The sequence below is a fragment of the Pseudomonas sp. S37 genome, assembly GCF_016658545.1.
Lineage (GTDB): Bacteria > Pseudomonadota > Gammaproteobacteria > Pseudomonadales > Pseudomonadaceae > Aquipseudomonas.
Map to the genome: position 1 here is coordinate 1 of NZ_JACVZC010000038.1, position 46,438 is coordinate 46,438.

Annotated in this window: 41 protein-coding genes; 22 read left to right on the forward strand and 19 right to left on the reverse strand. The window is 63.0% G+C overall.

The features are described 5' to 3' along the window. Positions 1 to 127: 127 nt before the first annotated feature. Entirely contained in the window at positions 128 to 1,669 is a 1,542-nt protein-coding gene (locus IAE39_RS14075; RefSeq protein ID WP_201203361.1) for a phosphoenolpyruvate carboxykinase, read from the reverse strand. Between the two features lie 179 nt (positions 1,670 to 1,848). After that, positions 1,849 to 2,748 carry an Hsp33 family molecular chaperone HslO gene (gene hslO, locus IAE39_RS14080; protein ID WP_201203363.1) on the reverse strand — a complete coding sequence of 300 codons (900 nt, stop codon included), beginning with the start codon at positions 2,746 to 2,748 and terminating at the stop codon, positions 1,849 to 1,851. 108 nt (positions 2,749 to 2,856) lie between these two features. On the opposite strand from hslO, the gene IAE39_RS14085 reads away from it, so the two are divergent. Continuing rightward, entirely contained in the window at positions 2,857 to 3,651 is a 795-nt protein-coding gene (locus IAE39_RS14085; protein ID WP_201203365.1) for a phosphatase PAP2 family protein, read from the forward strand. A 111-nt stretch (positions 3,652 to 3,762) separates the two neighbouring features. On the opposite strand, the gene IAE39_RS14090 is transcribed toward IAE39_RS14085, so the two are convergent. Further along, positions 3,763 to 4,164: an RNA-binding S4 domain-containing protein gene (locus IAE39_RS14090; RefSeq protein ID WP_144170159.1), complete on the reverse strand. Its 402-nt coding sequence runs from the start codon at positions 4,162 to 4,164 to the stop codon at positions 3,763 to 3,765. 109 nt (positions 4,165 to 4,273) lie between these two features. Between IAE39_RS14090 and rimB the strand changes: the two genes are divergently transcribed. Together rimB and rimK are read left to right on the forward strand one after the other, a co-directional pair. Beyond that, positions 4,274 to 4,756, forward strand: coding sequence for a retropepsin-like aspartic endopeptidase RimB (gene rimB, locus IAE39_RS14095; RefSeq protein ID WP_328825613.1), 483 nt, complete (start codon positions 4,274 to 4,276; stop codon positions 4,754 to 4,756). Then, the gene (gene rimK, locus IAE39_RS14100) at positions 4,753 to 5,658 is read left to right on the forward strand and encodes a 30S ribosomal protein S6--L-glutamate ligase (RefSeq protein WP_012316721.1); all 906 of its coding nucleotides are present in this window, start codon (positions 4,753 to 4,755) and stop codon (positions 5,656 to 5,658) included. The genes rimB and rimK overlap by 4 nt, the downstream gene beginning before the upstream one ends. A gap of 116 nt (positions 5,659 to 5,774) precedes the next feature. Here the strand turns inward: rimK and IAE39_RS14105 are convergent, their stop codons facing one another. Then, a complete protein-coding gene (locus IAE39_RS14105; RefSeq protein WP_060501261.1) occupies positions 5,775 to 7,088 on the reverse strand; it encodes an ATP-binding protein in 1,314 nt (437 codons plus the stop codon). 13 nt (positions 7,089 to 7,101) lie between these two features. After that, positions 7,102 to 7,842, reverse strand: a complete 741-nt coding sequence (gene ompR / locus IAE39_RS14110; protein WP_201203367.1) for an osmolarity response regulator transcription factor OmpR — start codon at positions 7,840 to 7,842, stop codon at positions 7,102 to 7,104. A gap of 217 nt (positions 7,843 to 8,059) precedes the next feature. Here ompR and IAE39_RS14115 point away from each other — a divergent pair, with 217 nt between their 5' ends. From IAE39_RS14115 to IAE39_RS14130, 4 genes are all read left to right on the forward strand, one after another. Beyond that, positions 8,060 to 10,384: a Tex family protein gene (locus IAE39_RS14115; protein ID WP_201203369.1), complete on the forward strand. Its 2,325-nt coding sequence runs from the start codon at positions 8,060 to 8,062 to the stop codon at positions 10,382 to 10,384. After that, positions 10,384 to 10,767 (forward strand): PaaI family thioesterase, encoded by a 384-nt coding sequence (locus IAE39_RS14120; protein ID WP_050580765.1) that lies wholly within the window; start codon positions 10,384 to 10,386, stop codon positions 10,765 to 10,767. The genes IAE39_RS14115 and IAE39_RS14120 overlap by 1 nt, the downstream gene beginning before the upstream one ends. A gap of 138 nt (positions 10,768 to 10,905) precedes the next feature. Next, entirely contained in the window at positions 10,906 to 12,498 is a 1,593-nt protein-coding gene (gshA, locus tag IAE39_RS14125; RefSeq protein ID WP_201203371.1) for a glutamate--cysteine ligase, read from the forward strand. Next, positions 12,498 to 13,130 carry a TetR/AcrR family transcriptional regulator gene (locus IAE39_RS14130; RefSeq protein WP_201203372.1) on the forward strand — a complete coding sequence of 211 codons (633 nt, stop codon included), beginning with the start codon at positions 12,498 to 12,500 and terminating at the stop codon, positions 13,128 to 13,130. Before gshA ends, IAE39_RS14130 begins: the two co-directional genes overlap by 1 nt. Positions 13,131 to 13,256: 126 nt before the next feature. On the opposite strand, the gene IAE39_RS14135 is transcribed toward IAE39_RS14130, so the two are convergent. The 8 genes from IAE39_RS14135 to IAE39_RS14170 form a co-directional block, all read right to left on the reverse strand. Next, entirely contained in the window at positions 13,257 to 13,472 is a 216-nt protein-coding gene (locus tag IAE39_RS14135) for a TOBE domain-containing protein (protein WP_003255829.1), read from the reverse strand. A gap of 27 nt (positions 13,473 to 13,499) precedes the next feature. After that, entirely contained in the window at positions 13,500 to 14,312 is an 813-nt protein-coding gene (ssuB, locus tag IAE39_RS14140) for an aliphatic sulfonates ABC transporter ATP-binding protein (protein WP_201203373.1), read from the reverse strand. Beyond that, complete coding sequence (gene ssuC, locus IAE39_RS14145) at positions 14,309 to 15,106, reverse strand: aliphatic sulfonate ABC transporter permease SsuC (RefSeq protein WP_054913222.1); 798 nt, start codon at positions 15,104 to 15,106, stop codon at positions 14,309 to 14,311. Before ssuC ends, ssuB begins: the two co-directional genes overlap by 4 nt. 10 nt (positions 15,107 to 15,116) lie before the next feature. Further along, positions 15,117 to 16,265 (reverse strand): FMNH2-dependent alkanesulfonate monooxygenase, encoded by a 1,149-nt coding sequence (ssuD, locus tag IAE39_RS14150; protein WP_201203374.1) that lies wholly within the window; start codon positions 16,263 to 16,265, stop codon positions 15,117 to 15,119. Between the two features lie 59 nt (positions 16,266 to 16,324). After that, on the reverse strand, positions 16,325 to 17,290 hold the full coding sequence (locus tag IAE39_RS14155; protein WP_201203375.1) for a sulfonate ABC transporter substrate-binding protein: 966 nt from the start codon (positions 17,288 to 17,290) through the stop codon (positions 16,325 to 16,327). An 84-nt stretch (positions 17,291 to 17,374) separates the two neighbouring features. Beyond that, positions 17,375 to 17,968: an NADPH-dependent FMN reductase gene (gene ssuE / locus IAE39_RS14160; RefSeq protein WP_201203376.1), complete on the reverse strand. Its 594-nt coding sequence runs from the start codon at positions 17,966 to 17,968 to the stop codon at positions 17,375 to 17,377. Between the two features lie 288 nt (positions 17,969 to 18,256). Further along, positions 18,257 to 18,895 (reverse strand): peroxiredoxin, encoded by a 639-nt coding sequence (locus IAE39_RS14165; protein WP_201203377.1) that lies wholly within the window; start codon positions 18,893 to 18,895, stop codon positions 18,257 to 18,259. A gap of 168 nt (positions 18,896 to 19,063) precedes the next feature. Continuing rightward, positions 19,064 to 20,392 carry an OprD family porin gene (locus IAE39_RS14170; RefSeq protein WP_201203379.1) on the reverse strand — a complete coding sequence of 443 codons (1,329 nt, stop codon included), beginning with the start codon at positions 20,390 to 20,392 and terminating at the stop codon, positions 19,064 to 19,066. A gap of 567 nt (positions 20,393 to 20,959) precedes the next feature. Between IAE39_RS14170 and tauA the strand changes: the two genes are divergently transcribed. From tauA to tauD, 4 genes are read left to right on the forward strand one after another with little or no spacing between them, the layout of a single operon-like run. Then, on the forward strand, positions 20,960 to 21,931 hold the full coding sequence (gene tauA / locus IAE39_RS14175) for a taurine ABC transporter substrate-binding protein (protein WP_201203381.1): 972 nt from the start codon (positions 20,960 to 20,962) through the stop codon (positions 21,929 to 21,931). A 13-nt stretch (positions 21,932 to 21,944) separates the two neighbouring features. Beyond that, complete coding sequence (gene tauB / locus IAE39_RS14180) at positions 21,945 to 22,733, forward strand: taurine ABC transporter ATP-binding subunit (RefSeq protein WP_201203383.1); 789 nt, start codon at positions 21,945 to 21,947, stop codon at positions 22,731 to 22,733. Then, complete coding sequence (gene tauC, locus IAE39_RS14185) at positions 22,730 to 23,569, forward strand: taurine ABC transporter permease TauC (protein WP_201203385.1); 840 nt, start codon at positions 22,730 to 22,732, stop codon at positions 23,567 to 23,569. Before tauB ends, tauC begins: the two co-directional genes overlap by 4 nt. Positions 23,570 to 23,617: 48 nt before the next feature. Next, positions 23,618 to 24,451 carry a taurine dioxygenase gene (tauD, locus tag IAE39_RS14190; RefSeq protein WP_201203389.1) on the forward strand — a complete coding sequence of 278 codons (834 nt, stop codon included), beginning with the start codon at positions 23,618 to 23,620 and terminating at the stop codon, positions 24,449 to 24,451. Positions 24,452 to 24,570: 119 nt separating this feature from the next. Here tauD and betT read toward each other — a convergent pair whose 3' ends face one another. Together betT and epsC are read right to left on the reverse strand one after the other, a co-directional pair. Continuing rightward, the gene (gene betT, locus IAE39_RS14195) at positions 24,571 to 26,532 is read right to left on the reverse strand and encodes a choline transporter BetT (RefSeq protein ID WP_201203420.1); all 1,962 of its coding nucleotides are present in this window, start codon (positions 26,530 to 26,532) and stop codon (positions 24,571 to 24,573) included. Between the two features lie 333 nt (positions 26,533 to 26,865). Next, positions 26,866 to 27,798 (reverse strand): serine O-acetyltransferase EpsC, encoded by a 933-nt coding sequence (gene epsC / locus IAE39_RS14200; RefSeq protein ID WP_201203391.1) that lies wholly within the window; start codon positions 27,796 to 27,798, stop codon positions 26,866 to 26,868. A gap of 390 nt (positions 27,799 to 28,188) precedes the next feature. Between epsC and tcyJ the strand changes: the two genes are divergently transcribed. From tcyJ to IAE39_RS14245, 9 genes are all read left to right on the forward strand, one after another. Next, a complete protein-coding gene (gene tcyJ, locus IAE39_RS14205; RefSeq protein WP_201203393.1) occupies positions 28,189 to 28,983 on the forward strand; it encodes a cystine ABC transporter substrate-binding protein in 795 nt (264 codons plus the stop codon). After that, positions 28,980 to 29,648 (forward strand): cystine ABC transporter permease, encoded by a 669-nt coding sequence (gene tcyL / locus IAE39_RS14210; protein ID WP_201203395.1) that lies wholly within the window; start codon positions 28,980 to 28,982, stop codon positions 29,646 to 29,648. Before tcyJ ends, tcyL begins: the two co-directional genes overlap by 4 nt. 2 nt (positions 29,649 to 29,650) lie before the next feature. Further along, positions 29,651 to 30,409 (forward strand): L-cystine ABC transporter ATP-binding protein TcyN, encoded by a 759-nt coding sequence (tcyN, locus tag IAE39_RS14215; RefSeq protein ID WP_019096908.1) that lies wholly within the window; start codon positions 29,651 to 29,653, stop codon positions 30,407 to 30,409. Positions 30,410 to 30,735: 326 nt separating this feature from the next. Beyond that, positions 30,736 to 31,977, forward strand: coding sequence for an SfnB family sulfur acquisition oxidoreductase (locus IAE39_RS14220; RefSeq protein ID WP_201203397.1), 1,242 nt, complete (start codon positions 30,736 to 30,738; stop codon positions 31,975 to 31,977). A 153-nt stretch (positions 31,978 to 32,130) separates the two neighbouring features. Then, positions 32,131 to 33,312 carry an SfnB family sulfur acquisition oxidoreductase gene (locus IAE39_RS14225; RefSeq protein WP_201203399.1) on the forward strand — a complete coding sequence of 394 codons (1,182 nt, stop codon included), beginning with the start codon at positions 32,131 to 32,133 and terminating at the stop codon, positions 33,310 to 33,312. Continuing rightward, the gene (locus IAE39_RS14230) at positions 33,312 to 34,709 is read left to right on the forward strand and encodes an LLM class flavin-dependent oxidoreductase (protein ID WP_201203401.1); all 1,398 of its coding nucleotides are present in this window, start codon (positions 33,312 to 33,314) and stop codon (positions 34,707 to 34,709) included. Before IAE39_RS14225 ends, IAE39_RS14230 begins: the two co-directional genes overlap by 1 nt. Further along, on the forward strand, positions 34,702 to 35,502 hold the full coding sequence (locus IAE39_RS14235; protein ID WP_201203403.1) for a MetQ/NlpA family ABC transporter substrate-binding protein: 801 nt from the start codon (positions 34,702 to 34,704) through the stop codon (positions 35,500 to 35,502). Before IAE39_RS14230 ends, IAE39_RS14235 begins: the two co-directional genes overlap by 8 nt. A 1-nt stretch (position 35,503) precedes the next feature. Beyond that, positions 35,504 to 36,613, forward strand: a complete 1,110-nt coding sequence (locus tag IAE39_RS14240; protein ID WP_201203406.1) for a methionine ABC transporter ATP-binding protein — start codon at positions 35,504 to 35,506, stop codon at positions 36,611 to 36,613. Beyond that, the gene (locus tag IAE39_RS14245) at positions 36,603 to 37,247 is read left to right on the forward strand and encodes a methionine ABC transporter permease (protein ID WP_008096606.1); all 645 of its coding nucleotides are present in this window, start codon (positions 36,603 to 36,605) and stop codon (positions 37,245 to 37,247) included. The genes IAE39_RS14240 and IAE39_RS14245 overlap by 11 nt, the downstream gene beginning before the upstream one ends. A 115-nt stretch (positions 37,248 to 37,362) precedes the next feature. Here IAE39_RS14245 and dibA read toward each other — a convergent pair whose 3' ends face one another. Beyond that, positions 37,363 to 39,258 carry a phosphodiesterase DibA gene (gene dibA / locus IAE39_RS14250; protein ID WP_201203408.1) on the reverse strand — a complete coding sequence of 632 codons (1,896 nt, stop codon included), beginning with the start codon at positions 39,256 to 39,258 and terminating at the stop codon, positions 37,363 to 37,365. A 146-nt stretch (positions 39,259 to 39,404) separates the two neighbouring features. Between dibA and desA the strand changes: the two genes are divergently transcribed. After that, the gene (gene desA, locus IAE39_RS14255; protein WP_201203410.1) at positions 39,405 to 40,589 is read left to right on the forward strand and encodes a delta-9 fatty acid desaturase DesA; all 1,185 of its coding nucleotides are present in this window, start codon (positions 39,405 to 39,407) and stop codon (positions 40,587 to 40,589) included. 99 nt (positions 40,590 to 40,688) lie between these two features. Further along, positions 40,689 to 41,717 (forward strand): GGDEF domain-containing protein, encoded by a 1,029-nt coding sequence (locus IAE39_RS14260; protein WP_201203421.1) that lies wholly within the window; start codon positions 40,689 to 40,691, stop codon positions 41,715 to 41,717. A 156-nt stretch (positions 41,718 to 41,873) separates the two neighbouring features. Here the strand turns inward: IAE39_RS14260 and IAE39_RS14265 are convergent, their stop codons facing one another. From IAE39_RS14265 to gabD, 3 genes are all read right to left on the reverse strand, one after another. After that, on the reverse strand, positions 41,874 to 43,136 hold the full coding sequence (locus IAE39_RS14265; RefSeq protein WP_201203412.1) for a response regulator: 1,263 nt from the start codon (positions 43,134 to 43,136) through the stop codon (positions 41,874 to 41,876). 139 nt (positions 43,137 to 43,275) lie between these two features. Beyond that, a complete protein-coding gene (gabT, locus tag IAE39_RS14270) occupies positions 43,276 to 44,553 on the reverse strand; it encodes a 4-aminobutyrate--2-oxoglutarate transaminase (RefSeq protein WP_201203414.1) in 1,278 nt (425 codons plus the stop codon). Between the two features lie 182 nt (positions 44,554 to 44,735). Next, complete coding sequence (gabD, locus tag IAE39_RS14275) at positions 44,736 to 46,178, reverse strand: NADP-dependent succinate-semialdehyde dehydrogenase (protein ID WP_201203416.1); 1,443 nt, start codon at positions 46,176 to 46,178, stop codon at positions 44,736 to 44,738. Positions 46,179 to 46,438: the final 260 nt, after the last annotated feature.

The following is a 46,438-nucleotide window of genomic DNA, read 5'->3' on the forward strand; positions in this document are numbered from 1 at the left end:
CCCGCCGCCCCCCCCCCCCCCCCCCCCCCCCCCCCCCCCCCGCTCCTACAAGGAATTGCATCAGCCGGACAGCAGGAACAAAAAAGCCGCCAATTCTGGCGGCTTTCTCGTTGCGGCTGGTTGCAGCTTACAGCTGCGGGCCAGCGGCCTTGATGGCGTCGGAAACTTCGAACTTCTTGAAGTTTTCGATGAACAGCTTGGCCAGGCCTTTGGCGGCCTCGTCGTAGGCAGCTTTGTCAGCCCAGTTGGTGCGCGGGTTGAGCAGCTCGGTTTCAACGCCTGGAACTGCCTTCGGCACGTCCAGGTTGATGATGTCCAGGTGCTCGGTTTCGGCACCGACCAGCGCGCCGCTCTGGATCGCAGCGATCACCGCACGGGTGGTCGGGATGCTGAAGCGCTTGCCAACGCCGTAGCCACCACCGGTCCAGCCGGTGTTGACCAGGTAAACCTTGGAGTTGAAGCCGTTGATACGCTTGATCAGCAGCTCGGCGTACTCGCCAGCCGGGCGCGGGAAGAACGGGGCGCCGAAGCAGGTGGAGAAGGTCGACTTGATGCCGCCGCCCGAACCCATTTCGGTGGAACCGACCAGCGCGGTGTAACCGGACAGGAAGTGGTAGGCCGCCTGCTCGTTGTTCAGGATCGAAACCGGAGGCAGAACACCGGTCAGGTCGCAGGTCAGGAAGATTACTGCATTCGGCTCGCCGCCCAGGTTCGCTTCGGAACGCTTGGCAACGTGCTCCAGCGGGTAGGCCGCACGGCTGTTCTGGGTCAGGCTGACATCGGTGTAGTCGGCGTGCTGGTTGCCGTCGAGAACGACGTTTTCCAGTACCGCGCCGTGCTTGATGGCTTTCCAGATGACCGGCTCGTTCTTCTCGGACAGGTCGATGCACTTGGCGTAGCAGCCGCCTTCCATGTTGAAGACAACGCCTTCGCCCCAACCGTGCTCGTCGTCACCGATCAGGTAACGGCTTTCGTCGGCCGACAGGGTGGTCTTGCCGGTGCCGGACAGGCCGAAGAACAGGGTCACATCGCCTTCTTCGCCGATGTTGGCCGCGCAGTGCATTGGCAGTACGTCGGCAGCCGGCAGCAGGAAGTTCTGCACCGAGAACATGGCTTTCTTCATTTCGCCGGCGTAGCGCATGCCAGCGATCAGTACCTTCTTCTGGGCGAAGTTGATGATCACGCAACCGTCGGAGTTGGTGCCGTCACGCTCAGGTTCGCAGACGAAGTTGGCAACGTTCAGGATCTGCCATTGGTCGCGGCCAGCCGGGTTGAACTGCTCAGGGTTGATGAACAGGCAACGACCGAACAGGTTCTGCCAGGCAGTCTGGGTGGTCATTTTCACCGGCAGGTAGTGCTCGGCGGCCGCCCCTACGTGAACGTAGGAAACGAAGTGATCCTGGGCGTTGTTGAACGCCTCGACGCGAGCCCACAGGGCATCGAACTTGTCGGCCGGGAACTTGCGGTTGATCGGGCCCCAGGAAATGGCGTCCTGGGTGGAAGGTTCTTCGACGATGAAACGGTCAGCCGGCGAACGGCCAGTACGGTGACCGGTCTCCACGACCAGTGCGCCGGTATCGGCTAGTACACCTTCACCGCGTTGCAGCGCTTCTTTTACCAGCTCATCGACGCTCAGGTCGGTGTACACGGTGTTGTTGGCTTGCGTCATGAGATACCCCATCCGGCCCGAGGCCGAGTGCTCCAAACGTTTTGTAGTTGTCTTGAAAAAACTACTACAGCGAAAAAAGTGGCCGGATTATGCCAGAAAAGCCCAAAAAAAGTAGGCCCCTCCTGTCAGAACTGCGCTTTTGCGCAATTCGACAGGAGATTATCCTGAGCTTTAACGTTTCAGTGGCGAGTTTCTGAGGCCACGTCCGTGCCGCCACCGGCAAACAGTTGCGCCACATCGCTGGCATCGAACAGATAGCGCTCGTTACAGAACTGGCAATCGACTTCCACTTGCCCGCCACATTCCTCAACCAGCGCCTTGGCGTCAGCCTCGCCCAGGCTGACCAGCGCGTTACCCGAGCGTTCGCGCGAGCAGCTGCAGTGGAAACGCAAAGGCTCGATATCGAACAGGCGCACAGCGTCCTCATGGTACAGGCGGTGCAGCAGGGTCTCGTTGTCCAGCGCCCACTCTTCAAGCTTCAGCGTCTTGGCCAGGGCCACGACGTGCTGCCAGCTTTCTTCGCGCTCTTCATCGTCAGGCTGGCGATCACGCGGCAGCTGCTGCAGCAACAGGCCACGTGCCTTGCCGCTGGAGGTGTCGAGCCAGAAGCGGGTATTGAGCTGCTGCGACTGGACGAAGTAGTTGGTGAAGCATTCCGACAGGTTGGCACCATCGAGGTCGACGGTGCCCTGGTAGCGCTGGCCCTTGACCGGGTCGATGGTCAGGGTCAGGTGGCCGCCAGGCATCAGCTGCTCCAGAGTGGCGTCGGCCGGAATCTGGTCCGCTTCGTAACGGGCCATGCCGCGGATGTCACGCTCACCGGAGCATTCGACCATCAGCAGCGGGATTGGCCCGGACGAACGCGCCTGCAGAATCAGCAGGCCATCGAACTTCAGCGCGCCGACCAGCAAGGCGGTGGCGGCCATCAGCTCGCCGAGCAGCGCCTGCACCGGCTGCGGGTATTCATGACGGGCCAGCACCGCGGCGTAGCTGTCATCGAGAGACACCCACTCGCCGCGCACATCGCGCTCGTCGAAGATGAAACGTTGGGTGAAATCTGTATCTGGCAAGTCGCTCATGGTTGTCTGGCTATCTGAAAATGATGACAAAATAATTAAAGGGAATTAGAAATCCCGTCGCAGAGCGTTTTCGGGCGCTCGTTTCCCTTTAGGAGATAGAGGTATCTTATGGATAATCGACCACTGTTCCAAGCAAGGTGGTCCTGGGGACCCTTGGCAGCCTGCACGCTGCTGCCCATTGCTCTACTGTGTTTCTGGTTATGGCCCATTGGCCAGATCCTGTGCCTGACTTTCGACGAGTGGCTGTTCCACAGCCTGAATGCGCCGCTGGCCGACAACACCACCTGGCGCTATATCTGGACCGTCGGCAGCCTGCGCCCGTTCGACGTCGTCGTCGGCCTGATACTGTTGGCAGTGCTCATCCGGGGTGACTGGGTGTTCAAGGCCGCTCAGGTTCGCCAGGCGTTTTTCGGCTTTCTGGTCACGCTACTCCTCTTAGTGGTGATTCGCGCGCTGTTTTCCAAGTGGGTGGATGCAGCCGGCTGGCAACACAAGAGCCCGTCGATGATGTTCGACGACGTAGTGCACCTCAGTGACTACTACCCGAACCTGGAAAAGGCCTGGGAGCTGAAGGACCGTTCCAGCAAGAGTTTTCCGGGGGATCACGCCTCGGTACTGCTGGTCTGGGCGCTGTTCATGAGCGTGTTCAGCCGGCGCCTGGGGCAGTTTCTGGTGGTCTGGGGGCTGGCGGTGCTGTTCATGCTGCCGCGCCTGGTGGCAGGCGCCCACTGGGGGCAGGATGACTACATCGGCGGGTTGCTGATGGCGGTGCTGGCGTTGGGCTGGAGCTACTACACGCCGTTGGCGGCCAAGGGTAGCGAGGCGTTGGTGCGCTGGACGGCGCCGTTGTTTAACCTGCTGGCCAAGTTACCGCTGGTCGGACGGATGGCCGTAACCCGTTAGGGCCTTGGGGCTGCTGCGCAGCCCTTTCGCGACACAAGGCCGCTCCTACAGGGGTACGCGTTCCCTTGTAGGAGCGGCCTTGTGTCGCGATGGGCCGCAGAGCGGCCCTGGCTATTCAAAGCTCCCATGCAGCTGGTGAATTTGCCGCCGTTGCTTCTTGTTCGGCCGGCCATCGGTAGTCACACCCATCGCCCCTGCCTTGCGCATTTCGGCTGCCTGCTCCCTGCGCCGCACACTCTCTTCAGTCTCTTCGTACAGCGTTTGCGCCTCGGGCGCCCCACGCCGCACCACCGACAGTGCCTTCACCACCACCGTGCGCTCATCAAACCCGGTGCGCAGCACAAATTCGTCACCCACCCGCGGTTCCTTGCCCGGCTTGCAACGCTCACCCCGGCAATGCACCTTGCCACTCTCGATCGCCGCCTTGGCCAGCGCCCGGGTCTTGTAGAAGCGCGCCGCCCACAGCCATTTGTCCAGGCGAACCTTGTCGTCGTCTTCGGCTTTTTGTGCCATCCCGTTACCTCGGATTCTGTCTTTCATCGAACTGTACTACCTTCACATACGGATGCAAAAAGTCCCCGCCATGCTTACAGTTCACCACCTTATTCGCAGGGTGCGCTTCGTGAAGACATTTGACCATTTGACTGTGATCGGCCTGCGCGAGTGGGTCGCCCTGCCTGACCTCGGCGTGGCCGGGCTACGCGCCAAGATCGACACCGGCGCCAGCACCTCCAGCCTGCATGCCACCGAGGTGGAACCGTTCGAGCGTGATGGCCAGCCCTGGGTACGTTTCACTGCGCACCTGGGCACAGTGGTACAACTGCGCCACCGGCGCTGCGAGGCGCCGCTGGTGAACAGAAAGACCATCAGAAGCTCCAATGGTCACGCCCAGACCCGTTATGTCATTCGCACGTCATTGGCCTTGGGTGATCGTGTGTGGGAGGTGGAATTTACCCTCGCCTGCCGCAAGAGCATGCGCTACCGCCTGCTACTGGGCTCCAAGGCCTTGATTCACGGTCAGCTGGTGGTCAACCCTGGCCTTAAATACGTCCAAGACAAACCGGCCTTCCCGGCCACTCTTTCTCCTGTCACAGGTGCTGCATGAAGATCGCTGTGCTGTCGCGCAATCCGCGTCTGTATTCCACCCGCCGCCTGGTCGAAGCCGGTACCCAGCGTGGCCACGAAATGGTAGTGATCGATACCCTGCGGGCCTACATGAACATTGCCAGCCACAAACCGCAGATCCATTACCGCGGCAAACCGCTTGAAGGCTTCGATGCGGTGATCCCACGCATTGGCGCCTCGGTAACGTTCTATGGCTGCGCAGTGCTGCGCCAGTTCGAAATGATGGGCGTGTACCCGCTCAACGAATCGGTGGCCATCGCCCGCTCGCGCGACAAGCTGCGCTCGTTGCAGCTGTTGTCACGCCGTGGCATCGGGCTGCCGATCACCGGCTTCGCCCACTCGCCCGACGACATCCCCGACCTGATCCAGATGGTCAACGGCGCCCCACTGGTGATCAAGGTGCTGGAAGGCACCCAGGGCATCGGCGTGGTGCTGTGCGAAACCACCCAGGCAGCCGAGTCGGTGATCGAGGCGTTCATGGGCCTGAAGCAGAACATCATGGTGCAGGAATACATCAAGGAGGCCGGCGGTGCCGACATTCGCTGCTTCGTGGTGGGCGACAAGGTCATTGCTTCGATGAAGCGTCAGGCCAAGCCCGGCGAGTTCCGCTCCAACCTGCACCGCGGGGGCGTCGCCAGCCTGATCAAGATCACCCCGGAAGAGCGGATTACCGCGATTCGTGCAGCCAAGGTGATGGGCTTGAGCGTGGCGGGTGTGGATATCCTGCGTTCCAACCATGGGCCACTGGTGATGGAGGTGAACTCGTCGCCGGGGCTGGAAGGTATCGAAGTGACCACCGGCAAGAACGTGGCCGGGATGATCATTGAGCACCTGGAGAAGAATGGCGGGCCTAACCAGACCCGGACCAAGGGGAAAGGTTGATTTAAACCTGTCCCGGCCTCTTCGCGGCTAAAGCCGCTCCCACAGGATCACCGCAGCCCACAGGCCTGCGCACTACCTGTGGGAGCGGCTTTAGCCGCGAAGAGGCCGGTACAGGCTCACACAGCATTACGCGGCAACAACAGCCCCAACGGCAACCGCACCCGCGCCTCGATCCCGCCACCGGAGCGGTTACGCAACTCCACATTCCCGCCATGCTGCGCCGCAATCCGCTTGACGATAGCCAACCCCAGCCCGGTGCCCTTGCCGCCCCGCGCGCGGTCGCCGCGAATGAACGGGTTGAAGATGGTCTCCAGCTCCGACTCGTCGATCCCGGTGCCACGGTCCAGCACACTCAGCACCACATACGGTGCGCTCTCGTCCCCCGACACATAGGCCGCCACCTCGACCCCCTTGCCGGCATGGTGCAGGGCGTTGCCGATCAGGTTGCCGAGCATGCGCTTGAGCGAAACCCGGCGCAGCGGGAACGGCGGTATCGGCTCCAGGCACAGGCGCACGCGTTCTTCCGGCTGGTTGTACGGCGCCACCACCTCGCGCACCAGGTCCGCCAGGTCGACCTCTTCCACCGGTTCGTCCCGGCCATCGCGGATAAACGCCAGGAACTGGTCGAGAATCGCGTCCATGTCCTCGATGTCGCGGACCATGTCATCACTCAAGTCACTGTCGCTGTTCAACAACGACAACGACAAGCGCAAGCGTGTCAGCGGTGTGCGCAGGTCGTGGGAAACCCCGGCCAGCATCAGTTCGCGCTCGCGCCCGGCCTGTTCGACATCCTCGGCCATCTGGTTGAAGGCCTTGTACACCTCGGTCATTTCACTGGGTGTGTCGCTGATCGGCAAGCGCACGCTGCGCCCCTGGCCCAACTGGCGCGCAGCGAATACCAGGCGCTTGAGCGGCTGGTTCAACTGCCGCACGAATATCCACGCCGAGGCGGTAGACAACAGGCCAATGGCCAGGAACCAGCCCAGCACGTTCCAGATTTTCTGCCCACGCAGCGGGTGCGGGTACAACGGCACCTTCAACCAACCCGGGCCCAGGCTGGGCGCATTCACCCACAACGCCGGTGGCGCATGAATGCGCAGCCGCACTTCGGTGTCTTCGCCCAGCTCGGCCTGCATCTGCCGCTGGTAGATTTCGCTATAGGGCCAGTGCTGCTCGCCTTCGGGCACGCCCGAGCCAGTCACGCGGATCAGCCCTGCTGCTTCGGCGATCTTGTCGCGGTTTTCTTCGTCGGCAGCCCAATAGGCGCGCAAGGTCAGCGCCACACCGTGGCTGTACTGACGGTCGACCAGCACATCCTCGTTCATCAACAGGTAGACCAGGGTCAGGGCCTTGGAGAACAGGACGACGATCAACACCAGCCACAGGGTGCGGGCGAAGAAACTTTGCGGAAACCAGAGCGGTGTTTTCATCGACGGTCAGGCATCACTTTCCGGCGTTTCCGTCCGGCACGAACACGTAGCCCACGCCCCACACGGTCTGGATGTAACGCGGCTTGGACGGGTCCGGCTCGATCATGCGGCGCAGGCGCGAAATCTGCACGTCGATGGAGCGCTCCAGGGCATCCCATTCGCGGCCACGGGCCAGGTTCATCAGCTTGTCGCGGGTCAGCGGCTCGCGGGCATGCATTACCAGCGCCTTGAGCACGGCGAACTCACCGGTGGTGAGCATGTGCACTTCGTTGCCACGTTTCAGTTCACGGGTGGCCAGCGACAGCTCGTAGTCGCCGAAGGTGACCGACTCGTCCTCGCTACCCGGCGCACCCGGCACGGTCGGCGCCTGGCGGCGCAGCACGGCCTTGACCCGGGCCATCAGCTCGTCCGGGTTGAACGGCTTGCCCAGGTAATCGTCGGCGCCCAGCTCCAGGCCCTTGATGCGGCTGAGCTCGTCGCCCTTGGCGGTGAGCATGATGATCGGGATCTGGTTGTTCTGCTGGCGCAGGCGCTTGCACGCGGACAGGCCATCCTCGCCCGGCAGCATCAGGTCGAGCACCACCAGGTTGAACACCTCGCGTGACAGCAGGCGGTCCATCTGTTCGGTGTTGGGCACCGCGCGGGCACGGTAGCCCTTGCTGGTGAAGAAACGTTCCAGCAGGCTGCTCAGCCCCGGGTCGTCGTCGACGATGAGAATCTTGTCACCTTCAGCGGTGTTTGGCGTGCCGGTCATGAATAACTCCTCTGATATCGCCGCGCATTATGGCGTAGCCATTGCAACGCGTGCCGTGAGCATTGTTAGCAGATTTTTCCCCGGGCGCCAGTTCCGGCTGGCCGGGCGCCATCACCGCAAGCCGTTTGCGATGGGTATAATGCGCGGCTTTCATCCAGCGCCGCCGGGCGAAAAGCCCACAGGCGACCCCCGTATTCACAAATGTCAGGTGGTTTACATGGACAGCATCAACAGCCGTATCGCCGAGGAACTGGGCGTACGCCCCCAGCAGGTCGAGGCGGCCGTGGGCCTGTTGGACGAAGGCTCGACCGTGCCTTTCATCGCCCGTTACCGCAAGGAAGTGACCGGTAGCCTGGACGACACCCAGCTGCGCCATCTGGAAGAGCGCCTGCGCTACCTGCGCGAACTCGACGAGCGTCGCGCCAGCATCCTGTCCAGCATCGAGGAACAGGGCAAGCTGACCCCGGAGCTGGCCCGCGAAATCAAGCTTGCAGACACCAAGACCCGCCTCGAAGACCTGTACCTGCCGTACAAGCAAAAGCGCCGCACCAAGGGCCAGATTGCCCTGGAAGCCGGGCTCGGCGAGCTGGCCGACGGCCTGTTCAACGACCCTAACCTGACACCGGAAAGCGAAGCTGCGCGCTTCGTAAACGCCGAAAAGGGCGTGGCCGACGTCAAGGCCGCGCTGGAAGGTGCCAAGTACATCCTCATGGAGCGCTTTGCCGAAGACGCCGCGCTGCTCGACAAGCTGCGCAGCTTCCTCAAGCAGGAAGCCGTGCTAAGCGCCCGCGTGGTGGCCGGCAAGGAAGAGGAAGGCGCCAAGTTCCGCGACTATTTCGCCCATGACGAACTGCTGCGCAACGCACCGTCGCACCGCGCCCTGGCGATTTTCCGCGGGCGCAACGAAGGCGTGCTGAGCGCCTCGCTGAAAGTCGGCGAAGAACTGCCCGGCACCCTGCACCCGTGCGAGCTGATGATCGGCAACCACGTCGGCGTGGAAAACCGTAGCCGCCCGGCCGACAAATGGCTGGGCGAGGTGGTGCGCTGGACCTGGAAGGTAAAGCTCTACACCCACCTGGAAACCGACCTGTTCGGCGAGCTGCGCGACAATGCCGAAGGCGAGGCGATCAACGTGTTCGCCCATAACCTGCACGACCTGCTGCTGGCCGCACCGGCCGGCCCGCGTGCCACCCTGGGCTTTGACCCGGGCCTGCGCACCGGTTGCAAGATCGCCGTGGTCGATGCCACCGGCAAGCTGCTGGATTACACCACGGTCTACCCGCATGCGCCGAAGAACGACTGGGACCGCACCCTTTCGATCATGGCCGCGCTGTGCGCCAAGCACTCGGTGGAGCTGATCGCCATCGGCAACGGCACCGCCAGCCGCGAGAGCGACAAGCTGGTAGCCGAGCTGGTCAAGAAGTACCCAGCACTGAAGATCACCAAGATCATGGTGTCCGAAGCCGGCGCTTCGGTGTACTCGGCATCGGAGCTGGCCGCCCGCGAGTTCCCGGACCTCGACGTGTCGATCCGTGGCGCCGTGTCGATTGCCCGCCGCCTGCAAGACCCGCTGGCCGAGCTGGTGAAGATCGACCCGAAATCCATCGGGGTCGGCCAGTACCAGCACGACGTGTCGCAGCTGAAACTGGCGCGCGGCCTGGACGCCGTGGTCGAGGACTGCGTGAACGCCGTCGGCGTGGACGTCAATACCGCCTCGGTGGCGCTGCTGACGCGCATCTCCGGCCTTAACGCCACCTTGGCCCAGAACATCGTCGCCCACCGCGACGCCAACGGCCCGTTCGCTACCCGTGCGGCGCTGAAAAAAGTCAGCCGCCTGGGTGAAAAAACCTTCGAACAGGCCGCCGGCTTCCTGCGCGTGATGAACGGTGACAACCCGCTGGACGCCTCGGCAGTTCACCCCGAGGCCTACCCGCTGGTACAGCGCATCGCCGCCGACACCGACCGCGACATCCGCTCGCTGATCGGTGACAGCAGCTTCCTCAAGCGCCTTGACCCGAAGAAGTTCACCGACGAAACCTTCGGCCTGCCGACCGTGACCGACATCCTGCAGGAACTGGACAAGCCCGGCCGCGACCCACGCCCCGAGTTCAAGACCGCGACCTTCCAGGACGGCGTCGAAGACCTCAAGGACCTGGAGCCAGGCATGATCCTCGAAGGCGTGGTGACCAACGTCACCAACTTCGGTGCCTTCGTCGACATTGGCGTACACCAGGACGGCCTGGTGCACATTTCGGCGCTGTCCGAGAAGTTCATCAAGGACCCGCGTGAAGCGGTCAAGGCCGGCGACGTGGTCAAGGTCAAGGTCATGGAAGTGGACATCCCGCGCAAGCGTGTGGGCTTGTCCATGCGCATGAGCGACACCCCGGGCGAAAAGGTCGAAGGCAACCGCGGCGGTAACCGTGGCAATGGCGGCAACCGCCAGCAGCAGGCACCGCGCCAGCGTGAAACGGCCACGGCCGCCCCGGCCAACAACGCCATGGCCTCGTTGTTCGCCAACGCCAAGCAGTTGAAGAAGAAGTGATGGACGTACCACGCGAATACGTCGAAAGCGCCTTCAGCCAGTTGCTGGGCTGCCGCCTGCAACGCCTGGACACCGGTGTTGCCGAGGTAGCCCTGGCGCTTGAGCCACAGTTGCGCAACCGTGGCCAGAAGCTGCACGGCGGCGCAATCTTCAGCCTGGTGGACATCGCCATGGGCCTGGCCTGCTCGGCCAGCCATGGCTTTGACCAGCAAAGCGTCACCATCGAGTGCAAGATCAACTACATGCGCGCCGTCAGTGACGGCGAAGTCCTGTGCACCGCCCGCGTGCTGCACGCCGGGCGGCGCACCCTGGTGGTCGACGCCGACGTAGTCCAGGGCGACAAACTGGTGGCCAAAGCGCAAGGAACCTTCGCGGTTCTCTAGCTCACCAAGCAGTATCTGCGGTATTTTCAGCAATGCGCTGGCACTGCTGGAACCGCGTAAACCAGGCGACAACGCCAGTTCCTTTCTTCCTACCCTTGTAGACCGTTATCTCTACCCCCATATTGGGGCGACTGACGCGTGAAGGAATACATCTTGAGCGACCTCCTCAACCGCCGCCTGAGCCTGCTCGGCGCTAATCTCCCCTTGCTCAAGCAGTGCCTGCACGGTATTGAGCGCGAATGCCTGCGCGTGACCGACGAAGGTCGCCTGGCCCAGACCCCGCACCCGGAAGCACTGGGATCGGCGCTGACCAACGAGCAGATCACCACGGACTATTCCGAGTCGCTGCTGGAGTTCATCACCCCAGCGCTGGCCGACCCGGCAAAGGTGCTCGAAAGCCTCGAACAGACCCACCGCTTCGTCTACAGCAAGCTGGGCGACGAATACCTGTGGAGCCCGTCGATGCCGTGCACGCTGCCGGCCGAGGAGGACATCCCGATTGCCGAGTACGGCACCTCCAATATCGGCAAGCTCAAGCACGTCTACCGCAAGGGCCTGGCCCTGCGTTACGGCCGCACCATGCAGTGCATTGCCGGTATCCATTACAACTTCTCGCTGCCCGAAGCCCTGTGGCCACTGCTGCGTGCCGCCGAAGGCGGTAGCGAGAACGACCGGGACTACCAGTCGTCGGCCTACATTGCGCTGATCCGTAACTTCCGCCGCTACAGCTGGCTGCTGATGTACCTGTTCGGTGCCTCGCCGACGCTGGACAAAGGCTTCCTGCGTGGCCGCCCGCACCAGCTTGAAGAGCTGGATGCCGAAACCCTGTTCCTGCCCTACGCCACCAGCCTGCGCATGAGCGACCTGGGCTACCAGAGCAACGCCCAGGCCGGCCTGACGCCGTGCTACAACAACCTGGCCAGCTACACCGACAGCTTGCGCAAGGCCGTCGGCACGCCCTACGCGCCTTACGTTGAAGTGGGCACGCACGTCGACGGCGAGTGGGTACAGCTGAACACCAACATCCTGCAGATCGAAAACGAGTACTACTCGAACATCCGCCCCAAGCGCGTCACCTATACCGGCGAACGGCCGATCCAGGCCCTGACCTCGCGTGGCGTGCAGTACGTGGAAGTGCGCTGCCTGGACATCAACCCGTTCCTGCCGGTGGGCATCGACCTCACCGAAGCGCGTTTCCTCGATGCGTTCCTGCTGTTCTGCGCCCTGGAAGACAGCCCGCAGCTGGACAACAGCGAGTGTGGCCAGTGCACCAGCAACTTCCTGACCGTGGTCAAGGAAGGCCGCCGCCCAGACCTTGAGCTGCACCGCGACGGCCAACCGATTGGCCTGAAGCAGTGGGCCAGCGAGCTGATCGAGCGTATCCGCCAGTTGGCCGACCTGCTCGACCAGGCCCAGGGCTTTGATGAGCACGCCAAGGCCCTGGATGCCCAGCAGGCCAAGGTCGACGACGCCGCGCTGACGCCTTCAGCCCAGGTGCTGGCGCGCATGACCGAGCATGACGAAAGCTTCGTGCAGTTCTCGCTGCGCCAGAGCCGGATCCACGCCGAGACGTTCCGCGAGCAACCACTGAGCCAGGAACAGCAACAGGCATACGAAACGCTGGCCCGTGAGTCGCTGGCCAAACAGTCCGAACTGGAGCAGGAAGAAGTCGGTGACTTCGACCTGTTCGTGGGTGCCTACCAGGCGAGCATCCTGGCGATCAGCAACTGATGAACCGCACCACCACCCCGCGCAAGCCGCGCGCCAGCAGCCAGGCCAGGATCGAGGCGATCCTGGCGGCTGCCCGCGAGCTACTGGCCGAGCTGGGGGTGGCGGGGTTGTCGGTTTACAGCGTGGCCGAGCGTGCGCAGATTCCACCCTCGTCGGTGTACCACTTCTTCGCCAGTGTGCCGGCGTTGCTCGAGGCACTGACCGCCGACGTCCACCGCGCCTTCCGTGAAGCGCTGAGCGCGCCGATCGACAGCCACGCGGTCAGCACCTGGCATGAGCTGTCACGGTTGATCGAGCAGCGCATGCTGGATATCTACAACGAAGATGCGGCGGCGCGGCAGCTGATTCTGGCCCAGCATGGGCTGAGTGAAGTGGTGCAGGCCGACCGGCAGCACGACATGGAGCTGGGCGACTTGATGCACAAGTTGTTCGACCAGCATTTTCATCTGCCGGTGATGCCGCTGGATGTGGATGTGTTTGCCCTGGCCATGGAGCTGAGCGACCGGGTGTATGCGCGGTCTGTGCAGTTGCATGAGGCGATCACCCCGCGCATGGCCGAGGAAGGCAAGCGGGTGTTCGAGGCGTATCTGGGGCTGTATCTGCCGCCGTTTCTGGCCAAGCGTTCCCGCTGAAGATTTTGGGGCCGCGTTGCGGCCCGATCGCGACACAAGGCCGCTCCTACAGAGATACGCGATCCCCTGTAGGAGCGGGTTTACCCGCGAAGGGCTGCAAAGCAGCCCCAATATCAAGCAGGCCAATCACAACTTGGCGATAGACACTTCCGTCGACTTCACAAAGGCAATCACTTCACTGCCCACCTGCAGCTCCAGCTCACGCACGGAGCGGGTGGTGATCACCGAAGTGACGATGCCCGACGCCGTCTGCACGTCGATTTCCGACAGTACCGGCCCTTCGAGGATTTCTTTCACAGTGCCTTTGAACTGGTTGCGAACGTTGATGGCTTTGATAGTCATGATTTGCTTCCTTTTGGCTTCTGGGATTCAGTGCGCCCAACGCAGTTGCGTGGGCAGAGGGGCTACAGGGTCCGGCTCGGGCGCAGCGCCCGGGGCCGACAGCACACGGTTGAGCACTTCGCTTTCCAGCGCAGCCAGGCGGTGCGAACCACGCGCCCGGGGCCGTGCCAGGTCGACAGTGAGGTCGAGCCCGACCTCGCCGTCTTCGATCAGGATCACCCGGTCAGCCACGGCAACCGCCTCGCTGACATCGTGGGTCACCAACAGCACGGTGAAGCCGTGCTGACGCCACAGGCGTTCGATCAGTTGCTGCATCTCGATACGGGTCAGGGCATCCAGCGCCCCCAGCGGCTCGTCCAGCAACAGCAGGCGCGGTTGGTGGATCAGTGCCCGGGCCAGCGCCACACGCTGCTTCTGGCCACCCGACAGCGCTGCCGGCCACTCATTGGCGCGGTCGGCAAGGCCAACCGCCTCCAGGGCATCCAGCGCTCGCGAGCGCCAGTCGCCAGACAGGCCCAGGCCCACGTTGTCGATCACCTTCTTCCAAGGCAGCAGGCGTGCATCCTGGAACATCAAGCGGGTTTCTTCGCGCGCTTCGTCCAGCGGCGCGGCACCAGCCAGCAACTGCCCGGCAGTGGGCTGGTCGAGCCCGGCCAGCAAACGCAGCAAGGTGCTTTTGCCGCAGCCGCTGCGGCCGACAATGGCCACGAACTGGCCGGCCGGAATGTGCAGGTCGATACCCTTCAATACTTCGCGCTGGCCAAAGGCCTTGCGCAAGCCGTTGGAGGCCAGCGGGATGCCACGCAGCAGGCGTGGCGGCTGTTCCTTGAGCACGGTCATGCGCCCTCCTTCTTCGCCACTTGATAGGCTGGGTGCCAGCGCAACCACACACGCTCCAGGCCGCGGGCGGCGAGGTCGGCGAGCTTGCCGAGCACGGCATACAGGACGATGGCCAGCACCACCACATCGGTCTGCAGGAATTCACGGGCGTTCATGGCCAGGTAACCGATGCCGGCGTTGGCCGAGATGGTTTCGGCGACGATCAGGGTCAGCCACATGAAGCCCAGGGCAAAGCGCACGCCCACCAGGATCGACGGCAGCGCCCCCGGCAGGATCACCTGGCGGAACAGGCTGAAGCCGGACAAGCCATAGCTGCGGGCCATTTCCACCAGCGCCGGGTCGACATTGCGAATGCCGTGGTAGGTGTTCAGGTAGATCGGGAACAACGTGCCCAGCGCGACCAGAAAGATCTTCGCCGACTCATCGATACCAAACCACAGGATCACCAGCGGGATCAGCGCCAGGTGCGGCACGTTGCGGATCATCTGCACCGAGCTGTCGAGCAGACGTTCGCCCCAGTTAGACAGGCCAGTGATGAAGCCCAGCACCAGGCCGATGCTGCCGCCGATGACGAAGCCCAGCCCGGCACGCCAGCCACTGATGGCCAGGTGGGTCCAGATGTCACCGCTGCGCACCAGCTCGACGCCGGCACTGACCACGGCGCTAGGCGCCGGCAAGATGCGCGTCGACAGCCAGCCAGCGCTGACCGCCAGCTGCCAGGCCGCCAGCAGCAGCACCGGCAGCGCCCATGGCGCCAGGCGCTGGGCAAGGTTGTTGGAAGTTGCACGACTCATGGCCTGGCCCTCAGCTCTGCGCAACGGACTTGGGCAGGATGTCGTTGGCCACCATCTCGCCGAACGGGCTCACGTAGCCGCCCGTCTTGGGTTGTTCCGGGCGGTTCACGTCAATGTGCGGGAACAGCAACTCGGCCACCCGGTACGACTCTTCCAGGTGCGGGTAGCCCGAGAAGATGAAGGTATCAATGCCAAGCGCAGCGTATTCCTTGACCCGCGCCGCAACGGTCGGGCCATCACCCACCAGCGCGGTACCGGCACCGCCTCGCACCAGGCCAACACCCGCCCACAGGTTGGGGCTGACCTCCAGGTTGTCGCGGTTGCCGTTGTGGAGGGCAGCCATGCGCTGCTGGCCCACCGAGTCGAAGCGCGCCAGCGAGGCCTGGGCACGGGCAATGGTGTCATCGTCCAAGTGCGAAATCAGGCGGTCGGCGGCGGCCCAGGCTTCTTCGTTGGTTTCGCGCACGATCACGTGCAGGCGGATACCGAAGCGTACTTCACGGCCTTGAGCAGCGGCTTTTTTGCGCACTTGGGCGATCTTCTCGGCCACGGCTGCCGGTGGCTCACCCCACGTCAGGTACAACTCGACCTGTTCAGCCGCCAGGTCTTGGGCGGCTTCGGACGAACCGCCGAAATACAGCGGCGGCCGTGGCTGCTGAATCGGCGGATAGAGCAGCTTGGCGCCCTTCACCTGGATGTGCTTGCCGTCGTAGTCGACGTTTTCGCCTTCCAGCACCTTGCGCCAGATACGGGTGAACTCGACCGAGGCTTCATAGCGCTCCTGGTGGTTCAGGTGCAGGCCGTCGCCAGCCAGCTCGTCCGGGTCGCCACCGGTTACCAGGTTGAACAGCGCCCGGCCGTTGGACAGGCGGTCCAAGGTTGCAGCCTGACGTGCTGCCACAGTCGGCGAAATAATGCCGGGGCGCAGCGCGACCAGGAACTTCAGGCGCTGGGTTACCGGGATCAGCGATGCCGCGACCAGCCAGGAGTCCTCGCAGGAACGTCCGGTCGGGATCAGCACGCCACCAAAGCCGAGGCGGTCAGCCGCCTGGGCGATCTGCTGCAGGTAGCCGTGATCAACGGCGCGTGCGCCATCGGAAGTGCCCAGGTACTTACCGTCACCGTGCGTAGGCAGGAACCAGAAAATGTTAAGGCTCATTGGAGTTGTCTCCTCAAGGGTGGCTCAGCCAGGGCGGCGCCCCGGCACGGGCGAATCAATCAAGGCGCGCTAGCGACCTTGGCCGGGGGTGTCCAGATCACGTCCTTGATGCTCAGCGGCTTGGGTATGAGCTTGAGCGCCTGGAAGGTGTCGGCGATTTTCTGTTGTGCGGCCACCACCTCAGGGGTCAACGGCGCAGCGCCATAGCCCTGGCGCTTGACCGAGGTCAGGGTGATGTCGGCAGGCAGGCCGAGCAGTGGTGCGACCTGGTCGGTCACCTCCTGCGGGTTGGCCTGGGACCATTCGCCCACGGCGCGCACTTCCTCGATCACGGTGTTGATCACCGCCGGGTGCTGGGTCGCGTAGTTGCGGGTGGCGAGGTAGAACTGATGGTTGTCGACAAGGCCATTGCCGTCACGCAGGGTGCGCGCCTGCAACTGTTGCTCGGCGGCGGCCTGGTACGGGTCCCAGATCACCCAGGCATCTACACTGCCACGCTCGAAGGCGGCGCGGGCGTCGGCCGGCGGCAGGTAGACGGGCTGGATATCACTGTATTTGAGGCCGGCGTCTTCCAGGGCGCGCACCAGCAGGTAGTGCACGTTGGAGCCTTTGTTGAGGGCGACTTTCTTGCCCTTGAGGTCTTTCACCGACTGGATCGACGAGCCCTTCGGTACCAGGATCGCCTCGCTGTGCGGGGCCGGCGGCTCGTAGGCCACATACAGCAAGTCAGCGCCAGCGGCCTGGGCAAATACTGGCGGCGTCTCGCCGGTGACACCGAAATCGATCGAGCCGACGTTCAGCCCTTCAAGCAGCTGCGGGCCGCCCGGGAACTCGGTCCACTGCACCTGAATGCCCTGCTCGGCCAGGCGCTTCTCGAGCGTGCCCTTGGCCTTGAGCAGCACCAGGGTGCCGTATTTCTGATAACCGATACGCAGGCTCTCGGCCTGGGCTTGGGTAATGGCGCCGAAGGACACAGCCGCCGCAAACAGGGCGACCAGACCGCGACGCAAGAAGACTGTGCGCATGGCGCTCTCCTGTGCGATGGGGTTCGGGTTGCACCTGCTTGCCTCGTTGTCGGGCCAGTAAGGTGGTGAAGCGGGTTGGACCGGTCAGATGCTCCAGCGAGCGCTGATCAGCCGTTCATTCAGTACGCCGGGGGCCACGGGCCGCGGCCGACGGGCCAGGGCAACGTGGAAGGTTTCCAGCGAGTCCTGCAGGCGTTCTTCCAGCGCGGGTACCAGCTGCGCGGGCTTGCTGCCTTCTGCGTAAGCGACCTGGCTGTCATCGGCGAAGATCCCTTGCAGGGTCTCCTGCGCCTTGAGTGCCGACAGCACGGGCTTGAGTGCGTAATCCACCGCCAGCATGTGGGCGATGCTGCCGCCGGTGGCGATCGGCAACACGATCTTGTGTGCCAGGGCGCGCTCGGGTAGCAGGTCGAGCAGGGTTTTCAGGGCACCGGCAAACGATGCCTTGTACACCGGCGTGGCGACGATCAGGCCATCGGCCTGGGCCACCAGTTGCTGGAAGTGCTGCACCTGCGGGCTGTCGAAACGGGCATGCAGCAGGTCTTCGGCGGGGAAGTCACGTACCTGGAACGTCACCACTTCGACGCCGCGATTCTGCAGCCACTGGCGCGAACGCTCCAGCAGCACGCCGGAGCGTGAACGTGGACTTGGGCTACCACCGATTGATACCACCAGCATTGCAGCGCTTCCTTGTGTTCTGTTGGGAGTGACATTAACAGCCGTCGCATATATCTAGAAATCATATTTTTTCATTTGTTTATTCCATTTGGATTATTTTCTGTGCCGGCCCTTTCGCGGGTGAACCCGCTCCCACAGGGACACCACAAACCTTGAGCACTGCGCTTGACCTATGGGAGCGGGTTTACCCGCGAAGAAGCCCACGCGGTTTTCAGCAGGCATAAAAAAGGGCCGTCGAAACGGCCCGAAAATCCCTGCTTGGCTAAGAGCAATGCAACGAGGAATGCGTTAACGATTTGGCTGCGGGGTCAGGCGCAGATAGGGTTTGACCGCCCGATACCCTTTGGGGAAGCGCTGCTTGATCTCTTCCTCGTCCTTCAGCGAAGGCACGATCACCACGTCGTCGCCGTCCTGCCAGTTACCTGGCGTGGCCACCTTGTGGTTGTCGGTCAGCTGCAGCGAGTCGATCACCCGCAGGATTTCGTTGAAATTGCGCCCGGTACTGGCCGGGTAGGTGATGGTCAGGCGCACCTTCTTGTTCGGGTCAATGACGAACAGCGAGCGCACCGTCAGGGTGTCGCTGGCATTCGGGTGGATCAGGTCGTACAGGTCGGACACCTTGCGGTCGGCGTCGGCGATGATCGGGAAGTTGACCACGGTGTTCTGGGTCTCGTTGATGTCATCGATCCACCTGTGGTGCGAGTCGACCGGGTCCACCGACAGGGCGATGGCCTTGACCCCGCGCTTGGCGAAATCGTCCTTGAGCTTGGCAGTCAGGCCCAGCTCGGTGGTGCACACCGGCGTGAAGTCGGCCGGGTGAGAGAACAACACCCCCCAGCTGCTGCCCAGCCACTCGTGGAAGCGGATCTTGCCTTCGCTGGAATCCTGTTCGAAATCGGGGGCGATATCGCCGAGTTTGAGGCTCATGGGCTGCGGCTCCTGTGCTGGGTTCTGTACACCGTGTGGGTTCAATGTGCCTGCATTCGGTTGAAAACAAAAAGAATAAATATTGATTTGTTTATAACCATAACGCATACGAAATTGCAGGCACAAAAAAGCCTCGCACTAGGCGAGGCTTCTTGAGTCAGCTACGGCTTACAGGAAGTTGTAAGTGTAGTTGAAGATCAGACGGGTCTGATCCTGGTCAGCCAGCGAGCTGGTGCCGGTGCCACGGTATACGCCGTGACGCAGGCTGGCGCCCAGGCCCTTGAAGGTGCCTTCCTGGATGACGTAGTCAACGCGAGCGTCGCGTTCCCATTCGCTGAAGGTGCCGTTGCCGTTGGCGTTCTTGCCGTCTTCACCTTTCAGGTAGGCAACCGAGGCTTTCAGGCCCGGTACGCCCAGACGCGCGAAATCATACGAGTACTGACCGAAGGTGGTGTTTTCACCGGCCTTGGCGAACTGGTTGATCATGCTGTCGGTGAACAGGTAGAAGCTGGCACCGCCGGCGCCTTCCGGACGGCCATTGCCGTCAACCACGTTGCCCTGGTTCAGCCAGACGAAGCCACCGTCATCATTGACACGCTGGTGGCCGAGCAGGAACGCGTGGCCACCCAGGGTGTAGGTGAAGATCGCGGACCAGGTCTTGTTGTCGACCTCGCCGGCGTTCTTGGCGTAACCGCCGTTGTTGCTGAAGCGGTAGCCGGCTTCACCGTTCTTGCCGTCGCTGCTGCTGTCGAAGTAGCGCAGGTCGGTCTTGAACGACTGGTCGTCAGCAATCTTGAACACATGGGTAGCGCCCAGGAAGTGCTGCTTGTAGAAGTCTTCCAGGTTCGAGTAGTAGTACTGCAGGGTCAGGTCTGGAGTGAGCTTGTAGTCCAGGCCGCCGTAGCGGAACTTGTTGCTGTCCTGGGTCGCGCCTGCTACCGACAGACCGGTACGGTTGCTCGACGCACGGCCCATGGCGTGGGTCAGTTGGCCGGCGTTGATGGTCAGGTTGTCGATTTCCTTCGACTGGATGGTGCCACCCTCGAAGGTTTGCGGCAGCAGACGGCCATCGTTGGAGACCAGGATCGGCAGGTTCGGCGCCAGGGCGCTACCGTAGTGAACTTCAGTCTTCGAGAAGCGAGCCTTGGCGTTGGCGCCAACGCGAGCCCACTGGCTTACAGCCGAGCCATCGCTATCGCTTGGGAAGAAGGTGCCGACATCCGGGTGCTTGCCACGGCCACCATCCAGGTGGATACCCCACAGGGCCTGGGCATCGACACCAAAGCCAACGGTGCCTTCGGTGAAGCCGGAGATGTAGTCGAGCTTGAAGCCCTGACCCGACTCACGGTTGTCGGCACCGCCATCACGGTTGTCGTTGTTGAAGTACATGGTGCGCGAGCTGAGCGACAGTTTGCTGTCTTCAACGAAACCGGCAGCGCCTGCTGTTTGGGCGAAAACCCCCAGTGCCACGGCCACGGCCAGGCTGGACTTGTACATGTTTTGCTCCTCTACGTTCTAATTCTTGTATCTCTCTGGCGGAGGGGTCTTATGCCCCGCTCACCGTGGATTGGCGATTTAGTCCCAAAGCGTGACCCTTAAGTCAATCGTTTCTAAACGTTTCGCGACTTTGGTCTAAGACGTCACCTGCGCTACAGGATAATGACAATCCTATAAATCCAAAATGACCGTTTTATGAATTTGTAAGATTTTTACGGAATATGTTTGAAACCTTTACTGCCATTCGTTGTAGTGAACCCTATCATCCATAACCATTGGTTATTTGCAAACGTTTGCTCATAACCTAATTCCGTATTGATCTATAGGGACGAAAGAGCCTAGCAGGCTGCTCTGATTTCGCCATTGATCCAGGTTATGGCCTCATGAATTCAGGTTACGGCCCCATCGCGACACAAGGCCGCTCCTACAGGGGACCGCATCACGGCGACCTGAATCTTAAGGCCTTTGCCTCCTAAGCTAATGCAAAAAAGTTATTTATTTTAAATTTCTTAGATCATTTAGCCTTCTCGCCATCCATTCCCCAGTTTGCCTGACGAGAGGTTCACCATGATCCCGCACGCCCCGCTGCGCCTGTTCGCCGCCCTGACCCTCGCCAGCACCAGCTGGCTGGCCCAGGCGGCCGACCTGACCGTTGCCTACCAGACCACCGTCGACCCGGCCAAAGTGGCGCAGGTGGATGGCGACTACGAAAAAGCCAGCAAGGCCAGCATCGACTGGCGCAAATTCGATAACGGCGCCGACGTGATCACCGCAGTGGCCAGCGGCGACGTGCAGATCGGCTACCTGGGTTCCAGCCCACTGGCCGCTGCTGCCACCCGCAAGCTGCCGGTCGAGACCTTTTTGATCGCCACGCAGATTGGCGCCGGCGAAGCACTGGTCGCCCGCGACAGCATCAAGACGCCACAAGACCTGGTCGGCAAGAAAGTCGCCGTGCCGTTCGTCTCCACCGGCCACTACAGCCTGCTGGCGGCCCTGAAAAGCTGGAACATCGACCCGTCCAAGGTGCAGATCCTCAACCTTGCACCCCCGGCGATCATTGCCGCCTGGAAACGCGGCGACATCGACGCCACCTACGTCTGGGACCCGGCCCTGGGCGTGGCCAAGGAAAACGGCAAGGTGCTGATCACCTCTGGCGAGCTGGCCGCAAAAGGCGCACCTACTTTCGATGCCTGGATTGTGCGCAAGGACTTCGCCGAGAAGCACCCCGACGTGGTCAAGGCTTTCGCCAAAGTCACCCTCGATGCTTACGCCGATTACCGCAAAGACCCGCAAGCCTGGCTGGCTGACAAGGGCAACGTAGACAAACTGGTGAAGCTGTCCGGCGCCAAAGCCAGCGACATTCCGGTGCTGCTGGAGGGCAACGTCTACCCACTGGCCGCCGACCAGGCCAGCGCACTGGGCGCACCTACCACCCAGGCACTAACCGACACGGCCAACTTCCTCAAGCAGCAAGGCAAGGTTGACGCCGTACTGCCGGACTACTCGCCGTACGTCAGCGCCAAGTTCCTTCCAAACTGATCCGGAGCCCGCCATGGCCTTGCTCGAGCTGGAGCGCATCAGCGCACAGTACCCCGGTGCCGCCACCCCGGTACTGGCCGACATCAACCTGAGCCTGGGGCCGCGCCAACTGCTGGTGGCCCTGGGGCCATCCGGCAGCGGCAAGACCTCGCTGCTCAACCTGATCGCCGGTTTCGTTACCCCCAGTGGCGGCCGCATCACCCTCGACGGTGTGCCGGTGCAAGGGCCTGGAGCCGAGCGCGGCGTAGTGTTCCAGGACGACGCGCTACTGCCCTGGCAGAACGTGCTGGGCAACGTCGCCTTCGGCCTGGAGCTGGCCGGCGTACCGCGCGCCGAGCGTGAAGCCAAAGCCCGCGAGATGCTGGCCCTGGTCGACCTCGCCGGTTTCGGCGAGCGGCGCATCTGGCAACTGTCCGGCGGCCAGAAGCAACGCGTGGGCCTGGCCCGGGCGCTGGCAGCCGACCCACGGGTGCTGTTGATGGACGAACCGTTCGGCGCCCTTGATGCCTTCACCCGCGAGCAGATGCAGGAGTTGCTGCTGCAGGTATGGCAGCGCACCGCCAAGCCGGTGTTCCTGATTACCCACGACATCGAAGAGGCGGTGTTCCTGGCCAGCGAACTGGTACTGCTGGCGCCCAACCCGGGCCGCGTGGTGGAACGCCTGCAACTGGACTTCGGCCAGCGCTATGCCGCTGGCGAATCGGCCCGGGCGATCAAGTCCGACCCGGCCTTCATCGAAACCCGCGAGCATGTACTGGCGCGGGTGTTCTCCCAACGCCAAAGCCTGCAGGAGCGCGCATGAGCAGCCTGGACCTGCCGGTTACCGGCAAACACAACGCCCAACCCCGGCCAGCCACCAAGCTGCGCCGCCCACTGTCCACCCGCTGGATCAGCACCCTGACCCTCGCCAGCCTGTTGCTGGCCTGGTGGCTGGTGACTGCCGCCGGCTGGGTCGAGCCGCTGTTCCTGCCCTCGCCCGGCGACATCCTGGCCAAGGGCTGGACCTTGCTGACCCAGGGTTACATGGATGCCAGCCTGTGGCAGCACCTGGGCGCCAGCCTGGGGCGCATCGGCGTGGCCCTGCTGGCCGCCACGCTGACCGCCATCCCGGTGGGCATCGCCATCGGCTACAACCGCGTGGCACGCGGCATCCTCGACCCGCTGATCGAGTTCTACCGGCCGATCCCGCCGCTGGCCTACCTGCCGCTGATCGTCATCTGGTGCGGCATCGGCGAGCTGTCGAAGGTGCTGCTGATCTTCCTGGCCATCTTCGCCCCGATCGCCATTGCCACCGCCACCGGCGTGCGCACGGTCGACCCGGCCAAGCTGCGTGCCGCGCAGTCGCTGGGCGCCAGCAAGGCGCAACTGATCCGCCACGTGATCCTGCCCAGCGCGCTGCCCGACATCCTCACCGGCATCCGCATTGGCCTGGGGGTTGGCTGGTCGACCCTGGTCGCCGCCGAACTGATCGCCGCCACCAGCGGCCTGGGCTTCATGGTGCAGTCGGCGGCGCAGTTCCTGGTCACCGATGTGGTGGTGCTGGGCATCCTGCTGATTGCCCTGATCGCCTTCGCCCTGGAAATGAGCCTGCGTGCCCTGCAACGCAAGCTGGTGCCTTGGCACGGGCAGAGCCACTGAACCCTATTGTCCACGCCAGCACACTGGCGCCTGATTGAAGAGACCGACATGAGCCTGACCATCACTCCCCTCAGCCCGGCGCTCGGCGCCCAGATCAGCGGCGTGGACATCAGCCGCGACATCACCGCAGAACAACGCGACGCCATTGAACAGGCGCTGCTGCGGCACCAGGTGCTGTTCTTCCGCGACCAGCCGATCAACCCGGAACAACAGGCGCGCTTTGCCGCCCGCTTCGGCGACCTGCACATCCACCCGATCTACCCCAACGTGCCGGACACCCCGCAGGTGCTGGTGCTCGACACGGCGGTCACTGATGTACGCGACAACGCCGTGTGGCACACCGACGTGACCTTCCTGCCAACCCCGGCACTGGGTGCGGTGCTCAGTGCCAAGCAGTTGCCGGCCTACGGTGGCGACACCTTGTGGGCCAGCGGCATTGCTGCCTTCGAAGCCTTGTCGGCGCCGCTGCGGGACATGCTCGATGGGCTGACCGCTACTCACGACTTCACCAAGTCGTTCCCGCTGGAGCGCTTTGGCACCACAGCTGAAGACCTCGCGCGCTGGGAAGCCACGCGGCGTAACAACCCGCCGTTGTCGCACCCGGTGGTGCGTACGCATCCGGTGAGCGGGCGCAAGGCGTTGTTTGTCAATGAGGGGTTCACCACGCGCATCAATGAGCTGAGCGAGCTGGAGAGCGAGGCGTTGCTGAAGCTGCTGTTCGCCCATGCCACGCGGCCGGAGTTCAGCATTCGCTGGCGCTGGCAGGAGAATGATGTGGCGTTCTGGGATAACCGCGTGACCCAGCATTTTGCGGTGGATGATTACCGGCCCAATCGGCGGGTGATGCATCGGGCGACCATTCTGGGGGATGCGCCCTTTTAGTGGTGACCTGGGCCGGCCTCTTCGCGGGTGAACCCGCTCCCACAGGTACACCACAAGGCTCAGGATCTGTGGGGTCCATGTGGGAGCGGGTTTACCCGCGAAGAGGCCAGTACAGGTTGTCACCTGACCAGATGCAGGTACTGCATGTGCCGCTCGTACTGGTCGAGGATGTCGTTGATGATCTGCTCCTTGCTGTAGCCCACCAGGTCATAGTTCTGGCTGCCTTCGCTCAGATGCACCTCGGCCCGGTAGTAGCGGCGGTTCTTCAACTCCTGCGTACCCAGCCCGCCCAGGGCGAACGATGGCGTGAAGTAACCACGCATCTGTACCTGGTAAATGAACGGTTGCTCCTCACCATGGCCGATCTTCAGGCTGACGTTGTCGTGGCTCGGGTCGTCCTGGGTAATCAGCACCAGGCCCTTCTGCTCGAAAACTTCACGCACATCGGCAATCGCCGGGCGCACCACGTCGTCCATGAAGCGGTACACCTCGTCACGCGACGGGAAGTGCACGGCCTGGCTGAGGCGCTGGCGCCAGCCACCACGGCCACGGCGTGACTGGGCGAACGGCGCCAGCGAGTGCATCTGCGCGATCTGCCGTTGCGACTCCAGGTAAAACGCCTTGTGCAGCCCCCACATCATGCACAACAGAATCAGCGAGAACGGCAACGAGGTCAGCACCACCGCCGACTTAAGCGAATCGATGCTGCCGGCGAACAACAGCGCACTGGTGATCAGCGCGGTCATTGCGCCCCAGAAGATGCGCAGCCAGTTCGGCCCGTCTTCGTCGGCATCGCCCCCCTTGGCCGACAAGGTCGACAGCACCACGGTGCCCGAGTCGGCCGATGTGACGAAGAACACGAAACTGATGAATACCGTGGTGGCGATTACCGCCTTGCTCCAGGGGTAGGTCTCCAGCAGCAGGTACAGGCTCATCGAAGGGTTATCCAGCGCCGATTGGCCCAGCGCAGTCATACCGTGGTTGATCACCTGGTCGAGGGCGCTGTTGCCGAAGATCGACATCCACGCCAGGGTGAAGCCCAGCGGGATCAGCAGCACGCCAAAGACGAACTCGCGGATGGTACGGCCACGGGAGATACGGGCGATGAACAGCCCCACGAACGGCGCCCAGGCAATCCACCAGGCCCAGTAGAACACCGTCCAGCCGCCCAGCCAGTCACGGTTTTCACCATACGCGTACACGTCAAAGCTCTTGCGCGGCAAGGCGCCCAGGTAGTCACCCAGGTTCTGGATCAGGGTATTGAACAGGTGCTGGGTAGGCCCGGCGAACAACACGAACAGCAGCAGCGCGCAGGCCAGGAACAGGTTGATGTCGCTCATCACCCGCACGCCCTTCTCCACCCCGGCGACGGCCACGGCCACCGCCGCGCCCATCATCAGGGTAATGAGGATCACCTGCACCCATTGGCTGTGGCTGATGCCGAACAGGTAGTCGAGGCCGGCGTTCAGGTGCAGCACACCAAAGCCCATGTCGGCGCCCAGGCCGAACACCGTGGCGATGATGCCGAAACCGTCTACCGCGTAGCCGATCGGCCCGTTGATGCGCTTGCCGATCAGCGGGTACAGCGCCGAGCGCAGGGCCAACGGCAGGTTGTGCCGGTAGGCGAAATAGGCCAGCGCCATGCCGACGAAGGCGAATACGCCCCAGCCATGCAGGCCCCAGTGCAGGAACAGGATCTGCATCGCCTGGCGCCCGGCCTCGGCCGTGCCTGCTTCACCTTGAGGCGGTTGCAGCATGTGGGTCAGCGGTTCGGACACGCAGAAGAAGAACAGTGTAATGCTGATGCCAGCGGCGAACAGCATGCCGGCCCATGACAGGTAGCTGAACTCGGGTTCGTCGTGGTCGGCACCGAGCTTGATCTTGCCGTAGCCGGACAAGGCGGTGACCACCACGAAGACCAGGTACAGCGTCATCGCCAGCATGTAGTACCAGCCGACCGTGTTGGCCGCCCAGTTCTGCGCCGCCAGCAACCAGTCGCCTGCAGCTTGCGGGTTGGAGATGACCACCAGGCCGAAGATGAGGATGAAGCTTGCCGCAAAGTAGAACACAGGGGGGTTCATGCGGATCTTGCCATTGGCAAGGGAAGGGGTCGGTGCACTCATCGGGCGTGCACCTCGTCAAATGACGTGAGGTTCGGAATGAACGGGTTCAGCAAAGGAATCCTCCTGTTGAACACCGGCAGCGGACCAGCGTTTTTTCATTGAACAAGCGTTCAAGTTAAACATGGATCGGATTTCAATGCGAATTGGGGCGCTGATTGGTGTACGCCTGTTGTGGCCTATTCGCGGGTAAACCCGCTCCCACAGGGACCTTACAACAATTGATATTTGTGCAGTCCTTGTGGGAGCGGGTTCACCCGCGAATAGGCCACAACAGGCTAAACAAATGCCAGATCAATTCTTGTCCTGACAATCCAGCTGCAAATTGGCCTGGGTAATATTGCTTTCAGCCGGCACACTGCGGGTCAGCCACACATTGCCGCCAATGGTCGAACCTTTGCCGATGGTAATGCGCCCCAGCACCGTGGCCCCGGCGTAGATCACCACGTCGTCCTCGACAATCGGGTGGCGTGGGAGGCCTTTGTGCAAGGTGCCGGACTCGTCGCTGGGGAAGCGCTTGGCCCCCAGGGTCACTGCCTGGTAGATACGCACGCGCTCGCCGATGATTGCGGTTTCGCCAATCACCACCCCGGTACCATGGTCGATGAAGAAGCTCGGGCCGATCTGCGCCCCCGGGTGAATGTCGATGCCGGTGGCAGAATGTGCCAGCTCCGAACTGATCCGCGCCAGCAGCGGCAGGCCGGCCTGGTACAGGTGGTGGGCCAGGCGGTGGTGGATGATCGCCAAAATACCCGGGTAGCACAGCAGCACTTCATCGACGCTGCGCGCCGCCGGGTCGCCGTGGTAGGCGGCCAGCACGTCGGTGTCGAGCAATACACGCAAGTCTGGCAGCGCAGCCGCGAAACCCTGGACCAGGCTCAGCGCATGGGCATCGACGCCCGCCAGCTCAGCCTTGCTTTGCCGTGCGGCGTAGCGCAGCTCCAGGCGGGCCTGGGTCAACAGGGCAGTCAGCGCTGCATCCAGGGTATGGCCAACATAGAAGTCTTCACTTTCTTCGCGCAGGTCAACCGGGCCCAGGCGCATGGGGAACAGCGCGCCGCACAGTTGCTCCAGAATATGCCGCATCGCCTCGCGCGAAGGCAGTTCGCGCCCGCCCTGCTCGCCGCTGCTGCGGCCATTGCGGGTGCGCCATTGGTCACGGGCGCCGCGCAGGCCGGTGACGATGCTCTGCAACTGCCAGTGCCCGGATGAAAGTTGTTCGCTCACGGTTTTCTCCTGCCGTATTGGCCATCTGATTTTGTTGCCAGGCCCGGCCTCTTCGCGGGTAAACCCGCTCCCACAGGTACACCACAAGGCTCAGGACCTGTGGGGGCACTGTGGGAGCGGGTTTACCCGCGAAAGGGCCGGGCCTGCCTACATGCAATCCACTCTACGGCAAATCCGGCCCTTGGAAAAAACAACGCTTTATTCCATCCTGCGCTAAGTCAGGCATAAGCAGCGATGACGGCACAGGCAACCTCGCCTACCCTCAAAGCAGCAAGCACCTGGCAAAAATCCAAAAGGAAATAACAAAATAATTTTTTAGTATTTCCTGGCCTAAGCAGCCAACCCTATAGTCGCCACCCACTACTTACACAACAAGCGCGGGGCTCTGACATGTCGAAATTCGCCAAACCGCTACTCAACGCCAGCCTGGCACTGCTGCTGGGCGCCGGCCTGCTTGGCCAGGCCTTTGCCGGCGAGCAGTTGAAAACCATCCAGGAAAAGGGCGTGATCAACGTCGGCCTCGAAGGCACCTACCCCCCTTTCAGCTTCCAGGACGAGAACGGCAAGCTGACCGGCTTTGAAGTCGAGCTGTCCGAGTTGCTGGCCAAGGAGCTGGGGGTCAAGGCCAAGATCCAGCCGACCAAGTGGGACGGCATCCTCGCCGCACTGGAGTCCAAGCGCTTGGACGTGGTGGTCAACCAGGTGACCATCTCTGACGAGCGCAAGAAGAAGTACGACTTCTCCGAGCCCTACACCATCTCCGGCATCCAGGCGCTGATCCTGAAGAAGAAGGCCGAGCAGCTGAACATCAAGGGCGCACAGGACCTGGCCGGCAAGAAGGTCGGTGTGGGCCTGGGCACCAACTACGAGCAGTGGGTCAAAAAGGACGTGCCAAAGGCTGACGTGCGCACCTATGAAGACGACCCAAGCAAGTTCGCCGACCTGCGCAACGGCCGCATCGACGCCATCCTGATCGATCGCCTGGCCGCGCTGGAATACGCGCAAAAAGCCAAGGACACGGAACTGGCCGGCGAGGCCTTCTCGCGCCTGGAAAGCGGCGTGGCCCTGCGCAAAGGCGAGCCTGAACTGTTGGCCGCCCTGAACAAAGCCATCGACAAGCTCAAGGCTGACGGCACGCTGGCCAAACTGTCGGAAAAATACTTTGGTGCTGACGTCACCAAATGATTGCCGAAAGCCTGCAACTCGTTGTCGACTCCGCGCCCTTCCTGCTGAAGGGCGCGGGTTATACGGTGCTGCTCAGTGTTGGCGGGATGTTCTTCGGCCTGGTGCTGGGCTTTGCCCTGGCGCTGATGCGGCTGTCGAAGATCCTGCCGCTAAACTGGCTGGCGCGGGTCTACGTGTCGTTCTTCCGCGGCACGCCGCTGCTGGTGCAGCTGTTCGTGATCTATTTCGGCATGCCGCAGATCGGCATCGAACTCGACCCTATCCCGGCTTCGCTGATTGGCTTGTCACTGAACATGGCGGCCTACATCTGCGAAATCCTGCGCGCAGCCATCTCCTCCATCGACCGTGGCCAGTGGGAAGCCGCAGCCAGTATCGGCATGACCCGCGTGCAAGCCATGCGCCGGGCGATCCTGCCTCAGGCCTTGCGCACCGCACTGCCGCCACTGGGCAACAGTTTCATCTCGCTGGTCAAGGACACCGCCCTGGCGGCAACCATCCAGGTGCCCGAGCTGTTCCGCCAGGCGCAGCTGATTACCGCACGCACCTTCGAGGTGTTCACCATGTATGTGGCGGTCGCGGTGGTCTATTGGGTGCTGTGCAGCATCCTCGCGCACTTCCAGAACCGCATGGAAGCGCGGGTAAACCAGCATGACCAGGAGCACTGAGCATGATTGAAGTCAAAGGCCTGACCAAGCGGTTCAAGGGCCAGACCGTGCTCAACGGTATCGACCTGACCGTGCAGCCCGGCGAAGTGGTAGCCATCATCGGCCCCAGCGGCTCGGGCAAGACCACCTTCCTGCGCTGCCTGAACCTTTTGGAAACCCCCGATGCCGGGCAGATCAAGATCGGCGCCATCAGCATCGATGCCAACCGCCCGCTGGGTGGCCAGCAAAGTGCAATCCGCCGTTTGCGCCAGCAGGCCGGGTTCGTGTTCCAGAACTTCAACCTGTTCCCGCACCGCACCGCCCTGGAGAACGTGATCGAGGGGCCGGTGATCGTCAAGAAGACGCCCCGCGAGCAAGCCATCGAGCTGGGCCGGCGCCTGCTGGCCAAGGTCGGCCTGGCGGGCAAGGAAGACGCCTACCCCCGGCGCCTGTCGGGCGGCCAGCAGCAACGGGTGGCCATCGCCCGCGCGCTGGCCATGGAGCCGGAGGTGATCCTGTTCGACGAACCCACCTCGGCGCTGGACCCTGAACTGGTCGGTGAAGTACTGGCCACTATCCGCGGCCTGGCCGAGGAAAAACGCACCATGATCATCGTCACCCACGAAATGAGCTTTGCCCGCGATGTGGCGAACCGGGTGATCTTTTTCGACAAGGGCGTGATCGTGGAACAGGGCGAGGCCAAGGCGCTGTTTGCGGCGCCGAAGGAAGAGCGTACCCGGCAGTTCCTGCGTAAGTTCCTTGGGACTGCTGCTTCCGAGTAAGCCTGCTCTGGCCTCTTCGCGGGTGAACCCGCTCCCACAGGGACCGCACAGATCCTGAAGCGTGTGCATTACCTGTGGGAGCGGGTTTACCCGCGAATAGGCCGGCACATCCAACGCAAATCCCCCCTTCTATACATATTCCAAAAAGTTAATTTATAAACTTTTTATAAAGCATTAGGGTATATAAACCGGACCACCGGACCAACACACATCTGCCGCGACCAGCTGTAGCGGCATCACCCATTTGTGAGGTCAGGAATGGTCAGGATCACAATCACCCCAGTGCGTAACGCCAGGGCATTGAGTGCAGCCAAGGAGCGGCACTGATGTCCAGCCAGCCAAATACCCAATTCCATAGCGATCTCGACAGCTCGCCCCTGCTGCTGCCGGCCAAGGTACTGCGCAACGACGCCGAAGCCCTGCAAGCGGCCCGCGAACTGGCCGAGGTTGCCCGCGAGCAGGCCGCCCGCCGCGACCAGCAACGCAAACTGCCATGGGCCGAGATCGAGCTGTTCACCCGCAGCGGCCTGGGCAGCATCAACGTACCCAAGGCCTACGGCGGCCCCGACGTGTCGTTCGAAACCGTCGCCGAAGTGTTCCGCCTGATCAGCGCCGCCGACCCGGCCCTGGGGCAGATCCCGCAGAACCAGTTCGGCATGTTGCAACTGCTGCGCCTGACGGCCAGCGAAGCGCAACAGGCGATCATCTTCCGCAGCGTGCTCGATGGCTGGCGCATCGGCAATGCCGGGCCCGAACGCGGCACCAAGGACACCCTCACCCTCAAGGCTCGCATTAGCCGCGTTGGCGACAGCTATCGCATCAGCGGCGAAAAGTTCTATTCCACCGGCGCCCTGTTCGCCCACTGGGTGGCGGTAAAAGCCCTGGATGATGAAGGCCGCCAGCGCCTTGCCTTCGTGCGCCGGGGCAGCCCGGGGCTGCGCATCGTCGATGACTGGTCCGGGTTTGGCCAGCGCACCACTGCCAGCGGTACCGTGCTGCTGGACCAGGTGCCGGTGGATGCGGAGCTGGTGATCGACAACTGGCGCCAGCGCGATATTGCCAATATCCAGGGTGCCGCCTCGCAGCTGATCCAGGCGGCAATTGACGCGGGGATTGCCGAAGCGGCGATCGATGACGCGATCACGTTCGTCCGCGAAAAGTCCCGGCCGTGGATCGAAGCCAATGTCGAACGGGCCAGCGACGATCCTTATGTGATCGCCGACATCGGCCGCCTGAAGCTTGAGCTGCATGCGGCAGAAGCGTTGCTGCGCAAGGCGGCGCGGGTGCTCGACGAGGTCAATGCGGCGCCGATCGATGCTGAATCCGCAGCGCGGGCCTCGATCGCGGTGGCCGAGGCCAAGGTGCTGACCACCGAGATTGCCTTGCAGGCCAGCGAGAAGCTGTTCGAGCTGGCTGGCAGCCGCGCCACCCTTGCCGAGTTCAACCTCGACCGCCATTGGCGCAATGCCCGGGTGCACACCCTGCATGACCCGGTGCGCTGGAAGTACCACGCGGTCGGCGCTTACCACCTGAACGGCACCTTGCCTGCGCGGCATTCCTGGATCTGATTTGCAGGCCCTGGGGGCTGCTTTGCAGCCCATCGCGACACAAGGCCGCTCCTACAGGAATACGCGAGCCCATGCAGGTACGCGATTTCCTGTAGGAGCGGCCTTGTGTCGCGATGGGCCGCAAAGCGGCCCCAATGGCCTCGGAGTAAAACCATGACTACAAACATCATCACTGACGATACCCAAGCCCTGCAGGTCGCCGAAGACATCGCCCAACAACTGCGCCGCGACAGCGCCCTGCGCGACCGCGAACGTCGTCTGCCGCACGCCGAACTGGAGCTGTTCACCCGTTCCGGCCTATGGGCCATCAGCGTGCCCAAGGCCTTCGGCGGCGCCGGCGTGTCCAATGTCACCCTGGCCAAGGTCATCGCCCGCATCGCCCAGGCCGACGGCTCGCTCGGGCAGATCCCGCAAAACCATTTCTACGGCCTGGAAGTGCTGCGGGTAAACGGCAGCCCCGAACAGCAACAGCGCCTGTACGCCGAAGTACTGGCCGGCCGCCGTTTCGGCAACGCCCTGGCCGAACTGGGCACCAAAACCGCCAACGAGCGCACCACCCGCCTGAGCCGCGAAGGCGACGGTTTCCGCATCAACGGCCGCAAGTTCTACGCCACCGGGGCAATCTACGCCCAGCGCATTCCCACCTCGGTGGTCGACGAACACGGCGTGCAGCACCTGGCCTTCGTCCCGGCCGACAGCCAGGGCCTGCAGGTGATCGACGACTGGAGCGGCTTCGGCCAGCGCACCACCGGCAGCGGCTCGGTAGTGTTCGACAACGTCTATGTCAGCGCCGCCGACGTGGTGCCGTTCCAGAGCGCCTTCGAGCGCCCTACCCCGGTCGGCCCGCTGGCGCAGATCCTACATGCCGCCATCGACACCGGCATCGCCCGCGCTGCCTATGAAGATGCCCTGCACTTCGTACGCACCCGCAGCCGCCCGTGGGTCGACTCTGGCCTGGACAAGGCCACCGACGACCCGCTGACGCTGAAAAGCTTCGGCCACCTGGCGATCCGCCTGCATGCCGCCGAAGCCCTGCTGGAACGCGCCGGCGAATACCTCGACCGCGCCCGCGACGACAGCAGTGCCGACAATGTGGCTGCCGCGTCCATCGCCGTGGCCGAGGCACGCGCAATCAGCACCGAAATCTCCCTGGCCGCCGGCACTGCGTTGTTCGAACTGGGCGGCAGCCAGGCCACCCTGGCCGAGCACAACCTCGACCGCCACTGGCGCAACGCCCGCGTGCACACCCTGCACGACCCGGTGCGCTGGAAGTACCACGCCATCGGCAACTACTACCTCAACGATGCCAACCCGCCACGCCGGGGGACCATCTGATGGCCAGGCAGATCCTGCTCAATGCCTTCAACATGAACTGCATCGGGCACATCAACCACGGCCTGTGGACCCACCCACGGGACACCTCGACCCACTACAAGACCCTGGACTACTGGACCAACCTGGCACGCCTGCTGGAGCGCGGCCTGTTCGACGGGCTGTTCATTGCCGATATCGTCGGCACCTACGACATCTACGGGCAGTCGCTGGACGTGACCCTCAAGGAGTCGATCCAGTTGCCGGTCAACGACCCACTGTTGCTGGTCTCGGCCATGGCGGCGGTGACTCGCCACCTGGGCTTCGGCCTCACCGCCAACCTGACCTACGAGGCGCCGTACCTGTTCGCCCGACGCCTTTCCACCCTGGACCACCTGAGCAATGGCCGGGTCGGCTGGAACATCGTCACCGGCTACCTCGACAGCGCCGCCCGGGCCATGGGCCTGGCGCAGCAACCCGAGCATGACCGCCGCTACGACCAGGCCGAGGAGTACCTGCAGGTGCTGTACAAGCTGCTGGAAGGCAGCTGGGCCGACGACGCCGTGGTCGCCGACCGCGAGCAGCGCGTCTACGCCCGCCCCGACAAGGTGCGCAAGGTTGAGCACCAGGGAGAGTTCTACAACGTCGATGGCTACCACCTGTGCGAGCCTTCGCCGCAGCGCACCCCGGTACTGTTCCAGGCCGGCAGCTCGCAGCGTGGCCTGGCCTTCGCCGGCAACCATGCCGAATGCGTGTTCATCAGCGGCCAGGACAAGGCCGCCACCCGTGCCCAGGTCGACAAGGTACGCGCCGCTGCCCGTGCCGCCGGGCGCGACCCGCAGGCGGTCAAGGTGTTCATGGGTATCACGGTGATCGTCGCAACCACCGAGCAGGAGGCCCGGGCCAAGCATGCCGAGTACTTGCGCCATGCAAGCCCTGAAGCGGGCGTCGCGCACTTCGCAGCATCCACCGGTATCGACTTTGCGGCCTATGAACTGGACGAGCCAATCGGCTTCAGCCAGGGCAACGCCATCCAGTCCGCCACGCGCCAGTTACAGGACAGCGCCTGGACCCGCCGCCGCCTGCTTGAACAGCACGCCCTCGGTGGCCGCTACGTAACCTTGGTCGGCTCACCTGAGCAGGTGGCTGAGCAGTTGATCGCGTGGATCGATGAAACCGGCCTGGACGGTTTCAACCTGACCCGCACCGTCACCCCGGAAAGCTTCGAGGACTTCATCGACCTGGTCATCCCGCAACTGCAACAGCGTGGCCGCTACAAGACCGCCTACGCCGAAGGCACTCTGCGCCAGAAGCTGTTCCAGGCCGAGCACCCGCACCTGCCCGCCGACCACCCAGGTTCGGCATACCGCTTCACCCCAAACACTACCCCTGCCCCGACTGGAGCCCTGCACCATGCTTGAGAAACTGTTCCGGCCCGTCGCGGCCATTGCCATCAGCCTCGGCCTGTCTGCCACTGCCCTGGCCGCCGAACCCTTGAAAATCGGCACCACATCGGCCTTTGCCATCCCGCTGGAAGCCGCAGTGGAAGAAGCGCACAAGCAAGGCCTGGATGTGAAGCTGATCGAATTCAGCGACTGGATCGCGCCCAATGTCAGCCTCAACAGCGGCGACATCGACGTGAACTACTTCCAGCACATCCCGTTCCTGGAAAACGCCAAGGCAGCTGCGGGCTTCAACCTGGTGCCGTACGCACCGGGCATCATCAACAACGTCGGCCTGTACTCGAAAAAGTACAAAAGCTTCGCCGAGCTGCCTGAAGGCGCCAGCGTGGCCATCGCCAACGACCCGATCAACAGTGGCCGTGGCCTGCAACTGCTGGCCAAGGCCGGGTTGATCACGCTCAAGCCTGGGGTCGGCTACAAGGCCACCGAAGACGACATCGTCGCCAACCCGAAAAAGCTGAAGATCCTGCAGGTCGAGGCGGTGCAACTGGTGCGCGCCTATGACGACGCCGACCTGGTGCAGGGTTACCCGGCCTACATTCGCCTGGCCAACACCTTTGATGCAGGCTCCGCGCTGCTGTTCGACGGCCTGGAAAACAAGGAGTACGTGATCCAGTTCGTCATTCGCCCGCAGAGCAAGGATGACCCGCGCCTGGCCAAGTTCGTCGACATCTACCAACACTCGCCAGCTGTGCGCGCAGCGCTCGACAAAGCCCACGGCAAGCTCTACCAGGCCGGCTGGGAAGGCTGACATGAGCCAGGCCCGCGCGCTCAGGGCGCCCACCACCCAACCACTGCCGCCAACGGCCAGGGAGCAGGCCTTGCGCCCGGAGGTCAATGAAGCCCACGTGCGCTTCATCGGCCTGGGCAAGACCTACCCGGGCCAGGCGCAACCGGCTTTGCACGGCATCGACCTGAACATCCGCCATGGCGAGATTTTCGGCATCATCGGCCGCAGCGGCGCCGGCAAGTCGTCACTGCTGCGCACCATCAACCGCCTGGAACAACCCAGCCAGGGCCGGGTGCTGATCGACCAGGTGGACATCGCGCCGTTCGACGAGGACCAGTTGGTGGCCCTGCGTCGGCGCATCGGCATGATTTTCCAGCACTTCAACCTGATGTCGGCCAAGACCGTGTGGCAGAACGTCGAGCTGCCGTTGAAAGTAGCGGGCGTGGCCAAGGCCGAGCGCCAGCGCAAGGTGCGTGAGTTGCTGGAACTGGTCGGCCTGCAGGAAAAGCACCACGTCTACCCGGCGCAGTTGTCTGGCGGGCAGAAGCAGCGCGTAGGCATTGCCCGGGCGCTGGTGCATGACCCCGAGATCCTGCTGTGCGACGAGGCCACCTCGGCGCTGGACCCGGAAACCACCGCGTCCATCCTTGAACTGCTGCGCGACATCAACCGGCGCCTGGGCCTGACCATCGTGCTGATCACCCACGAAATGGCGGTTATCCGCGATATCTGCCACCGGGTAGTGGTGCTGGAACGCGGTGAAGTGGTCGAGCAGGGCGAGGTCTGGCGGGTATTTGGCTCACCACGCCACGAGGTCACCCGCACCTTGCTCGCGCCGCTGCAGGCCAAGTTGCCAGCCACGCTGCAAGCCAGCCTGCGGGCCAGCCCGGTGAGCCGCGACAGTGCTGTGGTGCTGAAGCTGACCTTGCTAGGCGAGCCGGAACTGTCGGCCCTGTTCAGCGACCTGGGCGGCCGCGTACGCCTGTTGCAGGGCGGCGTGGAAACCATTGGCGAGCATGCGCTGGGGCAACTGATCCTGTCGGTGCAGCACGCGCCGCACGACACCCATCAACTGCTGGAACGTGCCCGCCGCTGGGCCGAGGACGTGGAGGTACTGGGCCATGTGGTTTGATCGCCTGCTGGAAGGCCTGCTCGATACCCTGCTGATGGTCGGCGTATCGTCGCTGATTGCCCTGCTGGTGGGGGTACCGATGGCCGTGCTGCTGGTCACCAGCGATAAGGGAGGGATCTTCGAAGCGCCGCTGCTGAACCGGGTGCTGGGCGCCTTCGTCAACCTGTTCCGCTCGATCCCGTTCCTGATCCTGATGGTCGCGCTTATCCCCTTCACCCGCCTGGTGGTGGGCACCACCTATGGTGTGTGGGCTGCGGTGGTACCGTTGACCATTGCCGCCACGCCGTTCTTTGCGCGCATTGCCGAAGTCAGTTTGCGTGAAGTCGACCATGGCCTGGTGGAGGCCGCGCAAGCCATGGGCTGCCGGCGCTGGCACATTGTCTGGCATGTGTTGTTGCCTGAAGCGCTGCCCGGGATCGTGGGGGGGTTCACCATTACCCTGGTCACCTTGATTAACTCGTCGGCCATGGCTGGGGCGATCGGGGCTGGGGGGTTGGGCGACATTGCTTATCGGTATGGTTACCAGCGCTTTGACAGCCAGATCATGCTGACCGTGATTGCCATGCTGGTGGCGCTGGTGGCGCTGATCCAGCTGGGTGGGGATCGATTGGCGAAGGGTTTGAACAAGCGTTAGATCCGGGGGCTGCTTTGCAGCCCGATCGCGACGCAAGGCCGCTCCTACAGGCGACCGCACACCCATGTAGGAGCGGCCTTGCGTCGCGATCGGGCCGCAAAGCGGCCCCAAAATCTCAATCCCAGCGAAGATCGCCAGCCGGTACCGGCCGCCCGAACCAGTACCCCTGCCCCAGCTGACACCGCTCCTGCAGCAAAAAGCCGGCCTGTTCTTGTTGCTCGATACCCTCGGCATGCACCTGCATGCCCATGCTGCGGGCCAGGGCGATGATCACCCGCACGATCGCGATGTCATCCTCATCCAGCGGCAACCCGGCAACGAAGCCCTGGTCGATCTTCAGCTTCTGTACGGGCAAACGCTTGAGCCGCAGCAGCGAAGAATAACCGGTGCCAAAATCATCGATGGCCAGGGTCACGCCAAGCTCACGCAAGCGGTGAAGTTGCTCCAGGGCCACCTCCGGGTCTTCCATCACAGCGCTTTCGGTCACTTCCAGCTCCAGCAAGGCGGGGGCCAGACCGGTCTCGTGCAGCACTTCGGCCACTTGCCGGTACAGCTCGTGCTGGCCAAACAGGCGGCTGGAAATGTTCACCGCCACAAAGGCCAGCTGCCGGCCTTGCGCCTGCCATTGCACCATTTGCCGGCAGGCCTGGCGCAACACCCAGGCGTCGATTTCGGCAATCAACCCGGTGCGCTCGGCAATCGGAATGAACTCGCCCGGCGGCACCAGGCCGCGTTGCGGGTGCTGCCAGCGTACCAACGCCTCGACGCCGACCTTGCAGCCAGTCGCCAGGTCGTGCACCGGCTGAAAGAACACGCGCAGTTCGTCATGCTCAAGCGCACGGCGCAGTTCGCCGGCGGTCTCGACCCGGTGCTGGGCGTGGGCGGTAAGTTCTTCGGTGTACAGCGCATAGCACGCGCGCCCGTTGCTCTTGGCTTTGTACAAGGCCGAGTCGGCATTGCGCAGCAATTGCTCGGCACTCAAAGCGTCGCTGGGAAACAGGCTGATGCCGGCACTGACGCTGATGAACAGGCGGTGGCCATCGAACAGGAACGGCTCGCGCATGCGCTCGATGATGCATTGCGCCAGTTTGCCCGCCTGTCCGACCTGCTGGCAGTTTTCGGCCAGCACGCCGAACTCGTCACCGCCCAGGCGGGCCAAGGTCACGCCGCTACCCAGCACTTCCCCCAGGCGCTCGCCCACCAGTTTCAGCAACTGGTCGCCGATGGTGTGGCCCAGGCCGTCGTTGATGCTCTGGAAATGGTCCAGGTCCAGCAGCAGCAAGGCGCAGCCGCGTTTGTTGGCCTGCGCGGCGGCCAGCGCCTGCTCGACGCGGTCGTTGAACAGCAGGCGGTTGGGCAGGCCGGTCAGCGGATCGTGGTGGGCCAGGTAGGCCAGTTCCTGCTCCGAATGCTTGATCGCACTGATGTCACTGAACACCGCCACATAGTGGCTCAACTCACCCTGGTCGTCGCGAATGGCGCAAATGGTCTGCCACTGCGGGTAGATTTCGCCACTTTTGCGCCGGTTCCAGATTTCGCCGCTCCACTCGCCCTTCTCGGCCAGGGTGGCGAATATCTGCTGGTAGAAGGCCACGCCATGGCGGCCCGACTTGAACTTGTTCGGGCGCTGGCCGATGACTTCGTCCTGCTGGTAGCCGGTGATGCGCATGAACGCGCGGTTGACGTGCACGATCAAGCCCTGGCGGTCGGTCACCAGCACGCCTTCAAGGGTGCTGTCGAACACCGCAGCGGCCATGCGCAACCGCTCCCGGTCTTCGCAACGCATGCGGGCACCATGGCCGATGAAGTTCAACAGGCGCACCCGCGACACATAGATCAGCAACGCACTGAGCAGCACCCAGACCACCACGTTGATCTGCCGCCCCACGGTCAGTGCCAAAGGATCGTCAGTCATGCTGTGCAGCATCACCTCGGCCAGCGCCAGCCAGAGGATCGAGAGCACCACATACAGCGCAGAAAGGCGCAAGGCGTCGCGAACGGAAACAGACATGTCGGGTGGGATAGCCCATTGAAAAGAAAGGGGCATTATAAAGGCTGAAACATGTCGTGACCGCCTATCTGAACGGTTGACTGGTTTTATTTCCCCACCAAGGGATAATCGGCCCTTCCCCCCGCATTTCGAGGGTATTTACACCTATGTGGTACAACGGCCTGCTCGACTTGTCGGCCTGGCAACTGGTCGGCATCACTTTGTTGATGACCCATGTGACCATTGTCGGCGTCACGGTCTACCTGCATCGCTACTCCGCGCACCGGGCCCTGGAGCTCAACGGCGCGCTCAAGCATTTCTTCCGTTTCTGGCTGTGGCTGACCACGGCGCAGAACACCCGTGAGTGGACCGCCGTCCACCGCAAGCACCACGCCAAGTGCGAAACCCCCGACGACCCGCACAGCCCTGTGCACAAGGGCCTGAGCACGGTGTTGCGCAAAGGTGCCGAGCTTTATCGCGAAGAGGCACGCAACCCCGAAACCCTGCGTATCTACGGCAAGAACTGCCCGGATGACTGGATCGAACGCAACCTCTACTCCCGTTACAAACTGGGCGGCATCGCGTTGATGGCGGTGATCGACCTGCTGCTGTTCGGCACCATCGGCATCACCATCTGGGCGGTGCAGATGATGTGGATCCCGTTCTGGGCCGCCGGCGTGGTCAACGGCCTGGGCCATGCGCTCGGCTACCGCAATTTCGAATGCCGTGATGCCGCCACCAACCTGGTGCCGTGGGGCATCGTCATCGGTGGCGAAGAGCTGCACAACAACCACCATACCTACCCCAACTCGGCCAAGCTGTCGGTCAAGCGCTGGGAGTTCGACATGGGCTGGGCGTGGATCCGCCTGTTCTGCCTGCTGCGCCTGGCCAAGGTGCAGCGCGTGGCGCCCATTGCCCACCGGGTCGAAGGCAAAGGCAGCCTGGACATGGACACCGCCATGGCCATCCTCAACAACCGCTTCCAGATCATGGCCCAGTACCGCAAGCTGGTGATCGGCCCGCTGGTGAAGCAGGAGCTGGCCCGGGTCGATGCCTCGGTAAGCCACCACTTCCGCCGCGCCAAACGCCTGCTGTCGCGTGAAACCAGCCTGCTGGAAGACCGCCACCATGTGCGCATCGAATCGATGCTGGCGCACAGCCAGGCGCTGAAGACCATCTACGAAAAACGCCTGGCCCTGCAGCAAATCTGGGCGCGCACCAGCGCCAACGGCCACGACATGCTGGCCGCCATGAAGGACTGGGTACACGAGGCTGAAACCAGCGGCATCCACGCCCTGCGCGACTTCGCGGCACAGCTCAAGACCTACTCCCTGCGCCCCACCAACGCCTGACCGCCGTTGATCGGCACGCCCCACAACGGGGCGTGCCGTTTGGAACTTCACCCCCACGCTTCCACTCAAATCTGGCACATCGCCCGCGTGGCGGGCTGGATGCTGGCCGCACGCTTTCACGTCGAGACCCGCTTCGTGCACATGGCCAAGAACATTCCAACGACATTGCCCGGTACACCTCCTCCCGAAGCTGCCCAGACCTTGCTCGCGCTGCTGCACGCCCAGGGCGAGGTTGCCCGCCTGAGCGAACGCGATCAGCTGTTCAGCTCGTTGCTCGACAGCGTCAACGCGGTGCTCTGGGCCTTCGACTGGGAAACCCGTCAGGTGCTGTACGTAAGCCCCGCCTACGAACGTATCTTCGGCCGCCCAGCCAGCCTGGTGCTCGCCGACTACAACGAATGGCGCGACAGCATCTACCCCGACGACCTGGAGTTCGCCGAACGCAGCCTGGCCCAGGTGCTGCTCAAGGGCGCGGTGGAAGACCGCGAGTACCGCATTATCAATGCCGAAGGGCAGCTGCGCTGGCTGAGCGACAAGTGCTACATCAACCAGCATCGCGACGGCAACCGGGTGATCATTGTCGGCATCGCCGAAGACATTACCGAAAAGAAGCAACTCGAAGGCGAACTGCAACGCCTGGCCACCACCGACGTGCTGACCCAGAGCAGCAACCGCCGGCATTTCTTCGAATGCGCCCAACAGGCTTTCGACAGCGCCCGCGAGGACGCTACCCCGCTGGCCTTCCTGTTGCTGGACATCGACGATTTCAAGCGCATCAACGACAGCTACGGCCACCAGGAAGGCGACCAGGTGTTGCAGCAGATCGCCGACAGCGGCAAGGCCGTGCTACGCCGTGGCGACCTGTTCGGGCGTATTGGTGGCGAGGAATTTGCGGCGGTGTTCCCGGGTTGCAGTGCCGAGGTAGCCGAGCAGATTGCCGAGCGCCTGCAGCGGCAGATTCAGCGTTTGAGCTTCAGCCATGGGGCGCAGACTTACGGGGTGACGGTAAGCCAGGGGCTGACTGGGCTGGATGATGAGGATGTGACGTTGGACAGCCTGTATGCCCGCGCCGATGCGGCGATGTATCAGGCCAAGCGGCAGGGCAAGAACCAGATAGTCCGCGGTTGATCTCCCTGAAGCCTGCGCGGCCCCTTGTAGGAGCGGCCTTGTGTCGCGATAGGGCTGTAAAGCAGCCCCGGCGATTTCAGCTTGAAGCACACATTGAGGGGGCGCTTCGCACCCCGATCGCGACACAAGGCCGCTCCTACAGGGTCTGCGCCAGGCTCAAGGAACCTCGTCGGCTTGTACTGGGTCTTCAGCCGCTGGCGGCGGCTTGGTTTCGGGGTTCTCCACCTTGCGCAACCGGCTCAATTCCGGCAACCCTATCTTCAGCAACCGCGCAGTCTTGCCACCGGCCACCTTCTCCAGCCCCTGCTCAGCCGGCAGCCGCGACAACTGCCCGGCCAGGTTCATGGCCAGGATCTCCCGCGAATACACCCCGCCGCCAAGCTGGTAGATCGCCGCAATCAGCTCGCGCAGGGCCAGCGGCAAGCGCCAGCGGGTACGCAGCGCCGAGCCGAACGCCGCACCGAATTCATTGAGTGAAAGCTGTACCTTGTCCTCGTCCAGCTCACCGCCGGCCAGGCGCCATTCCTGCAGGCAACGCAGTACCGCCAGGTCGCCCAGGCAATGCAGCAGCCCCGCGCAATAACAACGCCCCTCGTCCAGCTCAAGCATACGCGCCAGGGTACGGCCGTATTCGGCAGTGTGCAGTGACAGGTCCCAATAACGGGCCGCATGCTCCGCCAGCAACGGGTCGCTCAAGCGTGCGCTGCGTTTCAGGGTCATGCCCAGAATCAGGTTCATGCTCTGCGTACTGCCAAGCTTGTTCAAGGCCTGCAACAAGGTCTGCACCGGTGCTTCACGGTGCAGCGCCGCGCTGTTGGCCGCAGCGATCAGCACGGCAGTCACCTGCGGGTCTTTACGCACTTCCTCTTCCAGCACCTTGAGGTTCAGGCCCTGAGGGTTCAGCGCACGCTTGATCGCCACTTGCACATCGGCCAGCAGCGGCCCGCCATCGGCGGTCGCGCGGCGCTGTTCAAGGTAGGCCGGCAGGCTGGCACCTGCCTGCAAGGCCGGCACCGGGCAGGCGATTTCTTCGCCAACCGCCAGCAGCAGCTCTTCCAGGCGCTTGCGCAGGTTGTCCAGGTTCAGTGGCTTGCTCAGGTAGGCCGTGGGGTGCAACGGCAGCGCCTCGCGCACACTGGCGCTGTCGCTGCGGTTGCTCATGAGGATGAACGGCAACCCCGAGCCTTTGGCGCGTACCTTGCGCAGCAAGTCGAGGCCATCGATGCCGGCCAGCTCGCGTGCAGCAATGATCAGGTCGGGCTTGCCAGCCAAGGCACTCAGCGCCTGCGAGCCGTCGGCGCATACCTGCAGCCGCGCATCACAGCGCACGCTGAGCAGCATTTCGCTGAGCATGTCACGTACCCAAGGGTCGCCTTCGACAATCAGTACGCTTGGTGGTGTGGGGTCTGCAGCGTTCATCGCCAACTACTCCTGAAAATCCCTGACACACAGTCCGTCGCAGCTTCCTGAGCAAATCCTCCAACAACCATAGCGCCCCATGGCTTTTCTGGGCACAAAAAAAACCCGCCGAGGCGGGTTTTTTCAGAAGCGCGTCACATCAGGCGAGTTCAGCAAAGCACTCTTCGATGATGGCCAGGCCTTTGTCCAGCAGCGCGTCTTCGGCGGTCAGCGGAACCAGGATACGCAGGACGTTGCCGTAGGTGCCGCAAGACAGCAGGATCAGACCCTTGTCGCGCGCCTTGGCCACAACCTGGCCAACAGCAGCAGCGTTCGGGGTGTGAGTGCCCTTCTCGAAGACTTCGACAGCAATCATCGAGCCCAGACCACGGACGTCGCCGATGATCGGGTGCTTCTTCTGGATTTCGCGCAGGCCGGTGGTCAGGCGCTCACCCACAGCCTTGCTGCGGTCCAGCAGTTTTTCTTCTTCGAACACTTCGATCACGGCCAGGGCCGCGGCGCAAGCGATCGGCGAGCCGGCGTAGGTGCCGCCCAGGCCGCCAGGAGCAATGGCGTCCATGTACTCGGCCTTGCCGCACACACCGGCCAGCGGGAAGCCGCCAGCGATGGATTTGGCGAAGGTGGTCAGGTCAGGCGCAACGCCCATCTGTTCCATGGCGAAGAAGGTGCCGGTACGGCCAGCGCCAGTCTGTACTTCGTCGGCGATCAGCAGGATGCCGTGCTGGTCGCACAGGGCGCGCAGGCGCTTCATCAGCTCTTTCGGCGCTGGCAGGAAGCCGCCTTCGCCTTGTACGGGCTCGAGGATGATCGCGGCGATGTCGCGTGGCTCGGCGTCGTTCTTGAAGATGCGCTCGACCGAAGCGATGGCATCGTCAACGCTCACGCCGTGCAGCTCGCTCGGGAACAGAGCGCGGAACACACCACCTGGCATCAGGCCCATGCCAGCGGAGTACGGCACGACTTTACCGGTCAGGCCCAGGGTCATCATGGTGCGGCCGTGGTAGCCGCCGGTGAAGGCGATCACGCCAGCACGGCCAGTGGCGGCACGGGCGATCTTGACGGCGTTCTCAACGGCTTCGGAGCCGGTGGTGACCAGCAGGGTCTTCTTGTCGAAGTCGCCGGGTACCAGCTTGTTGATCTTTTCGCACAGCTCTACGTAAGGCTCGTAGGCCAGCACCTGGAAGCAGGTGTGGCTGACCTTGGTCAGCTGCTCTTGCACAGCTGCAACCACTTTCGGGTGCAGGTGGCCGGTGTTCAGTACTGCGATGCCGCCGGCGAAGTCGATCAGTTCGCGGCCTTCAACGTCGATCACGGTCGAGTTCTTCGCGGTGTCGACGAAGATCGGGTGGATCTGGCCAACGCCACGTGGGACGGCAGCTACACGACGTTGCATCAAGGATTCGTTGGTCTTGCTCATAATGCCCTCATTGCGCCGACAGTAATGGCGCTTTTATTCGGGGGTGGCTGGGAGTGCCCGCGAACAGTATTCGTTGATCGACTGCCGCAAACGCCCTGGCCACCAGGTACTGCAATGTAAAAAAGGCCAGCGAGACGTCGCTCTCGCGCCCCGCTGGCAGAGGTAAAGCCTTTACCCGGCTATCAGACGCTGATGCACAGGTATTTGATTTCGAGGTAGTCCTCGATACCGTACTTGGAACCTTCGCGGCCCAGGCCCGAGGCCTTGATGCCACCGAACGGCGCCACTTCGTTGGAGATCAGGCCGGTGTTGATACCCACCATGCCGTATTCCAGGGCTTCGGCAACACGGAACACACGGCTCATGTCGCGGGCGTAGAAGTACGAGGCCAGGCCGAACTCGGTGTCGTTGGACATGGCGATGACTTCGGCTTCGTCTTTGAAGCGGAACAGCGGTGCCAGTGGGCCGAAGGTCTCTTCCTTGGCCACGGCAGCAGTCTTCGGTACGTCGACCAGGATGGTCGGCTCGAAGAAGTTGCCTTCGATGATCTTGCCACCGGCCAGCACTTTGGCGCCTTTGGAAACGGCGTCTTCAATGTGTTCCTGGACCTTGGCGACAGCCTTGCCGTCGATCAGCGGGCCAGTGGTGGTGCCGTCTTCCAGGCCGTTACCGATCTTCAGTTTGGCAACTGCAGCAGCCAGCTTCTCGGCGAACGCGTCGTAAACGCCGTCCTGCACGTAGATACGGTTGGCGCAGACGCAGGTCTGGCCGTTGTTACGGTACTTGGAGATGATCGCGCCTTCGACCGCCTTGTCCAGGTCGGCGTCGTCGAACACGATGAACGGGGCGTTGCCACCCAGCTCCAGGGAAACCTTCTTGATGTCCTTGGCGCATTCTTCCATCAGCTGGCGGCCGATTTCGGTCGAGCCGGTGAAGGACAGCTTGCGTACCAGGGAGTTGCCGGTCAGTTCGCCGCCAACTTCGCCAGCGCTGCCGGTCACCACGCTCAGCACGCCAGCCGGGATACCGGCACGGTGGGCCAGCTCGACCAGGGCCAGGGCGGAGTATGGGGTTTGCGAAGCAGGCTTGAGCACCATGGTGCAGCCAGCGGCCAGGGCCGGGCCGGCTTTACGGGTGATCATCGCGGCCGGGAAGTTCCACGGGGTGATGGCCGCGGTAACGCCGATTGGCTGCTTGATGACGATCAGGCGCTTGTCTGGCTGGTGGCCAGGGATGGTGTCACCGTAGACGCGCTTGGCTTCTTCGGCGAACCACTCGATGAACGAGGCAGCGTAGGCGATTTCGCCCTTGGCTTCGGCCAGTGGCTTGCCTTGCTCGGTGGTCATCAGGCGAGCCAGGTCGTCCTGGTTCTCGATCATCAGTTCGAACCAGCGACGCAGCTTGGTCGAACGCTCTTTGGCGGTCAGGGCACGCCAGGCCGGCAGGGCCTTGTCGGCGGCTTCGATGGCGCGGCGGGTTTCCGCGGTGCCCATCTTCGGCACGGTACCGATGACTTCACCGGTGGCCGGGTTGGTCACCTTGATGGTCTGGCCGTTGTCCGCATCCAGCCACTCACCATTGATATAGGCTTGCTGGCGGAACAACTGAGCGTCTTTGAGCTGCATGTCGGCTTCCCGAATTGTTGATTGTTGAAAAGCGCCCAAGGCAGGGCATCGAGCGTTTGAAATCTCAAACGAATGCTAAGCGGCTGCTGGGGTGTTGGACAATAGCCTGTTCGAAAAAAAGAACGAATGGTTGAACAGCCGGGCGGAAAATTCACAATTTTGTGCTGTGGCAACTGGCCTCTTCGCGGCGGTTCGACGCCTCGATAAACCCGCTCCTATGTATGGACTCGCCCACACTGTCTAATTGCTTTTGAACATAA

What these genes read in the sequence shown, in the direction of transcription:
- IAE39_RS14075 (WP_201203361.1), bottom strand. Translation starts at nt 1,669, where the DNA reads ATGACGCAAGCCAACAACACCGTGTACACCGACCTGAGCGTCGATGAG.
- hslO (WP_201203363.1), bottom strand. Translation starts at nt 2,748, where the DNA reads ATGAGCGACTTGCCAGATACAGATTTCACCCAACGTTTCATCTTCGAC.
- IAE39_RS14085 (WP_201203365.1), top strand. Translation starts at nt 2,857, where the DNA reads ATGGATAATCGACCACTGTTCCAAGCAAGGTGGTCCTGGGGACCCTTG.
- IAE39_RS14090 (WP_144170159.1), bottom strand. Translation starts at nt 4,164, where the DNA reads ATGGCACAAAAAGCCGAAGACGACGACAAGGTTCGCCTGGACAAATGG.
- rimK (WP_012316721.1), top strand. Translation starts at nt 4,753, where the DNA reads ATGAAGATCGCTGTGCTGTCGCGCAATCCGCGTCTGTATTCCACCCGC.
- IAE39_RS14105 (WP_060501261.1), bottom strand. Translation starts at nt 7,088, where the DNA reads ATGAAAACACCGCTCTGGTTTCCGCAAAGTTTCTTCGCCCGCACCCTG.
- ompR (WP_201203367.1), bottom strand. Translation starts at nt 7,842, where the DNA reads ATGACCGGCACGCCAAACACCGCTGAAGGTGACAAGATTCTCATCGTC.
- IAE39_RS14115 (WP_201203369.1), top strand. Translation starts at nt 8,060, where the DNA reads ATGGACAGCATCAACAGCCGTATCGCCGAGGAACTGGGCGTACGCCCC.
- IAE39_RS14120 (WP_050580765.1), top strand. Translation starts at nt 10,384, where the DNA reads ATGGACGTACCACGCGAATACGTCGAAAGCGCCTTCAGCCAGTTGCTG.
- IAE39_RS14130 (WP_201203372.1), top strand. Translation starts at nt 12,498, where the DNA reads ATGAACCGCACCACCACCCCGCGCAAGCCGCGCGCCAGCAGCCAGGCC.
- IAE39_RS14135 (WP_003255829.1), bottom strand. Translation starts at nt 13,472, where the DNA reads ATGACTATCAAAGCCATCAACGTTCGCAACCAGTTCAAAGGCACTGTG.
- ssuB (WP_201203373.1), bottom strand. Translation starts at nt 14,312, where the DNA reads ATGACCGTGCTCAAGGAACAGCCGCCACGCCTGCTGCGTGGCATCCCG.
- ssuC (WP_054913222.1), bottom strand. Translation starts at nt 15,106, where the DNA reads ATGAGTCGTGCAACTTCCAACAACCTTGCCCAGCGCCTGGCGCCATGG.
- ssuD (WP_201203374.1), bottom strand. Translation starts at nt 16,265, where the DNA reads ATGAGCCTTAACATTTTCTGGTTCCTGCCTACGCACGGTGACGGTAAG.
- IAE39_RS14155 (WP_201203375.1), bottom strand. Translation starts at nt 17,290, where the DNA reads ATGCGCACAGTCTTCTTGCGTCGCGGTCTGGTCGCCCTGTTTGCGGCG.
- ssuE (WP_201203376.1), bottom strand. Translation starts at nt 17,968, where the DNA reads ATGCTGGTGGTATCAATCGGTGGTAGCCCAAGTCCACGTTCACGCTCC.
- IAE39_RS14165 (WP_201203377.1), bottom strand. Translation starts at nt 18,895, where the DNA reads ATGAGCCTCAAACTCGGCGATATCGCCCCCGATTTCGAACAGGATTCC.
- IAE39_RS14170 (WP_201203379.1), bottom strand. Translation starts at nt 20,392, where the DNA reads ATGTACAAGTCCAGCCTGGCCGTGGCCGTGGCACTGGGGGTTTTCGCC.
- tauA (WP_201203381.1), top strand. Translation starts at nt 20,960, where the DNA reads ATGATCCCGCACGCCCCGCTGCGCCTGTTCGCCGCCCTGACCCTCGCC.
- tauB (WP_201203383.1), top strand. Translation starts at nt 21,945, where the DNA reads ATGGCCTTGCTCGAGCTGGAGCGCATCAGCGCACAGTACCCCGGTGCC.
- tauC (WP_201203385.1), top strand. Translation starts at nt 22,730, where the DNA reads ATGAGCAGCCTGGACCTGCCGGTTACCGGCAAACACAACGCCCAACCC.
- tauD (WP_201203389.1), top strand. Translation starts at nt 23,618, where the DNA reads ATGAGCCTGACCATCACTCCCCTCAGCCCGGCGCTCGGCGCCCAGATC.
- betT (WP_201203420.1), bottom strand. Translation starts at nt 26,532, where the DNA reads ATGAACCCCCCTGTGTTCTACTTTGCGGCAAGCTTCATCCTCATCTTC.
- tcyJ (WP_201203393.1), top strand. Translation starts at nt 28,189, where the DNA reads ATGTCGAAATTCGCCAAACCGCTACTCAACGCCAGCCTGGCACTGCTG.
- tcyL (WP_201203395.1), top strand. Translation starts at nt 28,980, where the DNA reads ATGATTGCCGAAAGCCTGCAACTCGTTGTCGACTCCGCGCCCTTCCTG.
- tcyN (WP_019096908.1), top strand. Translation starts at nt 29,651, where the DNA reads ATGATTGAAGTCAAAGGCCTGACCAAGCGGTTCAAGGGCCAGACCGTG.
- IAE39_RS14220 (WP_201203397.1), top strand. Translation starts at nt 30,736, where the DNA reads ATGTCCAGCCAGCCAAATACCCAATTCCATAGCGATCTCGACAGCTCG.
- IAE39_RS14225 (WP_201203399.1), top strand. Translation starts at nt 32,131, where the DNA reads ATGACTACAAACATCATCACTGACGATACCCAAGCCCTGCAGGTCGCC.
- IAE39_RS14230 (WP_201203401.1), top strand. Translation starts at nt 33,312, where the DNA reads ATGGCCAGGCAGATCCTGCTCAATGCCTTCAACATGAACTGCATCGGG.
- IAE39_RS14235 (WP_201203403.1), top strand. Translation starts at nt 34,702, where the DNA reads ATGCTTGAGAAACTGTTCCGGCCCGTCGCGGCCATTGCCATCAGCCTC.
- IAE39_RS14240 (WP_201203406.1), top strand. Translation starts at nt 35,504, where the DNA reads ATGAGCCAGGCCCGCGCGCTCAGGGCGCCCACCACCCAACCACTGCCG.
- IAE39_RS14245 (WP_008096606.1), top strand. Translation starts at nt 36,603, where the DNA reads ATGTGGTTTGATCGCCTGCTGGAAGGCCTGCTCGATACCCTGCTGATG.
- dibA (WP_201203408.1), bottom strand. Translation starts at nt 39,258, where the DNA reads ATGTCTGTTTCCGTTCGCGACGCCTTGCGCCTTTCTGCGCTGTATGTG.
- desA (WP_201203410.1), top strand. Translation starts at nt 39,405, where the DNA reads ATGTGGTACAACGGCCTGCTCGACTTGTCGGCCTGGCAACTGGTCGGC.
- IAE39_RS14260 (WP_201203421.1), top strand. Translation starts at nt 40,689, where the DNA reads ATGCTGGCCGCACGCTTTCACGTCGAGACCCGCTTCGTGCACATGGCC.
- IAE39_RS14265 (WP_201203412.1), bottom strand. Translation starts at nt 43,136, where the DNA reads ATGAACGCTGCAGACCCCACACCACCAAGCGTACTGATTGTCGAAGGC.
- gabT (WP_201203414.1), bottom strand. Translation starts at nt 44,553, where the DNA reads ATGAGCAAGACCAACGAATCCTTGATGCAACGTCGTGTAGCTGCCGTC.
- gabD (WP_201203416.1), bottom strand. Translation starts at nt 46,178, where the DNA reads ATGCAGCTCAAAGACGCTCAGTTGTTCCGCCAGCAAGCCTATATCAAT.